The sequence below is a fragment of the Streptomyces sp. NPDC056480 genome (assembly GCF_042795405.1).
Lineage (GTDB): Bacteria > Actinomycetota > Actinomycetes > Streptomycetales > Streptomycetaceae > Streptomyces.
On sequence record NZ_JBHTSA010000003.1, the window covers coordinates 111,644 to 169,049 of the forward strand.

45 protein-coding genes and 1 pseudogene (2 of these 46 cut by a window edge) are annotated in these 57,406 nt (G+C 73.5%); 14 read left to right on the plus strand and 32 right to left on the minus strand.

Translation table 11 applies throughout. The features are described from left to right. From ACFQ79_RS02895 to ACFQ79_RS02930, 8 genes are all read right to left on the minus strand, one after another. On the minus strand, nt 1-25 hold the 5' end (the start) of the coding sequence (locus tag ACFQ79_RS02895; protein ID WP_030314775.1) for an RNA-binding S4 domain-containing protein. It extends 341 nt beyond the left edge of the window; 25 of the gene's 366 nt are visible here — the first part of the coding sequence; the start codon lies at nt 23-25; the stop codon falls past the left edge of the window. An 18-nt stretch (nt 26-43) separates the two neighbouring features. Then, the gene (locus ACFQ79_RS02900; protein WP_383579038.1) at nt 44-544 is read right to left on the minus strand and encodes a hypothetical protein; all 501 of its coding nucleotides are present in this window, start codon (nt 542-544) and stop codon (nt 44-46) included. A 56-nt stretch (nt 545-600) separates the two neighbouring features. Then, nucleotides 601-3,444, minus strand: a complete 2,844-nt coding sequence (locus ACFQ79_RS02905; RefSeq protein WP_383579105.1) for an ATP-binding protein — start codon at nt 3,442-3,444, stop codon at nt 601-603. 650 nt (nt 3,445-4,094) lie between these two features. After that, nucleotides 4,095-4,514, minus strand: a complete 420-nt coding sequence (locus ACFQ79_RS02910; RefSeq protein WP_383579039.1) for an ACT domain-containing protein — start codon at nt 4,512-4,514, stop codon at nt 4,095-4,097. A gap of 36 nt (nt 4,515-4,550) precedes the next feature. Then, on the minus strand, nt 4,551-5,735 hold the full coding sequence (locus ACFQ79_RS02915) for a thiolase domain-containing protein (protein ID WP_383579040.1): 1,185 nt from the start codon (nt 5,733-5,735) through the stop codon (nt 4,551-4,553). After that, a complete protein-coding gene (locus ACFQ79_RS02920; protein ID WP_383579041.1) occupies nt 5,725-6,795 on the minus strand; it encodes a thiolase domain-containing protein in 1,071 nt (356 codons plus the stop codon). Before ACFQ79_RS02920 ends, ACFQ79_RS02915 begins: the two co-directional genes overlap by 11 nt. After that, complete coding sequence (locus ACFQ79_RS02925; RefSeq protein WP_383579042.1) at nt 6,792-7,751, minus strand: Zn-ribbon domain-containing OB-fold protein; 960 nt, start codon at nt 7,749-7,751, stop codon at nt 6,792-6,794. Before ACFQ79_RS02925 ends, ACFQ79_RS02920 begins: the two co-directional genes overlap by 4 nt. A 102-nt stretch (nt 7,752-7,853) precedes the next feature. After that, nucleotides 7,854-8,663, minus strand: coding sequence for a crotonase/enoyl-CoA hydratase family protein (locus ACFQ79_RS02930; RefSeq protein WP_383579043.1), 810 nt, complete (start codon nt 8,661-8,663; stop codon nt 7,854-7,856). A 163-nt stretch (nt 8,664-8,826) separates the two neighbouring features. Here ACFQ79_RS02930 and ACFQ79_RS02935 point away from each other — a divergent pair, with 163 nt between their 5' ends. Continuing rightward, nucleotides 8,827-10,464 carry an acyl-CoA synthetase gene (locus tag ACFQ79_RS02935; protein ID WP_383579044.1) on the plus strand — a complete coding sequence of 546 codons (1,638 nt, stop codon included), beginning with the start codon at nt 8,827-8,829 and terminating at the stop codon, nt 10,462-10,464. Nucleotides 10,465-10,480: 16 nt separating this feature from the next. On the opposite strand, the gene ACFQ79_RS02940 is transcribed toward ACFQ79_RS02935, so the two are convergent. Both ACFQ79_RS02940 and ACFQ79_RS02945 read right to left on the minus strand, forming a co-directional pair. Then, on the minus strand, nt 10,481-10,894 hold the full coding sequence (locus ACFQ79_RS02940; RefSeq protein ID WP_383579045.1) for a VOC family protein: 414 nt from the start codon (nt 10,892-10,894) through the stop codon (nt 10,481-10,483). Nucleotides 10,895-11,028: 134 nt separating this feature from the next. Then, nucleotides 11,029-11,715, minus strand: a complete 687-nt coding sequence (locus tag ACFQ79_RS02945; protein WP_383579046.1) for an NADPH-dependent F420 reductase — start codon at nt 11,713-11,715, stop codon at nt 11,029-11,031. Between the two features lie 76 nt (nt 11,716-11,791). On the opposite strand from ACFQ79_RS02945, the gene ACFQ79_RS02950 reads away from it, so the two are divergent. Further along, on the plus strand, nt 11,792-12,142 hold the full coding sequence (locus tag ACFQ79_RS02950) for a winged helix-turn-helix transcriptional regulator (RefSeq protein WP_383579047.1): 351 nt from the start codon (nt 11,792-11,794) through the stop codon (nt 12,140-12,142). A gap of 43 nt (nt 12,143-12,185) precedes the next feature. Here the strand turns inward: ACFQ79_RS02950 and ACFQ79_RS02955 are convergent, their stop codons facing one another. Then, nucleotides 12,186-13,706, minus strand: coding sequence for an alpha/beta fold hydrolase (locus ACFQ79_RS02955; RefSeq protein WP_383579048.1), 1,521 nt, complete (start codon nt 13,704-13,706; stop codon nt 12,186-12,188). Nucleotides 13,707-13,808: 102 nt separating this feature from the next. Between ACFQ79_RS02955 and ACFQ79_RS02960 the strand changes: the two genes are divergently transcribed. Continuing rightward, nucleotides 13,809-14,624 carry a pentapeptide repeat-containing protein gene (locus tag ACFQ79_RS02960; protein WP_383579049.1) on the plus strand — a complete coding sequence of 272 codons (816 nt, stop codon included), beginning with the start codon at nt 13,809-13,811 and terminating at the stop codon, nt 14,622-14,624. A 195-nt stretch (nt 14,625-14,819) separates the two neighbouring features. Here the strand turns inward: ACFQ79_RS02960 and ACFQ79_RS02965 are convergent, their stop codons facing one another. Continuing rightward, a complete protein-coding gene (locus tag ACFQ79_RS02965) occupies nt 14,820-15,596 on the minus strand; it encodes a GNAT family N-acetyltransferase (RefSeq protein ID WP_383579050.1) in 777 nt (258 codons plus the stop codon). Nucleotides 15,597-15,836: 240 nt separating this feature from the next. Between ACFQ79_RS02965 and paaK the strand changes: the two genes are divergently transcribed. Beyond that, a complete protein-coding gene (gene paaK / locus ACFQ79_RS02970) occupies nt 15,837-17,126 on the plus strand; it encodes a phenylacetate--CoA ligase PaaK (RefSeq protein WP_383579051.1) in 1,290 nt (429 codons plus the stop codon). Here paaK and ACFQ79_RS02975 read toward each other — a convergent pair. Further along, nucleotides 17,123-18,655, minus strand: a complete 1,533-nt coding sequence (locus ACFQ79_RS02975; protein WP_383579052.1) for a fatty acyl-CoA synthetase — start codon at nt 18,653-18,655, stop codon at nt 17,123-17,125. The genes paaK and ACFQ79_RS02975 overlap by 4 nt on opposite strands. A gap of 115 nt (nt 18,656-18,770) precedes the next feature. Between ACFQ79_RS02975 and ACFQ79_RS02980 the strand changes: the two genes are divergently transcribed. Beyond that, a complete protein-coding gene (locus ACFQ79_RS02980; RefSeq protein ID WP_383579053.1) occupies nt 18,771-21,245 on the plus strand; it encodes a penicillin acylase family protein in 2,475 nt (824 codons plus the stop codon). A gap of 110 nt (nt 21,246-21,355) precedes the next feature. Here the strand turns inward: ACFQ79_RS02980 and ACFQ79_RS02985 are convergent, their stop codons facing one another. Both ACFQ79_RS02985 and ACFQ79_RS02990 read right to left on the minus strand, forming a co-directional pair. Continuing rightward, a complete protein-coding gene (locus ACFQ79_RS02985) occupies nt 21,356-22,453 on the minus strand; it encodes a calcium:proton antiporter (RefSeq protein ID WP_383579054.1) in 1,098 nt (365 codons plus the stop codon). 41 nt (nt 22,454-22,494) lie between these two features. Then, the gene (locus tag ACFQ79_RS02990; protein WP_383579106.1) at nt 22,495-22,899 is read right to left on the minus strand and encodes a MarR family winged helix-turn-helix transcriptional regulator; all 405 of its coding nucleotides are present in this window, start codon (nt 22,897-22,899) and stop codon (nt 22,495-22,497) included. A 153-nt stretch (nt 22,900-23,052) separates the two neighbouring features. Between ACFQ79_RS02990 and ACFQ79_RS02995 the strand changes: the two genes are divergently transcribed. Beyond that, entirely contained in the window at nt 23,053-24,030 is a 978-nt protein-coding gene (locus ACFQ79_RS02995) for a nitroreductase/quinone reductase family protein (protein WP_383579055.1), read from the plus strand. A gap of 48 nt (nt 24,031-24,078) precedes the next feature. On the opposite strand, the pseudogene ACFQ79_RS03000 reads toward ACFQ79_RS02995, so the two are convergent. After that, nucleotides 24,079-24,522: pseudogene (locus tag ACFQ79_RS03000) on the minus strand (hypothetical protein); the annotation flags it as partial. A gap of 63 nt (nt 24,523-24,585) precedes the next feature. Next, nucleotides 24,586-25,290: a GNAT family N-acetyltransferase gene (locus tag ACFQ79_RS03005; RefSeq protein WP_383579056.1), complete on the minus strand. Its 705-nt coding sequence runs from the start codon at nt 25,288-25,290 to the stop codon at nt 24,586-24,588. Nucleotides 25,291-25,518: 228 nt separating this feature from the next. Between ACFQ79_RS03005 and ACFQ79_RS03010 the strand changes: the two genes are divergently transcribed. Next, a complete protein-coding gene (locus ACFQ79_RS03010; RefSeq protein ID WP_383579057.1) occupies nt 25,519-27,012 on the plus strand; it encodes an MFS transporter in 1,494 nt (497 codons plus the stop codon). A gap of 37 nt (nt 27,013-27,049) precedes the next feature. Here the strand turns inward: ACFQ79_RS03010 and ACFQ79_RS03015 are convergent, their stop codons facing one another. Both ACFQ79_RS03015 and ACFQ79_RS03020 read right to left on the minus strand, forming a co-directional pair. Then, nucleotides 27,050-28,606, minus strand: a complete 1,557-nt coding sequence (locus ACFQ79_RS03015; protein WP_383579058.1) for an acyl-CoA synthetase — start codon at nt 28,604-28,606, stop codon at nt 27,050-27,052. After that, the gene (locus ACFQ79_RS03020; protein WP_383579059.1) at nt 28,603-29,727 is read right to left on the minus strand and encodes an NAD(P)H-dependent flavin oxidoreductase; all 1,125 of its coding nucleotides are present in this window, start codon (nt 29,725-29,727) and stop codon (nt 28,603-28,605) included. The genes ACFQ79_RS03015 and ACFQ79_RS03020 overlap by 4 nt, the downstream gene beginning before the upstream one ends. Nucleotides 29,728-29,899: 172 nt before the next feature. On the opposite strand from ACFQ79_RS03020, the gene ACFQ79_RS03025 reads away from it, so the two are divergent. Then, nucleotides 29,900-31,759 carry a serine hydrolase gene (locus tag ACFQ79_RS03025; protein ID WP_383579060.1) on the plus strand — a complete coding sequence of 620 codons (1,860 nt, stop codon included), beginning with the start codon at nt 29,900-29,902 and terminating at the stop codon, nt 31,757-31,759. Between the two features lie 250 nt (nt 31,760-32,009). Beyond that, nucleotides 32,010-33,995, plus strand: a complete 1,986-nt coding sequence (locus ACFQ79_RS03030) for an exo-alpha-sialidase (RefSeq protein ID WP_383579061.1) — start codon at nt 32,010-32,012, stop codon at nt 33,993-33,995. Between the two features lie 54 nt (nt 33,996-34,049). Here ACFQ79_RS03030 and ACFQ79_RS03035 read toward each other — a convergent pair whose 3' ends face one another. The 8 genes from ACFQ79_RS03035 to ACFQ79_RS03070 all read right to left on the minus strand — a co-directional run bounded on the left by ACFQ79_RS03035 (nt 34,050) and on the right by ACFQ79_RS03070 (nt 44,952). Then, nucleotides 34,050-34,826 carry an alpha/beta fold hydrolase gene (locus ACFQ79_RS03035; protein ID WP_383579062.1) on the minus strand — a complete coding sequence of 259 codons (777 nt, stop codon included), beginning with the start codon at nt 34,824-34,826 and terminating at the stop codon, nt 34,050-34,052. A 79-nt stretch (nt 34,827-34,905) separates the two neighbouring features. Then, nucleotides 34,906-35,814, minus strand: coding sequence for a LysR family transcriptional regulator (locus tag ACFQ79_RS03040; protein ID WP_383579063.1), 909 nt, complete (start codon nt 35,812-35,814; stop codon nt 34,906-34,908). A 37-nt stretch (nt 35,815-35,851) separates the two neighbouring features. After that, complete coding sequence (locus ACFQ79_RS03045; protein ID WP_383579064.1) at nt 35,852-37,051, minus strand: glycine C-acetyltransferase; 1,200 nt, start codon at nt 37,049-37,051, stop codon at nt 35,852-35,854. Between the two features lie 3 nt (nt 37,052-37,054). Beyond that, nucleotides 37,055-38,089, minus strand: a complete 1,035-nt coding sequence (tdh, locus tag ACFQ79_RS03050) for an L-threonine 3-dehydrogenase (protein ID WP_383579107.1) — start codon at nt 38,087-38,089, stop codon at nt 37,055-37,057. Nucleotides 38,090-38,325: 236 nt separating this feature from the next. Further along, the gene (locus ACFQ79_RS03055; protein WP_383579065.1) at nt 38,326-39,942 is read right to left on the minus strand and encodes a phytoene desaturase family protein; all 1,617 of its coding nucleotides are present in this window, start codon (nt 39,940-39,942) and stop codon (nt 38,326-38,328) included. Between the two features lie 205 nt (nt 39,943-40,147). Beyond that, a complete protein-coding gene (locus tag ACFQ79_RS03060; protein ID WP_383579066.1) occupies nt 40,148-42,505 on the minus strand; it encodes a tetratricopeptide repeat protein in 2,358 nt (785 codons plus the stop codon). 26 nt (nt 42,506-42,531) lie between these two features. After that, a complete protein-coding gene (locus tag ACFQ79_RS03065) occupies nt 42,532-43,395 on the minus strand; it encodes an oxygenase MpaB family protein (protein ID WP_383579067.1) in 864 nt (287 codons plus the stop codon). A gap of 186 nt (nt 43,396-43,581) precedes the next feature. Beyond that, nucleotides 43,582-44,952: an FAD-binding oxidoreductase gene (locus ACFQ79_RS03070; RefSeq protein WP_383579068.1), complete on the minus strand. Its 1,371-nt coding sequence runs from the start codon at nt 44,950-44,952 to the stop codon at nt 43,582-43,584. A 222-nt stretch (nt 44,953-45,174) separates the two neighbouring features. Between ACFQ79_RS03070 and ACFQ79_RS03075 the strand changes: the two genes are divergently transcribed. Beyond that, nucleotides 45,175-45,456, plus strand: a complete 282-nt coding sequence (locus tag ACFQ79_RS03075; protein WP_383579069.1) for a pyrimidine/purine nucleoside phosphorylase — start codon at nt 45,175-45,177, stop codon at nt 45,454-45,456. A gap of 36 nt (nt 45,457-45,492) precedes the next feature. Here the strand turns inward: ACFQ79_RS03075 and ACFQ79_RS03080 are convergent, their stop codons facing one another. Next, entirely contained in the window at nt 45,493-46,683 is a 1,191-nt protein-coding gene (locus ACFQ79_RS03080; RefSeq protein WP_383579070.1) for an acyl-CoA dehydrogenase family protein, read from the minus strand. Nucleotides 46,684-46,902: 219 nt separating this feature from the next. After that, a complete protein-coding gene (locus ACFQ79_RS03085) occupies nt 46,903-47,103 on the minus strand; it encodes a hypothetical protein (protein WP_030314702.1) in 201 nt (66 codons plus the stop codon). Nucleotides 47,104-47,357: 254 nt separating this feature from the next. Here ACFQ79_RS03085 and ACFQ79_RS03090 point away from each other — a divergent pair, with 254 nt between their 5' ends. Beyond that, entirely contained in the window at nt 47,358-47,621 is a 264-nt protein-coding gene (locus ACFQ79_RS03090) for a hypothetical protein (protein WP_383579071.1), read from the plus strand. Nucleotides 47,622-47,648: 27 nt separating this feature from the next. On the opposite strand, the gene ACFQ79_RS03095 is transcribed toward ACFQ79_RS03090, so the two are convergent. Further along, nucleotides 47,649-50,972 carry a BTAD domain-containing putative transcriptional regulator gene (locus tag ACFQ79_RS03095; RefSeq protein WP_383579072.1) on the minus strand — a complete coding sequence of 1,108 codons (3,324 nt, stop codon included), beginning with the start codon at nt 50,970-50,972 and terminating at the stop codon, nt 47,649-47,651. 209 nt (nt 50,973-51,181) lie between these two features. Between ACFQ79_RS03095 and ACFQ79_RS03100 the strand changes: the two genes are divergently transcribed. Then, nucleotides 51,182-53,254 (plus strand): SpoIIE family protein phosphatase, encoded by a 2,073-nt coding sequence (locus ACFQ79_RS03100; protein WP_383579073.1) that lies wholly within the window; start codon nt 51,182-51,184, stop codon nt 53,252-53,254. 87 nt (nt 53,255-53,341) lie between these two features. Next, nucleotides 53,342-54,367, plus strand: coding sequence for a PHP domain-containing protein (locus tag ACFQ79_RS03105; protein ID WP_383579074.1), 1,026 nt, complete (start codon nt 53,342-53,344; stop codon nt 54,365-54,367). A 143-nt stretch (nt 54,368-54,510) separates the two neighbouring features. Here the strand turns inward: ACFQ79_RS03105 and ACFQ79_RS03110 are convergent, their stop codons facing one another. Next, on the minus strand, nt 54,511-55,908 hold the full coding sequence (locus ACFQ79_RS03110) for an NADP-dependent succinic semialdehyde dehydrogenase (protein ID WP_383579075.1): 1,398 nt from the start codon (nt 55,906-55,908) through the stop codon (nt 54,511-54,513). Between the two features lie 43 nt (nt 55,909-55,951). Beyond that, nucleotides 55,952-56,707 (minus strand): ThuA domain-containing protein, encoded by a 756-nt coding sequence (locus ACFQ79_RS03115; protein ID WP_383579076.1) that lies wholly within the window; start codon nt 56,705-56,707, stop codon nt 55,952-55,954. 125 nt (nt 56,708-56,832) lie between these two features. Here ACFQ79_RS03115 and ACFQ79_RS03120 point away from each other — a divergent pair, with 125 nt between their 5' ends. Next, nucleotides 56,833-57,406, plus strand: partial view of a DUF3626 domain-containing protein gene (locus tag ACFQ79_RS03120; protein ID WP_383579077.1) — the 5' portion only. It continues 314 nt past the right edge of the window; the window shows 574 of its 888 coding nt (coding positions 1-574); its start codon is at nt 56,833-56,835; the stop codon falls past the right edge of the window.

The following is a 57,406-nucleotide window of genomic DNA, read 5'->3' on the forward strand; positions in this document are numbered from 1 at the left end:
TCCAGCTGTCGACGCGTGCGCTCATCGGCCCCCGCTCCCCCCGTCAGCCCTGCTGGAACAGCTCGGCGGACAGCGGCTTGAGCAGCGCGTACAGGTCGTCGGTGATCGGCCGGTCCCAACTGGCGATCGTGACGAGGACGTTGTCGCTGCGGTCGAACTGGACGCAGGAGATGCGGCTCTCGGAGAGCTTGAGGCGACGGACGATCAGCAGGTTGTCGCCCTGCATCACGGGGACGTCCTCGGTGTCGAGGACCTCGACCGGCTCGTCGTTCTCGAGAGCGGCGAGGAGCTGGGCCACCTCGAAGGGGATCTGGCCGTCGGCCAGCTCCCGCGCCGGGGATCCCTCGGGCAGGTTGCCGATGATCATCGCGGGGCCTCGGCCGCCGAACAGGTCGTACCGGAGGAAGACGCCCTGGCAGGAGCCGTCGGGGGCGGGCAGCAGGCCGGCGCCGAGGTTACCGGGCCAGTCCCCCGGGTCCATGGCCAGGACATCGAAGTCCGGGCCCGCGGGAGTGGCGGCGCTGCGGCGGCGGAGGAAGGACATACGGCCATGGTACGTGCCCCGGCGCGCGATGCGACGCGCCGGGCGGCTCCGGGGGGTCAGTCCTGTCCGGCGAGGTCCCGGGGCTCCCGTCCGGTGTTCCTGAGGGCCTGCGCGAGGCCCGTGCGGTCGGTTCCGAGCTTGCGGTAGACGGCCGAGAGGAGCCGGGCCACGGTGGTGGCGTCGACGCCGAGAATCGCGGCCGCGTCCTGGTCGCGGACGGTGAGGTCGGCGGCGGCGCGCTCACGGGCGGTGAGCGTGTCCGTGCCCGCCGGGTGGAGCGCCCGCGGGCGGAGTCCGGCCGCCGCGAGCTCGGCGCGGGCCACCTCCACGAGGGCGTCGGCGCCGCAGTCCTGGGCGGCCTCGAGACCCCGGTAGAGATGCTCGGCGGCCTCCACGGCGCGCTCGGTGCGCCGGAGGGCCGCGCCGAGGGCGACGAGGGAGCGGGCCAGCTCGTACGCGGCGGGTGACTGGTCGAGCCAGTCGACGGACTCCTCCAGGAGCTTCACGCGATCAGCGGGCTCCGACACCTCGGCGGTCACGCGGAGCGCCTGGCCGATCGCGGAGGGCGCCCCGTACTGGCGGGCGCGGGCGACGGCCTCGTGGGCGGTGGCGAGGGCCTTCGACGGGGAGGTCGCCGCCTCGGCGAGCGCGAGGTGGAGCTGCCAGGGGCAGCAGGAGGGGTTGCGCTTGCCCCGCGGGTCGAGGCGCCTGCCGACGGCGGCCAGCTCCTCGGCGGCCTCCTGGGTGCGGCCGGTGGCGAGCAGCAGTTCGGCGTGGACGGTCTCGCAGTCGGGGATGGTGACGGCGGCGGGGAACGGTTCGCCGAAGTCGTGCTCACGGGCGACCAGCACGGCCTCCTCCGTACGGCCGCGGGCGATGAGGACCTCGATCATGACGCCGGTGGCGTACCAGAGGGCAGGGGTGCGGGCGCCGACGCGCTCGGCGAGGCGGAGTCCGGCGCGGGCGAAGTCCTCGGCCTCCATCAGCCGGCCGCGCCGGAAGCGGATGTAGCCGATGAGGGTGTACGCGAAGGCCAGGTGCGCCCCGCGCCAGCCCTGCTTCTCGAATTCGGCGGTCCCGGCGGCGAAGAGTTCCTCGGCGCGGCCGGGCCGGTCGGCGTAGAGGTGGAGCAGGGCCACGAGGACCGGCACCTCGAAGCCCCGGCTCTCGTCGGCCCAGGTGAAGCCGCCTTCGAGGGCGCGTTCGGCCTCCTTGAGGGCGAGGGAGGCGGGTTCGGCGCGCAGGGTGGCGTCCCAGGCGCGGAGTCCGATGATGTACCGCTCGGTGACGTCGCGGCCGGTGAGCCGGTCCGCGAGCGCCGCGAGGCGCCGGGACCGGGCGGGCGATTCCGGTTCGTCGGCGCGCAGGGCGTCCCACATGAACTTCTCGGCCTGCATCCGGAGTCGGCTGCGGGCGTCGGTAGCGATCCGGGCCTCCTCGCCGAGCAGCTCGGAGGCCTCGACGAGCCGGTCGCTGTGGGCGAGGACCTGGGCGAGGCGGTAGACGATGCCGTGGCGGAGCGCCGGGTCGCTGACCGGCTCCTCCAGGGCGGCCCGCAGATGGTTCACGGTGGTGGCGGGCTCGGTGAGGAGCGAGGAGCAGCCGAGTTCGAAGAGGACGGCGGCCCGGTCGTCGGCCGCGGGCGGCTCGCGCAGGGCGCGGGCGAGGAAGCGGCGGGCCGCGTCGGGGGCTCCGGCGCGGAGGTTCTCGCCGGCGGCGGCGCGCAGCTGGCCGACGACCCAGGGGTCGCCCTCGGGGTGGGTCTCCAGGAGATGGCGGGCGGCCGCCGTCGGGCCGAGCCCGGCGTCGACGACGCACCAGGCGGCCTGGCCGTGCAGGGCGACGCGGGTGGCGTCCGGGATGGACCGGTAGACGGTGCTCGCGATGAGCGGGTGGACGAACTGGAGCGGATCGTCGGCCTGTTCGGCCTCGGCGAGGACGCGTGCCTCACGGAGCCGGGCGGCGCAGTCGGCGACGGCCTCGCCGCCGAGACCGGCGACGGCGCCCGCGAGCTGGGGTGAGATCTCGGTGCCTAGGACGGCGCAGGCCCAGGCGAGGCGGACGGTGGCGGGTCCGAGCCGTTCGAGCCGGGTGACGAGGCCGCTGCCCTTGAGGGCGGCGGAGAGGTCGGGGAGTTCGTGGGCTCCGTCGGCGGTGGGTTCGAGGCCCTGGTCGCGGACCTTGGCGGCGAGTTCGACCGCCTCGAAGGGGTTGCCCGCGGTGACGGACCAGAAGTCGCGGCAGAAGCTGTCGTCGGCGTGGGCGCCGACGCGGTCGCGGACGAGCCGGGCGACGGCGGACGAGGTGAGCGGGGCGAGGTCGAGGGGGCGCTGGCCGGACCTGCGTCCGGTGAACTCGACCCCCTCGGCGGGGAGTTCGTCGGGGCGGTAGGCGACGACGAGGAGCATGGGCAGTTCCTCGGCGCGCGGGGCGAACGCGGCGAGCCAGCCGAGGGATTCGGGGTCGGCCCAGTGGACGTCGTCCAGGACGACGACGAGGGGCGCGCGGCGTACGGCGAGATGGGTGAGGACCCAGTCGAGTCCGTCGCGCAGACCCTGCGGGTCGGGCGGCGAGCCTTCGGCGGAGGCGCGGAGCCCGAGGGCGGGGCCGACGATGTCGTACCAGGAGCCGAGGCGTTCGCGCAGTTCGGCGTCGGTGGCGTGGGCCAGCTGCGGCTGGAGGAGCTGGCGGGCGACGTGGAACGCGACCCGCTGTTCCTGGTCGCCGCCGCGCGCGGAGAGCACCGTGCAGCCGCGGGCACCGGCGCGGCGCCGGATCTCGGCGAGGAGGGTGGTCTTCCCGAGGCCGGCGGGAGCGGCGTAGGCGAGTATGCCGCCGCGGCGGACGACCTGGGAGCGCGCGGAGGTCGCGGCGCCCTCGTCGGCCGCGGAGGTGAACACGGAACCGGGGCCGGCCCGGTGCGCCGGCGGCGACGCGGGGCCGTGGTCGGGCACGGGACGGAGGCCGGTCCTGCCGTCGGCGACCAGGTCGTCCTCGGGCGGCGTGGACAGCGGGCCGGTCGCCGGATCGGCGTCCTGGACGGAGGTCCCGGTGGGGACGGCCACCAGGTGCGGTCCCCGCGTCTCGCGGGGTGAGGGCACGACGACCGGCCACAACGGCTCGTCCGCCAGACCTGTCAGGAGGTCGAGCGCCTCCTCGGCAGCGGCGAGCGCGGCCTCGCGCTCGAAGAGGCCGACTCCCTGACGGGCCGACCCGCCGTCCTGACGTGCCACGTTCCACCCCCACACAGGGGGCGCGCGCCCGGCGCACGGTCAGGAGTGCCGAGCGGGAAGCCCCACGAAAACCCCAGCGTACGCCCGAAGGAGTGAGCTGGGGCGGTCAAACGGCCAAGCAAAATCCCGTCGTGTCGCACATGGCATATTCGCCTCGGCGCAGCGTGGTGGGGGGCACCTTCGTCGGGGGCGTCGAGGCCGCTTCCGTCATGGTCAGGCCGGTGTCGGCGGACTGGACGACCCGCCGCCCCGGGCCGTGGAGGCGGAACCGGACGTCTGGTACTCGACGGCCTCGCCCCTGCGGCCCGCGCCCTGCCCTAGGGGCGGCCCCGAGCGTCGCCGATGCCGCGTTCCGCGAGCCCTTCGAGCACGGCCAGCGCCTCCTCCGCGCGCGCGCGCTCCACGAAGAGGTGGTCGTGGTGGAAGCCCGCCACCACGTTGCAGCTGAGTCCCGCCCCGGCCAGCGCGCCGGCGACGGCGGCCGTCAGCCCGACGGCGTCGAGTGCGGAGTGCACGCGCAGCGTGATCCGGCCCGCCACGTAGTCGTACGGGAGGGCGGCGGAGTCCGCCTCCTCCTGGCGTACGACGAGGGTGAGCCCCTCGTCCTCGGCGACGGTGACCACCGGGGCGACCCCGGCCGGGGCGGGGCCGTCCACCGTGGTGAAGACGTAGCGGCCGGGGTCGAGTTCCGGCCGCATCCCGGCGAGCAGCCGGGTCAGATCACGTTCCGCGTTCATGGGCGCCAGGGTAGGCGCCCGGCCCGGCGGCGCGGCTCATCCGGTGGGCGGGGTGTCTCCCACGAGCCACATGGAGAAGAACTGGGCGCCGCCTCCGTAGGCGTGCCCGAGGGCCCGGTGCGCGCCGTCGACCTGGTGCTCGCCCGCCTCGCCCCGCACCTGGAGGGCGGCCTCGGCGAAGCGGATCATCCCGGAGGCTCCGATGGGGTTGGTGGAGAGCACCCCGCCGGAGGGGTTCACGGGCAGGTCGCCGTCGAGTTCGGTCACTCCGGCCTCGGTGAGCTTCCAGCCCTCGCCCTCCTCCGCGAAGCCGAGGTTCTCCAGCCACATCGGCTCGTACCAGGAGAACGGCACGTACATCTCGACGGCGTCGATCTCCCGCCGGGGGTCGGTGATGCCGGCCTGCCGGTAGACGTCGGCGGCGCAGTCCCGACCGGCCTGCGGCGAGACGAAGTCCTTGCCCGCGAACAGCGTCGGTTCGCTGCGCATCGCGCCGCCGTGCACCCAGGCGGGCGGGCGGGGCGAACGGGTCGCGCCCGCGCGGTCGGTGAGGATCATCGCGCAGGCGCCGTCCGACGAGGGGCAGGTCTCGGAGTAGCGGATCGGGTCCCAGAGCATCGGGGAGGCCTGCACCTTCTCCAGGGTGAGGTCGTGCTCGTGGAGATGGGCGTACGGGTTCTTGAGCGCGTTGCGCCGGTCCTTGTACGCGACGAGGGAGCCGATCGTGTCGGGCGCGCCGGTCCGCCGCATGTACGCGCGCACGTGCGGGGCGAAGAAGCCGCCGGCTCCGGCGAGCAGGGGCTGCTGGAAGGGCACGGGCAGGGAGAGGCCCCACATGGCGTTGGACTCGGACTGCTTCTCGAAGGCCACGGTGAGGACGGTCCGGTGGACGCGGGCGGCGACCAGGTTGGCGGCGACGAGCGCGGTGGAGCCGCCGACGGATCCCGCCGTGTGCACCCGGAGCATGGGCTTGCCGACCGCGCCGAGCGCGTCGGCGAGGTACAGCTCCGGCATCATCACGCCCTCGAAGAAGTCGGGCGCCTTGCCGATGACGACGGCGTCGATGTCCGCCCAGGTGAGCTCCGCGTCCTCCAGGGCGCGGACGGCGGCCTCGCGGACGAGTCCGGCGATCGACACGTCCCCGCGTGCGGCGACGTGCTTGGTCTGCCCTATGCCGACGACGGCGACGGGCTCCTTCGATGCCATGGCCTTACCGGACATGCGGCTCTCCTTCCAGGACGGCGACCAGGTTCTGCTGGAGGCAGGGCCCTGAGGTGGCGTGGGCGAGGGCGCGGTCGGAGTCGCCCCGGTGGATGCGGGCGGCGGCCTCGCCGAGCCGGATGAGGCCGGCGGCCATGACGGGGTTGGCCGCGAGCGCTCCGCCGGACGGGTTGATCCTCACGCTCTCGTCGAGGTCGAGGGCCCGGCGCAGGACGACCTCCTGGGAGGTGAAGGGCGCGTGGAGTTCGGCGGTGTCGACGGGCGCCTCGAAGGCTCCGGCGCGTTCGGCGGCGAGGCGGGTGGAGGGCGAGTCGGTGAGGTCGCGGACGCCGAGGGAGTGGGCCTCGATGCGGTGGTCCATGCCCCGGATCCAGGCGGGGCGGGCGCAGAGTTCGCGAGCCCGGTCGCCGACGGCGAGGATCACGGCGGCGGCGCCGTCGCCGATGGGCGGGCAGTCTCCGGTGCGCAGGGGCTGGACGACGTACTCGCCCTGGGGGCGGACGCCGGGCAGCTGGGCGTGGGGGTTCGCGGTGGCGTCCTCGCGGCTGCGGCCGGCGATCGCGGCGAGGGCGGGTTCGTCGGTGGCTCCCGCGTCGACGAGCGCCTGCGCCTGGAGTGCGGCGAGGGCGACCGAGTCCGGCCAGAGCGGGGCCAGGTAGTACGGGTCGAGCTGGCGGGTGAGGACGTCGCGGACGGAGCCGGGCGAGGACTTCCCGTAGGAGTAGACGAGGGCGGTGTCGGCCTCGCCGGTGAGGAGCTTCACCCAGGCCTCGTACAGCGCCCAGGCGCCGTCCGTCTCGACGTGGGACTCGGAGATCGGCGGCCAGGCGCCGACGCCGTCGAGGGCCATCGTGAAGGAGAAGGCACGGCCGGCCAGGTAGTCGGAGGAGCCGGAGCAGGTGAAGCCGATGTCGGAGGTCTTGAGGCCGGTCTGCCGCAGGACCTCGTGCAGGACGGGCATGACCATCTCGACCTCGGAGAGGTCGTCGGTGCGACGGCGGTGGTCGCTCTGGGCGAAGGCGACGATCGCCACCTCTCGGTCCGGCCGGTGCGGCGTCACAGCAGCTCCTTGTAGGTGTCGTAGTCGGCGTCGGGCTCGCCGGTGGGCCGGTAGTGGTCGGGGTAGCGGCCGTCCTCGCTCCACACGGGTTCGACGCGCAGGCCCATACGGACCTGGTCGTACGGGATGCCGCCGATGCGGCCGTGGAGGGCGAGCCCGGCGCCGTCGAGGGCGATGTGGGCGTAGACGTACGGCACCTCGATGTCGAGGTTCTTCGCCTTGATGTTGACGATGCAGTACGTGGTGACGGTGCCGCTCGGCCCGACCTCGACGCGGTCGGTGGTGGCGACTCCGCAGGTGGGGCAGGCGCCGCGGGGCGGCACGTACACCTTGGCGCAGGAGGGGCAGCGCTCGCCGACGGTCCTGCGCTCGCCGAGGGCGTGCAGGTAGCGGGTCTGGGCGCGGCCGGGGCTGTAGGTGTAGTCGAGGCGGGCGGCGGCGACGATGCCGGTGACGGGGTCGGCGAACCGGCCGTCGTGGGCGCCCGGTTCGGTCTGTGGATCGCTGTCGTACGGCTCGAAGCACGCGATGTCCGTGATGGCACCGGACCGTTCGGCGGCCCAGCGGATCCGGACCCGCATGCCGGTGCGGACGGCTTCGGGGCCGGGGGCGTCGAGGGCGTGCAGGAGGGCGGTGTCCGCGCCGTCGAGGCGGACGAGGACCCAGGCGAAGGGGGTCGCGAGGGGCTGCGCGGGGCGGGGCGCGGGGTTCCAGGCCCAGGTGGTGACCGTGCCGGTGGCGCCCACCTCGACGAGGTCGCGGAGCTCGGCGGCGGTGGCGGGGTCGTACTCGACGGGCGGGACGAGGACCTCACCGGTCTCGGTGCGGACGCCGAGGACGGTCCGCTCGCGGAGGCCGGTGAGGAAGGCGGACTGGACGGGGCCGAGGGAGCGGGTGAAGGGGAATTCGACGACGAGGGGTGCGCGGAGGATTTCAGGGGGCGGGGTGACGGTCATGGGGCGGGCTCCTTGGTGGCCGGTGGTCCGGCGTGTGAGGACCGGGGTCCGGGGCGGCGCCCCGGTTCGGGAAGGGGCGGGGTGGGGTGGGGTGGGGGAGGCTCACTCCCGTCGGTACTCCGGCGGCCGCTTCTCCGCGAACGCCCTCGCCCCCTCCTTCGCGTCCGCCGTGTCGAAGATCGGCCACCCCCGCTTCAGTTCGGCGGCCAGCCCCTCCGTCTCCGTCATCTCGGCGGTCTCGTACACGGACGCCTTCACCGCCTCGACGGCCAGCGGCCCGCACGCGTTGATCCGCTCGGCGATGTCGAGGGCCGCGTCGAGGGCGGTGCCGTCGGGGACGACCCGGCCGACGAGTCCGATCCGGGCGGCCTCCTCCGCCGGGTACGGGCGGCCCGTGAGGAGCATTTCGAGGGCGTGGGTCCGGGCGATCTGCCGGGGCAGGCGGACCGTGGAGCCGCCGATCGGGAAGAGCCCGCGCCGTACCTCGAAGAGTCCGAAGGTCGCCGAGGCGGCCGCGACGCGGATGTCGGTGCCCTGGAGGATCTCGGTGCCGCCCGCTACGCAGTAGCCCTCCACCGCGGCGATGACGGGTTTGCGGGGGCGGTGGTGGCGCAGCATCGCCTTCCAGTGCAGGTCCGGGTCGGCCTTGAGCCGGTCCCGGTACCGCTCGCCCTCCATCCCCTTGCCGGCCAGGGCCTTGAGGTCCATGCCGGCGCAGAAGGAGCCGCCCGCGCCGGTGAGGACGACGGAGCGGATGCCGTCGTCGGCGTCGGCCTCCAGCCAGCCGTCGTAGAGGCCGACGAGCATCGGCAGTGAGAGGGCGTTCTTTGCCTCGGGCCGGTTCAAGGTGAGGACGAGCGTGGCGCCTTCGCGCCGTACGCCGAGGTGTTCGGTGCCACCAGTGCCACCCATGGGGTCTCCCGTCTCCAGTTCTGGAACAGGTTGCAGTAGCCGGGGGTCCAGTTCAATAGTTTTCTGACACTCAGTCAGATTCTTCTGCGCACCCCCTTCCCCCTGTCGCCGGTCGGCGCTCTAATGACCGCCGAGTCAGTGCGAACCGGGGTCAGGAGGAACGGTGGAGTACAACCTTGCCGACCTGTTCGAATCGGTCGTCGACGCGGTCCCCGACCGCGAGGCGCTGGTGTACGTCGACCATCCGGGGACGGGCGAGGAGCGTCGGCTCACCTACGCCGAGCTCGACGAAGCCGCCAACCGGATCGCGCACCACCTCGTCGACGCGGGCATCCGGCCCGGCGAACACCTCGGCCTCCACCTGTACAACGGCATCGAGTACCTGCAGACCGTCCTCGCCTGCCTCAAGGCACGGATCGTGCCGGTCAACGTGAACTACCGGTACGTGGAGGAGGAGCTCGTCTACCTCTACCGGGACGCCGACCTGGCCGCACTCGTCTTCGACGCCGAGTTCACCGACCGGGTCGCGGCGGCACTGCCGCAGACGGAGAAGCTGCGGCACCTCGTGCGGGTGGGGACCCCGCCCGGGGGAGCCGCAAACCTGGACTGCGTCCCGTACACCGAGGCCGAGGCCGCCGGTTCACCCGCGCGGGGCTTCGGGCCGCGCTCGGCCGACGACCTCTTCATCATCTACACCGGTGGCACGACCGGGATGCCCAAGGGCGTCCTGTGGCGCCAGGAGGACCTGTTCTTCGCCGGGCTGTTCGGCGGGGACCCCTCGGGCGAGGCGGTGAAGCGCCCCGAGGAGCTGGCCGAGCGGGTCGCCGCCGGCGGCTCCGGCATCACCTTCTTCCCCGCGCCGCCGCTGATGCACGGCACGTCCACGCTGACCGCGTTCATCGCCTTCAACTACGGCCAGCGGGTCGTCCTGCACCGCAAGTACGTCCCGGAGGAGGTCCTCCGCACCCTGGAGAAGGAGAAGGTCTCCAGCATCTCCCTGGTCGGGGACGCGATGCTGCGACCCCTCGTGGACGCGCTGCGCGGGCCGCTGAAGGACACGGACCTCTCCGCCCTGTTCAGCCTGTCCTCGTCCGGGGCGATCATGTCCGAGACCGTACGGGCCCAGCTCCAGGAGCTGATGCCGAACGTCCTGCTCCTCAACAACTTCGGCTCGACCGAGTCCGGTTCCAACGGCCGCGCCACCGACGACTCCGGGCCGGCCCGGGGCTTCCGGCTGCACGTCAACGAACGCACCCAGGTCGTCGACCCGGCGACCCGCGTCCCCGTCGCCCCCGGCGAGATCGGCCGACTGGCCCAGCGCGGCCACGTGCCGCTCGGCTACTACAACGACCCGGAGAAGACCGCCGAGACGTTCTTCGAACGGGACGGCGTCCGGTGGGTACTCCTCGGCGACATGGCGACCGTGGACGAGACCGGGGTGGTGACCGTCCTCGGGCGCGGCTCCCAGTGCATCAACACGGGCGGCGAGAAGGTCTATCCGGAGGAGGTGGAGCAGGCCCTGAAGTCCCACCCCGACGTGTACGACGCGCTGGTCGCCGGAGTGCCCGACGCCCGTTGGGGCAACCACGTCGCCGCGGTCGTGCAGCTCCGCGCGGACGCGCCGCCGCTGGACCTGGAGACCCTGCAGACCCACTGCCGTCCCCGCCTGGCGGGGTACAAGGTTCCGCGCCAGCTGGTCCTCACCGACCGCATCCAGCGCTCCCCCAGCGGCAAGGCGGACTACCGCTGGGCCCGCACGGTGGCGGTGGAGGCGGACACGGGCCCGGACACGAACCCGTAGGCGGAGCGCGAGCCGGTCAGCTCCGCTCGGTGATGTTGACCATCCACGTGACGCCGAACCTGTCCGTGCACATGCCGAACACATCGCCCCACATCTGCTTCTCCAGGGGGACGGCGACGGTGCTGCCGTCGGACAGCCCGTCCCAGTAGCCGCGCAGCTCGTCGGCGTCGTCGCCGCTCAGGCTCACCGCGAAGCCGCCCCCCGGGGTCTGCTCCGTGCCCGGCGGATTGTCGGCGGCCATCAGCGTGAAGCCGCTGGGCGTCTCCAGCATGCCGTGCATGATCTTGTCGGCGTATCCGGGGGGCGCCTCGGCGCCGAACCCGCCGTACGTGTTGAGGTCGAGGGTGCCCCCGAGGACCTGCTTGTAGAACTCCAGGGCCTGCTTCGCGTCGCCGGAGAAGCTGAGGTAGGGGTTGAGTCGCGTGGTCACTCCTGGCTCCTGTCATGTCGCGCCGTGGCGATGTCGGGCACCGTCCGAGGGCGCCGCACCACCGATCCTGCACCGGTGCCCGCCCGTACGGCCGAGGCGCGCCGCGCCTCGGCCGATCGGCCCATGGACACCCCCTAGGCGGTGCCGGACGGGCCCAGGGCGCCCGACGGCGCTTCCGCCGGCCCCGCCGCGAACGCCAGCGGCGGCGCCATCGCCCGGACGTCCGCGTGCTCCCCCACCCACAGGCCGATGAAGAGCGCGGCCGTCGCCTCCAGGAGTCCCGCCCTGTCGAGGCCTCCCCCGGTCAGCGGTGCGCAGCCCGCGTCCCGCACCAGCCGCCGTACGAGCGCGAGCGCGGTGTCGTCGTCACCGCACACCGGAACGGCGAGACGCTCCCCGTCGAAGACGGGAGGGTCCATCCTCCACACGTCCTCGTGGCACAGGTTGAAGGCCTTGACGACCCGTGCGCCGGGCGCGGCGTCCGCGAGGCGGCGCGCGGCCGAGGGGCCACCGTCCGTCAGCAGCCGGAAGCCGGCTCCCACCGGGTTGGAGCAGTCGAGCAGCACCTTCCCGGCCAGGGGCACCCGCAGCTCGCCGACGACCGTCTCCCCCGCCCCGTACGGCAGCGCGGCGAGGACCACGTCGCCGAAGCCCGCCGCCGCGCGCAGGCCGCCGTACCCGGTGCCGCCGCCCAGGCGGCCCGCCAGGTGCCGTGCCTTCGTCTCGTCGCGGCCCCCGACGAGGACCCGGTGTCCCGCCCGTACCCATTGGGTGGCCAGGGCGTCCGCCATGGCGCCCGTGCCCAGTACTCCGATCCGCATCGTCCGTCCCCTCTCCGCGCCGGTTCTCGGCGCCTCGGGAACGACATTAGGAGGGCGGTCGGGCACCATCTGGTACGTGACTTCCGACGCCTATCTGGCCGACTGCCGCGCCCGCCTCGCCTTCGACCTGCTCTCGAACACCTGGAACGCCGTGGTGCTCTGGTCCCTGCGCCGGGGCCCGAGCCGCCACGGCGAACTCCGGGAGCACATCGGCGGCATCAGTTCCAAGGTCCTCACCGAGACGCTGCGGCGGCTGGAGTTCAACGGCCTGGTGGAGCGACGCGTCGAGGACGGCGCCCCGGCCCGGATCAGCTACGAACTCACTGGCCTGGGACGGACCTTGCTCGGTCCGATCGACACGTTCGGCGCGTGGGCCTTCGAGCACGGCGACGAGGTGATGGCCGCCCAGGAGCGCCACGGCGGGTGACGGTGGCCGCGGGAACGCGGCGCGTCGACGGGGAGCCCGCTCCCTAGAGGCCGAACTCCCGCAGTGCGCACAGGAATGTGTCCGGCGCGTCCGTGTGGACGAGGTGTCCCGCGCCGATCGTGACGAACCGGGCGCCGGGGATGCGGTCGGCCAGCCAGGCCAGCTGGTCCTGGCGGACGTGGCTGGTCGGGCCGCCCGCCACGACGAGCGTGGGGGCCGTGATCGCGGGGAGTTCCTCGCGCCAGGCCGGGTCGGGCTCGTTCAGCTGGGCATCGGTGGACGGGACGATCTCCCAGTCGAAGCCGAGCGGTCCCTCGGGGCGTTCGGCCCGGGGGCGCGGCGGGTCGAGCGGGAAGAACACGGGGACGTCCTCCAGGACGAGCCGCCCGATCAGGTCGGGTTCCCGGGCGGCCAGGAGATACGCGGCTCCGCCGCCCATCGAGTGGGCGACGACGGTGGCGCCGGTCAGGCCGAGTGCCTTGAGGAAGCCGCCGAGTTCGTCGCGGAAGACGTCGAAGCCGTAGGTGCCGGGCCGGTCGCTGAGGCCGTGGCCGCGCAGGTCGACCGCGTACACCCGGTGGTCGGCGGCGAGCTCGGCCGCGATCCGCGCCCAGGTGGTGCTGTTCTCGCCGCGTCCGTGGACCAGGACGACGGCCGGGGCGTCCTCGGGGCCCCGGACCCGGTGGGCGAGGCGGACGCCGTCCACCGTGACCGTGCCGACCTCCGGGTCGAGGAAGGCGGCGACGGGGCGGACGAACGCATCGGCGTCGTCCACCCACGGGAAGTGTCCGGCGCCCGGCAGGACGACGAGCTCGGCGTTCGGGAAGAGGGCGGCGGCCTCGGCGGCCTTGGCCGGGGTGGGGCCGGGATCGCACTCCCCCGCGAGCAGGAGGACCGGCGCCGTGAGCGCGGTGAGCGCGCGGCGGGTCGCCTCCGGGGTGTACGCGCCCTCGCCGTGGTACGCGGGGGCCGCCTCCCGGTTCGACTGCTCCGCCTCACGGGCCGCGTGGTCCTGGGCGGCCGCGTCCCAGCGGCCGTACGCGAAGGGGGCGACGATCTCACGGACGCGGGACTCCGGGGTGTCCGGCCCGATCGCGTCGAGTGCGGCCCTGGCCTGGGCGTACCAGGGCCGGTCGGCGAAGATCTCGACGGCCTCGTCCCACTCCTCGTCGGTGGTGCCGACGCCGAGCGCGCGGCCCAGGCTGGTGACGAGCACGAGGGAGCGGATCCGCTCGGGGTGTGCGGCGGCGTACAGGGTGGCCAGGTTTCCGCCCGCCGAATGGCCGAGCAGGTCGATCTTCTCCAGGCCGAGGTGGACGCGGAGCGCCTCGACGTCGCCGACCTGCCGGTCGCAGCGGTACGTGCCGGGGTCGGCGGGCTCGGCGCTCGCCCCGGTCCCCCGGGCGTCGAGCAGGACGAGGGCGCGGTGGGCGGCGAGTCCACCCAGGTCACCGAGGTAGGCGGCGTCGCGCATCGGCCCGCCCGCGAGGCACACCAGGGGGTCGCCCTCCCCCACGGTCCGGTAGGCGAGTTCGGTTCCGTCGTACGAGGTGAACTGTGGCATGGCACCGATCCTCACGGACCACGAACGATCTTCGCAACGGGTTTGCCGGGAGCGCGATACGGTGGGTGGACCGCCCCCGACCAGCGAAGGAACCGTCCCAACGTGCCCGATACCGGGGAATCCGCCCTGCGCGGCGACTGTGCCAACTGCTTCGGCCTGTGCTGTGTGGCGCTGCCCTTCGCGAAGTCGGCCGACTTCGCCGTGAACAAGGCGCCGGGCGAGCCCTGCCGGAACCTCCAGGGGGACTTCCGCTGCGGCATCCACACGCGGCTGCGGCCGAGCGGCTTCCAGGGCTGCACGGTGTACGACTGTTTCGGCGCCGGCCAGCAGGTCTCCCAGGTGACCTTCGGCGGTGTGTCCTGGCGCGAGGCGCCGGAGACCGCGAGCCGGATGTACGACGTGTTCTACGTGATGCGCCAGCTCCACGAGCTGCTGCGCTATCTCACGGAGGCGCTGGCCCGCCCGGCGGCACGTCCCCTCCACGCCGAGCTGCGGACGGCACTCGCCCGGGTCGAGGACCTCACCGGGGGCTCGGCGGACGACCTGGAGCAGCTGCGGGTGCCGAAGGTGCGGGCCGAGGTGAACAGGCTGCTCCTGCGGACGAGCGAGCTCGTCCGCGCCACGGCCTGCGGGAAGCCGAAGAGCCGGCGCGGGGCGGACCTGATCGGCAAGCGGCTGCGCGGGGCGAAGCTGCGCGGCACCGACCTGCGCGGGGCGCTGCTGATCGCCGCCGATCTGACGGACGCCGATCTGTCGCTCACGGATCTGATCGGCGCGGACCTGCGGGGCGCCGATCTGTCGGGTGCGGACCTGACCGGCGCCCTCTTCCTGACGCAGCCCCAGCTGAACGCGGCGCGCGGGAACGCCGGGACCCGCCTTCCGGAGGGTTTCGAGCGCCCCGCGCACTGGGCGTCCTGAGCTACGACGCGGGGGGGGCGCGTTGCGCCAGACCGTCACGTCGAGCGGCAGGCGGGTGGGCGCGCCCTCCGGGGAGATGCCCCGGACGATGACGAGGCCCCTGCGGCCGGGGCCGCGCCCGCGACGAGCGGCAGCACCGTCTCCACGGAGTGTGCGTCGTGGGAGACGACGGGAAGGCCCCGGGAGGGGGTCGGTCTAGCCGCCGTAGGTGTGAGGGGTCGTGGTGGAAAGCGTGAGGAATCCCAGGCGCTGGAGGATCGGGCGGCTCGTGTCGGCCGCGTCGACCTGGACGTAGCGGTGGCCGCGTTCGGCCGCGATGCGCGCGCGGTGGGCGACGAGTGCGCGGTAGAGGCCGCGGCCTCGCCAGGCCTCGACGGTGCCGCCGCCCCAGAGGCCGGCGAAGTCGGTGCCGGGGCAGAGTTCGAGGCGGGCGGCGCTGACCGGTTCGCCGTCGGCGAGGGCGAGGACGGCGGTGACGGTGTCGGGGTCGGCCGCGAGCCGGTCCAGGAGCTGGCGTTCGAGGTGGCTGCTGTCGGTGCCGAAGGCGCGTTCGTGGACCTCGGCCACCTGGCGCACCCCCGACTCGTCGGTGACGGCCCGGAGTTCGACGCCGGCGGGGAGCGGTACGCCGTGGGGCAGCGCGGCGGCCTCGGCGGCCATCAGGGTCTCGGGGTCCTCGGCGGTGAAGCCCGCGGCGAGGAGCCGTGCGCCGAGGTCAGCGGGGGCGTCGTGGGCGTACAGCTTCCACTCGAACGACAGGCCTTCGGCGCGGTAGTGCTCGATCTGGCCGGCGATGGCCCGGTCGGCGTTCCCGGCGTCGAGACCGGACCAGAGGACGCCGTTCCAGGCGTGCGCGGGTCCGGTCTGGCGGACGACGTCGCCGACGCGCTCGACCCGGCAGCCGGGCCCGTCGGGGCTGGCGTCGCGGCGGAGCTGACGGTCGTACAGGTCACGGAGGTGCTGGGGTTCCATGCGGGCCACTCCAGCACCCGGCCCGACGCCCGGCAACGGGATTACCGGAGGGGTCCCCTTCCCCACAGGGAGCGCCCACCCGGCCCGATCCGCCCGAAACACCTCGAGATGGGATTGAGGCACAACCCGGGAACCTTGCTCCGACCCCTTGCCAACCCCCCGGTGCCTCCGGTTTTACTGACGGGAACGGATCGACCGAATGATCGGTCGTCCGTTTTACGACCGTGGAGGAGTGGCGCGATGACGGAACTGCTGGACAGCGGCGAACGGCTCGGACGCGAGGAGCTTGCGGCCCTCCAGCTGGAGCGGCTGCGCGCGAGCCTGCGCCACGCGTACGAGAACGTGGACTTCTACCGGCGCTCCTTCGACGCGGCCGGGGTGACCCCGGACGACTGCCGTACGCTCTCGGACCTGGCCCGCTTCCCCTTCACCGCCAAGACGGACCTCCGCGACCACTACCCCTTCGGCATGTTCGCCGTCGACCAGTCCCGGATCCGGCGCGTCCACGCCTCCAGCGGCACCACCGGCCGGCCGACCGTCGTCGGCTACACGGACGGCGACCTCGACATGTGGGCGGACGTCGTCGCCCGCTCCCTGCGCGCCGCCGGCGCCCGCCCCGGGCACAAGGTGCATGTGGCCTACGGATACGGCCTGTTCACGGGCGGACTCGGCGCGCACTACGGTGCCGAGCGGCTCGGGTGCACGGTGATCCCCGCCTCGGGCGGCATGACGGCCCGGCAGGTGCAGCTCATCCAGGACTTCCGGCCCGAGATCATCATGGTCACCCCCTCGTACATGCTGACGCTGCTCGACGAGTTCGAGCGGCAGGGTGTGGACCCGCGCTCGACCTCGCTGAAGGTGGGCGTGTTCGGCGCCGAGCCGTGGACGGAGGCGATGCGGAAGGAGATCGAGGAGGCCTTCGCGATCGACGCCGTCGACATATACGGCCTGTCGGAGGTGATCGGCCCCGGCGTGGCCCAGGAGTGCGTGGAGACGAAGGACGGCCTGCACATCTGGGAGGACCACTTCTACCCGGAGATCGTGGACCCGTTCACGGGCGAGGTGCTGCCGGACGGCGAGGAGGGGGAGCTCGTCTTCACCTCGCTCACCAAGGAGGCCATGCCGATCGTCCGCTACCGGACGCGCGATCTGACCCGTCTGCTGCCGGGGACCGCGCGGGTGTTCCGGCGGATGGAGAAGGTCACGGGGCGCAGCGACGACATGATCATCCTGCGCGGGGTGAACCTCTTCCCCACCCAGATCGAGGAGATCGTCCTCCGCACCCCGGCCGTGGCCCCGCACTTCCAGCTCCGGCTGACCCGCGAGGGCCGGCTCGACGCCCTGACCGTACGGGCCGAGGCCCGCGCGGGCGCGACGGGCGAGCAGCGCGCGGAGGCGGCCCGGGCGATCGCGGCGGCGGTCAAGGACGGGATCGGGGTCTCGGTGGACGTGGAGGTGGTCGACCCGGAGACCCTGGAGCGCTCGGTGGGCAAGATCAAGCGGATCGTGGACCTGCGGAAGACGTCCTAGCCGGCCGTTCCGGTCCCTCCTTCACCGTCCGTGTACCGCTCGCGCAGCTCCCGCTTGAGGATCTTGCCGCTCGCGTTGCGGGGCAGTTCCGGGAGGAAGCGGATGCCCTTCGGGGCCTTGAAGTGCGACAGGTTCTCCCGCGCGTGGGTGAGGAGTTCCGTCTCGGTGACCTCGCCGCGCGGGACGACCACCGCCGTGACCGCTTCGATCCAGCGTTCGTCGGGGAGGCCGATCACGGCCACCTCGGCGACCCCCGGGTGGGTGTACAGGGCGTCCTCCACCTGGCGTGAGGCGACCAGCACGCCGCCGGAGTTGATGACGTCCTTCACCCGGTCGACGATCGTGAGATAGCCCTCGGCGTCGCGGACGGCGAGGTCGCCCGAGCGGAACCAGCCGCCCCGGAAGGCCGCCTCGGTCTCCTCGGGCTTGCGCCAGTACCCGTCGCACAGCTGCGGCGAGCGATAGACGATCTCGCCCGGGGTGCCGTCGGGCACGTCCTTGCCGTCCTCGTCGACGACCCGCGCCTCGACATGGCGCACGGGCCGGCCGCAGGAGTCCATCCGGCCCTCGTGCTCGTCGGGGCCGAGGACGGTGGCGAGGGGACCGATCTCGGACTGACCGAAGCAGTTGTAGAAGCGGAGTCCGGGGAGCCGTCCGCGCAGTCCTTCGAGGACCGGTACGGGCATGATCGAGGCCCCGTAGTAGGCCTTGCGCAGGGCCGACAGGTCGCGGCTCGCGAACTCGGGGTGGTTGGCGAGGCCGATCCACACGGTCGGAGGGGCGAAGAGGCTGTCGGCGCGGCCCGCCTCGATCAGGTCGAAGAGGACGGCCGGATCGGGTCCGTCGACGATCGTGTTCTCGGCGCCGACGGCGAGATAGGGCAGCAGGAAGACGTGCGTCTGGGCCGAGTGGTAGAGCGGCAGCGCGTGCACCGGCCGGTCGTCCTCGTGCAGGTCGAGCGCCTCGATCGCGCTCGCGTACTCGTGGACGAGCGCCCGGTGGGTCATCGTCGCCCCCTTGGGCAGCGCGGTGGTGCCCGAGGTGTAGAGCAGCTGGACGACATCCCGGGCGTCGCGGTCGCTGTCGTACGTCTCCGGCTCGGCGAGCGCGTCGAGGAGCGAACCGGGCGCGTCCCGCAGCGCCTTGACCGCGAAGCCGTCCGGTACGCGCTCCGCGAGGGCGGGGTCGGCGAGGACCAGGGAGGCCTCGGACTGTTCGAGGAGGTACGTGAGGTCCTCACCGGTCAGATGGTGGTTGACCGGCACATGGATCAGGCCCGCACGGGAGCAGGCGAGGAACGCGATGAGGTAGACGTCCGAGTTGTGGCCGTAGGTCGCCACCCGGGCGGTCTCGGGCAGGGCGAGGCCGTGGTGCGGTTCCCGCAGGACGGCCGCCGCGGTGGAGACGGCCGCGTCCAGCTCGGCGTACGTCCAGGTCCGGTCGGCGTAGCGGAGGGCGATCCGGTCGGGGACGCGCTGGGCGCTCATGCGCAGGACACCGTCGACGGCGCGGCTGAGGAGTCGATCCATGCGGTGATCCTCCGCGCGTACCGGGCGGAAGGTCAAGTACCGTGCGGGCGCGCCGGACGGGCCCGGACCTCGGATACCGAACGGGATGTTGACACCGGGGCCCGTGACTGCGTGCATGGTCCAACCCGTAGTGCTCATCCGCCCGTTGGGAGGCATCTTGCACCTCCGTACCCGTCTGAGGCACCTGGCGCTCACCGCGTCCGCCCTCGCCGTCGTCACCGCCGCGCTGCCCGGCGCGGCGGCCGCCGACCCCGGGGGCCGGGACCACCATCCGTCCGACCGGGGCCTGTCGGCGGTCATCCGGTACACCGAGTACGGCATCCCGCACATCGTGGCCGAGGACTACGCGAGCCTCGGCTTCGGGACGGGCTGGGCCCAGGCCGCCGACCAGATATGCACGCTCGCGGACGGCTTCCTGACGGTGAACGGGGAGCGCTCCCGGCACTTCGGCCCGGACGCCGCCCCGGACGGCTCGCTGTCGTCCGCCGCCACGAACCTCTCCAGCGACCTGTACTTCCGGGGGGTGCGGGACGCCGGGACCGTCGAGGCGCTGGTCGGCACTCCGGCGCCGGCCGGTCCGAGCCGCGACCTCAAGGACCTCATGCGCGGCTGGGCGGCCGGATACAACGCCTGGCTGCGGAAGAACCGCGTCACCGATCCGGCCTGCGCGAAGGCCGACTGGGTCCGCCCGGTGACCGCACTCGACGTGGCCCGGCGCGGATTCGCCGTCTCGGTGCTCGGCGGCCAGGGCCGTGCCGTCGACGGCATCACCGCCGCCCGGCCGCCGGCCGCTCCCGCCGGCCCGCAACCCGGCGCGGACGGGCAGGTGTCCGCCGCGCGGGCCGACGCGTCCGAGCAGCTCCCCGACCCCGCGCGGGCCGCCGAGGCCGCGCGGGAACTCTTCGCCGTCGAGAACGCCACGATGGGCTCCAACGCCGTCGCCTTCTCCGGAGCCGCCACGGCGAACGGGCGCGGCCTCCTCCTGGGCAACCCGCACTACCCCTGGCAGGGCGGCCGCCGCTTCTGGCAGTCGCAGCAGACCATCCCCGGGAAGCTGAACGTCTCGGGCGCCTCGCTCCTCGGCACGACCGTCGTGAACATCGGCTTCAACGACAAGGTGGCCTGGAGCCACACCGTCGCCACCGGTGTCCCGCTCAACCTGCACCAGCTGACGCTCGCCCCGGGCGACCCGACCGCGTACCTGGTGGACGGCCGGCCCGAGCGGATGACCGCACGTCAGGTGACCGTCCCGGTCAAGGGCGGCACCCCGGTCACCCGTACCCAGTGGTGGACCCGGTACGGCCCCGTCGTCGGCGGGCTCGGCGCACAGCTGCCGCTGCCGTGGACGGCGGGCACGGCGTACGCGCTCAACGACCCCAACGCGAGCAATCTGCGCGGCTCCGACACCGCGCTCGGCTTCGCCAGGGCGCGCTCCACCCGGGACATCGCCGAGGCACTGCGCCGCACCCAGGGGCTGCCCTGGGTCAACACGATCGCGGCGGACTCGGCGGGCCACTCCTACTTCAGCCAGTCGCAGGTGCTCCCCCGGATCACCGACGAGCTCGCCGCCCGCTGCTCCACCCCGCTCGGCCGGGCCACCTACCCCGCGTCGGGGGTGGCGGTGCTCGACGGCTCGCGGTCGGACTGCGCGCTCGGCTCCGACCCGGACGCGGTGCAGCCGGGCGTCTTCGGGCCGGCGAGGATGCCGGTGCTGCGGGACACCCCGTACGTGGAGAACTCCAACGACAGCGCCTGGCTGACCAACGCCGACCGGCCGCTGACCGGCTACGAACGGATCTTCGGCACGACCGCCACGCAGCGCTCGCTGCGCACCCGCGGCGGTGTCGAGGACGTGGCGGCGATGGCGGCGCGCGGCGGTCTGACGGTGGCCGACCTGCAGAGGCAGCAGTTCGCCAACCGGGCTCCGGCCGGTGATCTGGCGGCTGCCGACGCCGCACGGGCCTGCGGGACGGCGCTGCCGGACGATCCGGAGGCCTGCCGGGTGATCGGTGCCTGGGACCGGACGGTGAACGCGGACAGCCGGGGCGCGCTGCTCTTCGACCGTTTCTGGCGGAGGTTCACGGCGGCGGTGCCGTCGGCCCAGCAGTGGACGGTGCCGTTCTCGGCGGCGGACCCGGTCCGCACCCCGAACACCCTGAACGCGGCGGCGCCGGGCTTCACGAAGGCCCTGGCGGACGCGGTGGCGGAGCTGCGGGCGGCGGGGATCCCGCTGGACGCACCGCTCGGCGCGCACCAGTTCGTCGTACGGAACGGGGAAAGGATCCCGGTGAGCGGCGGCACCGAGTCGCTGGGCGTCTGGAACAAGACGGAGCCCGTGTGGAACCCGGCGGGCGGCGGCTACACGGAGGTCGCGCACGGGACCAGCCACGTGCAGGCGGTGGGCTGGGACGGCGGCCGGTGTCCGGTGGCCCGCACCCTGCTCTCGTACTCCCAGTCCTCGAACCCGATGTCGCCGCACTACAGCGACCAGACCCGGCTGTACGCGGGCGAGCGCTGGGTGACCTCCCGGTTCTGCGAGAGGGACATCCTGCGCTCGCCCGCCCTGCGGGTGGTGGTCGTCAGGGGCTGAACGGTTCCGCCCGGCCCGGCGCGGGGCCCTCAGGGGCTGAACGGTTCCGCCCGGCCCGGCGCGGGGCCCTCAGGGGCTGAACGGTTCCGCCCGGCCCGGCGCGGGGCCCGTCAGGGGCTGAACGACAGGAACACGAAGGCGGCGAAGATCGCGAGGTGGACGCCGCCCTGGAGGAGCGTGGCCCGTCCGGGCACCACGGTCAGGGCGCTCACCACACCGGTGAGGACGAGCAGGACCATGTGGAGCGGGCCCAGGCCGAGCACGAGGGGCCCGGACAGCCAGATCGAGGCGAGCGCGATCGCCGGAATCGTCAGGCCGATGCTGGCGATCGCGGAGCCGTACGCGAGGTTGAGGCTGGTCTGGACGCGGTCCCTGCGGGCCGCGCGGACGGCGGCGAGGGTCTCGGGCAGCAGCACCATCAGGGCGATGACGACGCCGACGACCGCCTTGGGCAGGCCCGCCGACTGGACGCCGTCCTCGATGGTCGGGGAGATCAGCTTGGCGTTGCCGACGACGGCGACGAGGGCGACCACGAGGAGTCCGAGGCTGGTCCAGGCGTCGCGCCGGGTCGGCGGGTCCGCGTGCTCGTCCTCCGACTCCTGGCCGGGGCGGGGTACGGGAAGGAAATAGTCCCGGTGCCGGACGGTCTGGACACCGACGAACACGCCGTACAGGCAGATGGAGGCGACGGCGGCGAAGGCGAGCTGGACGCCGGAGAACTCGGGGCCCGGATGGCTGGTGGTGAAGGTCGGCAGGACCAGCGTCATCGTGGCCAGGGTGCAGACGGTGGCGAGCGCGCCGCCGGAGCCCTCGGCGTTGAAGACGGCGACCCGGTTGCGGAGGGCGCCGACGAGGAGGGAGAGACCGACGATGCCGTTGCAGGTGATCATGACGGCGGCGAAGACGGTGTCACGCGCGTAGGTCGAGGTCTTCTCACCGCCTCCCACCATCAGCGAGACGATGAGTCCGACCTCGATGACGGTGACGGCCACAGCGAGGACGAGCGACCCGTACGGCTCACCCACCCGGTGGGCGATGACCTCGGCGTGGTGGACCGCGGCGAGGACGGCCGCGATCAGGCAGAGCGCGATGAATCCGACGGCGAAGCCCGGCAGGTCGCGCCCCCAGGCCGCGACAAGCGCAAGCGCCGCCACCACCGGCCCCCAGGTGGTCCACTGCCGTGTCAATGACGCCGTGCTCGAACTCATGATCCGCATCCTGCCACAAAGGGGGCTTTCGCCCGGTTCGGTCAATCCAGGGGGTCGCTGAGGCCGCGTTCGTACGCGGTGAGGGTCTCGAGGAACATCCGTCGCTGCGCCGCGTCGAGCGGGGCGAGGGCGGAGCGCCAGGCGTCCGCGCTGCGGCCGAGCCAGCCGTCGATGGCGGCGGCGTGCGCCGGCGCGATGGAGACGATCTTGCGCCTGCGGTCGGCGGGGTCCTCGACCCGTTCCAGCACGCCCTTCTTCGCCAGGTCCCCCACCATGAGGCTCACGGTCGTCGGGGCGATCTCCAGGCGGGCGGCGAGCTCGTTGACGCTGAGCGACCCGTCGAACAGGAGATAGGCGAGCAGGGAGAGATGGCGGGGCGCGAGCGTGAGCGTCTGCAGTTCGTCGGGAATCCTGATGCGCTTCGCGCGCGAGACCATCCGAGGCATGAGCAGCAGCAACGTGCGCACGGCCTCGTCGAGTTCCGGCCCGGCGGCGGCCTCGTCCCCCTCGTGTGCGGTTGACACGGTGCACCCTCCCTTTTAGCTTTGCTTTCAAAGCAAATAGATCCGTCGGGATCGATGCTACCGGAAGGCACAGCCATGCCCGATTTCAACCGACAGGTCATCGAGGAGTTCCGCGCCAACGGCGGCCGGGTGGGCGGGATGTTCGAGGGCGCGGCCCTCGTCCTGCTCACCACGACGGGCGCCCGCAGCGGGCGGGCCCACACCAACCCCGCCGTGTACGTGCGCGACGGGGCACGGCTGCTCGTCTTCGCGTCGAACGCCGGCGGACCGAAGCACCCCGCCTGGTTCCACAACCTCAGCGCCGACCCGTACGTGATCGTCGAGCTGGGCACCCCGGAGGGGACCGTCGAGCGCTTCGGCGCGACGGCGGTCGTGACGGAGGGCGAGGAGCGGGACCGGCTGTACGCGGAACAGGCGGAGCGCGACCCGGGGTTCGCCGCCTATCAGGCGGCCACGGACCGGATCATCCCGGTCGTCGCCCTGCACCGGGTGGACCTCGGGGACCCGGCGCGGCACCGGGCGATCGCCGACCACCTGGTCAAGGTCCACGCCGAACTCCGCGCCGAGCTGACGGCGTTACGCGAGGGGCTGGGGTCCGCGGCGGCGGAGGCGGCCGGTCCTGCGGGATCGGCGGACGCGGCGGACGCGGCGGACGCGACGGGAACGGCCGACGCGGTGGGCACGGTGGGCACGGCGGACGCGTCGGGCACGGCGGTACGGGGCACCCCGACGCTCGGCGGCCGGCTCGCCCGCCACTGCCTGACCTTCTGCGGCGCCCTGCACGCCCACCACCACAACGAGGACAGCGCCTTCGACCTCCTGGAGCGCGAGTTCCCGGAGCTGTCCGACTCGCTGGACCGGATGCGCGAGGAGCACAAGGTGGTCGCCCGCACGGTGGAGGAGCTGGAGGCGCTCCTCACCTCGGGGGCCGCACCCGCGACCCTCCGCGCCGAGGTGGACCGGCTGGCCACCCGGCTGGAGGAGCACTTCACGTACGAGGAGGCGCAGCTGGTCCCGGCGCTCACACGCTCCCGGGCCGTGCCGGGAGCGTAGCCACGCCGGCGGACCCCGGGCCGAGCGACTTCGGCACGGGCCTTCGGCTCACGCGGCCTCGGCGGCGGACTTCAGGTCGCGCAGCCACGCTTCGAGGCCCTCGCGGAGAGGCGCGCTCGCGGGGGGACGTCCGCTTCGACCTGGGGCCCGTATGCGTCTCCTCGGTGGGGACGTCCGCTTCGACCTGGGGCCCGGCATGCGTCTCCTCGGTGGCGACCCGCACGCCCCAGCGGACCTCGGTGAAGGTCCACACCTGGACGCCGTCGACGCGCAGCCCGTCGCCGATCGCGGGGCCGGTCCAGCGGATGCACGCGTGGAGCTCGATCTGCCGCACCGTCGAGGTGATCTCCAGATGGTGCGCAGCGGGGCGTCGATCACGATCTCGGTGCGGTGACGGACGAGGGCGTCGGGGACGACGCCCTCCCCGCGGCAGGTGAGGGAGGTGCCGGGGCGGGGCACGCCGGCACGGGAGCCGGCCGCACCGGCGGGTGCGACGAACTGCTGTCGCCCCGGGCCTGAAGCCCGGGCGCGGGGCTCCGAGGCCGGAGGTGTCCCCTAGGGGGTGCGGAAGCCGCGGAAGGTCACGGGCTTGCGCGTCACGAAGCCGAGCTTCTCGTAGAGGGCGCGTGCCCCGGCGTTCGCCTCGGCCACATGGAGGAAGGCCCCTTCTCCCCGCGCCTCGATGCGGGCCGCGAGCGCGCCGACCAGGCGGGCGGCGTGGCCCTGCCCGCGGGCCTCGGGCGCGGTGCAGACCGCGCTGATCTCGGTCCACCCCGGAGGCCTGAGCCGCTCGCCGGCCATGGCGACCAGCGTGCCCTTCTCGCGGATGCCGAGGTAGGTGCCGAGTTCGGGGGTCCGGGACCAGAACGGCCCGGGCCGGGTGCGTTCGACCAGGTCCAGCATCTCGGGCACGCTGTCCGCGCCCAGTTCGACCACGCCCTCGTCCGGCTCGTCCCCCGGACGCCCGGTCGTGCCGTCGCCCGGCCGGATCATCTGGCGGCCCTCCAGGACGAAGACGGGCTCCCAGTCCGACGGCGGGAGGACCGGGCAGCTGAACATGTCGGCGAACGCGCCCCGGCCGAGGAGTTCGGTGAGGTCGGCCCACCTCGCCGGATCCGGTTCGGTGGACACGGCGGCGAAGGTCGAGACCTCCGGCAGATAGGTGACGGCCTTGCCGACGCGGCGGGCGAGATGGGCGTGACGGCCCCTGAGGGACTCGCCCACGGGGTCGTCCAGTACCAAGGGGTCGCGGCCCGCCATCGTGTCGTCCCTCTCATGTTCCGTGCCGAACGGGGAAGGCGGTCACCGTGGGAGACCTCCTCGCGCACGCAGTCTAATTGGGCGGCCGGGCGGACCGCGGGCCCGGTCGGTGTACGGCCAGGTGGCGGGTTCGCGAGCCGCTGGCCGTGTCCGGGTGCGGACGGCGGTACCGCGTGAGACAGCCTGGAACGGTCGCCCCCCTGACTCCCAGTGGCAAGGAGCCGTGTCATGAGTGCCCATGACGACGTGGTGATCGGCACCGTCACGACGAAGGTCCCGGCGCGGCTCGACCGGCTGCCGTGGTCGCGGTGGCACTGGATGATCGTGGTCGGGCTCGGCACCGTGTGGATCCTCGACGGCCTCGAGGTGACCATCGTGGGCAGCATGGCCGGCCGGCTCTCGGAGGAGGGCAGCGGACTGCCCATCACCGACGCACAGGTCACCGGCACGGCCGCGGCGCTGTACGTGGCGGGCGCCTGCTCGGGCGCCCTGTTCTTCGGGTGGCTCACCGACCGCTACGGCCGCAAGAAGCTGTTCCTGATCACCCTCGCGGTCTATCTGGCGGCGACGGCGATGACCGCGCTGTCGTTCTCCGTGTGGTGGTTCTTCCTCTTCCGCTTCCTCACCGGATTCGGCATCGGCGGCGAGTACGCGGCCATCAACTCCGCCATCGACGAACTCATCCCGAGCAAGTACCGGGGCCGGGTCGACCTCGTCATCAACGGCAGCTACTGGCTGGGCGCCGTGGGCGGCGCCCTGCTGTCCGTGGTGGCGCTCGACACCGACCTCTTCGCGATCGACGTGGGCTGGCGGCTGGCCTTCGGGCTCGGTGTCGTGCTCGGACTCGTGATCCTGCTCGTCCGGCGGCACGTACCCGAAAGCCCCCGGTGGATGCTCATCCACGGCCGGTCGGAGGGCGCGGAGGAACTCGTGACCGAGGTCGAGCACCGGGTGGAGGAGGAGAAGCACACCCGGCTTCCGGAGCCGGACCGGTCGATCACCATCGAGCAGCGCCGCTCCATCGGCTTCGTCGAGATCGCCCGTACGCTCTTCCGCGCGTACCCGAAGCGGGCGGTCCTCGGCTTCTCCCTGTTCATCGGGCAGGCGTTCCTCTACAACGCCATCACCTTCGGCTTCGGCTCGATCCTGGTGAAGTTCTTCGACGTCCCGACCGGCAACACCGGTTACTACTTCGCCGTGATCGCCTTCGGCAACTTCCTCGGTCCGCTGTTCCTCGGCCGGCTCTTCGACACCGTCGGCCGACGCACCATGATCGCGGGAACGTACATCCTGTCGGGGCTGCTGCTCTTCGGCACGGCCTGGCTCTTCGACCGCGGCAGCCTCGACGCGACGACCATGACCGCCTGCTGGTGCGTGGTCCTCTTCTTCGCCTCGGCGGGCGCCAGTTCCGCCTATCTGACCGTCAGCGAGATCTTCCCCATGGAGACACGGGCGATGGCGATCGCCTTCTTCTACGCGATCGGAACGGCCGCCGGCGGGATCTCCGGTCCGCTGCTCTTCGCCGAACTGACGGAGAGCGGGGTCGTCCGCGACGCCGTCATCGCCTTCTGCGTCGGCGCCGCCCTCATGGTCCTCGCGGGTCTGGTCGCCCTGTTCTTCGCCGTCGCGGCGGAGGGCCGGTCGCTGGAGGACATCGCGACACCGCTCTCCGCGAAGGCGACACCCGAGGACGGCCCTCCGCCCGCGGGCGCCACCCCCTGAGCGGGCGCCGCCCGCGGGCCGGGAGCCGTCGGGGTAGTCAGAGCGGGCGCTCGTGGCCCTCCCAGTACGGGTCTCGCAGGCGGCGCTTGTAGAGCTTGCCGTTGGGGTCGCGGGGCATCGTCCGGACGAAGTCGACCGACTTCGGGCGTTTGAAGCCGGCGAGGCGGTCGGCGCAGTGGGCCAGGATCTCCTCCGCGAGGGCGGCCCCGGGCTCGTGCCCCTCGCCCGCCTCGACGACCGCCTTGACCTCCTCGCCCCAGTCGGCGTGCGGGATGCCGAAGGCGGCGGCGTCGGCGACGGCCGGGTGGGCCAGGAGGGCTGCCTCGATCTCGGCCGGGTAGATGTTGACCCCGCCGGAGATGATCATGTCGATCTTGCGGTCGCGCAGGAAGAGGTAGCCGTCCTCGTCGAGGACGCCGAGGTCTCCGACGGTGAAGAAGTCGCCGATGCGGTTCTTCGCGGTCTTCGCCTCGTCCTTGTGGTACTGGAAGCCGCCGGTGTTCATCTTCAGGTAGACGGTGCCGAGTTCACCCGGCGGCAGCCGGACCCCGTCGTCGTCGAAGACGGCGAGTTCGCTGATGGGCCAGGCCCGGCCGACCGTCCCGGGCTTCTTCAGCCACTCCTCGGCGGTCGCGAAGGCACCGCCGCCCTCGCTCGCGGCGTAGTACTCCTCGACGCACCGGCCCCACCAGTCGATCATCGCCCGCTTGACGTGCTCGGGGCACGGCGCGGCGCCGTGGATGGCGTGGCGCATCGAGGAGACGTCGTACCGGTTCCGTACCTCCTCGGGCAGGGAGAGCAGGCGGTGGAACTGGGTGGGGACCATGTGGGTGTGGGTGCAGTCGTACCGGTCGATCAGACGGAGCATCTCCTCGGGCGTCCACCGGTCCATCAGGACCAGCGGGTGTCCGATGTGCAGGGCGGCGGCGGCGAACTGCAGCACCGCCGTGTGGTAGAGCGGCGAGCAGACGAGGTGGACGTTCCCGTCGGCCGGCCGGATGCCGAAGATGCCGAGGAAGCCGCCGAGATGGGTCTCCTCGGGGAGCTTCCCGGGGAGCGGGCGGCGGATGCCCCGGGGGCGTCCGGTGGTGCCGGAGGTGTAGTTCATGACCCAGCCGAGGGTGCGGTCGGCGGGCGGGCTCGCGTCCTGCCCTTCGAGCAGTTCGCCGTACGCGCGGAAGCCGGGGATCGTACCGACGGCGTACCGGTGGGCGGCGGGGAGTCCGGCCTCGTCGGCGGCGAGGGTCACGGTCTCGGCGAACCGCTCGTGGGCGACGAGGACCTTGGCCCCGGAGTCGGCGACGATCCAGGCGATCTCGGGGCCGACGAAGTGGTGGTTGACCGGGACGAGGTAGAACCCGGCCTGGCTCGCGGCGAGATGGGCGGTGAAGAACTCCGGCCCGTTGGGCAGGACGACGGCGAACGCGTCGCCGCGCTCGAGGCCGGCCGCCCGCAGCCCGTGGACCAGCCGGTTGGCCTCGGCGTGCAGCCGGCCGGCGGTCCACTCCTCGCCGTCGGGTGCGATCAGGACCGTACGGCCGGGGTCGGCGGTGGCCTGGGCCCAGAATCCGGTGGCTGCGACTGACTGGCTCATGCCTCGCTCCGTCCGGCGATGCGGTTGATGCGGTCGACGGCCTTCTCGAAGCCGCGGGTGAGCTCGTCCACCACCTGCTGGACGCTGCGCTCGGAGTTCATCCGGCCGACGATCTGCCCGACGGGGGTGCCGAGCAGCGGTTCGACCTCGTACCGCTGGATACGGGAGACGGCCTCGGCGACCAGCAGACCCTGGAGCGGCATCGGGAGCGTGCCGGGGCCCGCCGGGTCGTCCCAGGCGTCGGTCCACTCGGTGCGGAGCTGACGGGCGGGCTTGCCGGTCAGGGCGCGGGAGCGGACGGTGTCGCCGGAACCGGCGGCGAGGAGCTTGGCGGTGAGGGCACGGGAGTGCATCTCGGCCTCGGTGGTGGTGAGCCAGATCGAGCCGAGCCAGACGCCCTGGGCGCCGAGGGCGAGTCCGGCGGCGATCTGCTCGCCGCTGCCGATGCCGCCGGCGGCGAGCACGGGCAGCGGGGACACGGCGTCGACGACCTCGGGGGTGAGCACCATGGAGGCGATCTCGCCGGTGTGGCCTCCGGCCTCGTAGCCCTGGGCGACGACGACGTCGATGCCCGCGTCGGCGTGGTGGCGGGCGTGCCGGGCGCTGCCGGCGAGGGCGGCGACGAGGACGCCGTGGTCGTGGGCGCGGGCGACGACGTCCGGGGGCGGGGAGCCGAGGGCGTTGGCGAGGAGTCTGATCGGGTAGTCGAAGGCCACGTCGAGCTGGCTGCGGGCGACCTGCTCCATCCAGCCGGTGATGCGCCAGCCGGAGGCCTCGCCCTCGGCGAGTTCGGGCACGCCGTGCTTGGCGAGCGTGGCGCGGACGAACGCCCGGTGCTCCTCCGGGATCATGGCCTCGACCTCGGCCTCGGTCAGTGTCCGATTCCCCGGGGCTTCGACCTTCTTGGCGGGCATCACGACGTCGAGGCCGTAGGGCAGGCCGTCGGTGTGGTCCTGCAGCCAGTCGAGGTCGCGGGCGAGGTCGTCGGGGGCGGTGTAGCGGACCGCGCCGAGGACGCCGAACCCGCCTGCTCTGGTCAGTGCGGCGGCCACCGCGGGGAAGGGCGTGAAGCCGAAGATGGCGTGCTCGATCCCCAGGGTGCGACTCAGCTCCGTCTTCATGGGCGGCAGGATGCCGCAGCGGCGCGACGGAGGGAAGAGGTTTTCTGATGCATCGTCAGATTCTTTGGGTCGCCGGACGCTTCCGTGACGCGCCTCGGCTCCGGTAGGAAAGTTTCAGATTTTTCCGGCGTGGCCGAAGTTTTCTTTCAAAGGGCTGTGGGAGAGGGTGGGCATGACGGAGGAGTCCAGGAGGGGCCGGGGCCCGAGCCGCCGGGCGTTCGGCGGCGGAGTCCTCGCCCTGGGAGGTGCGCTGATGATCGGTTCGATTCCGGGGGCCGCGGCGGCGCCGGAACCGCGGCCGGGCCCGGGAGACCGAGGAGCGGGGACCCCGGGAGCGGCCGGGGGCGGCGCCTCCCCCGGCGCGCGCAGGACCACCCTGCGACGCGGGTCCGCCGCACGGGCGGGGCTCCTGCCGGAGCACCTGGGCCGGCTGGTCACGGACGCCGAGGCCTTCCTCGCCCCCTCCCCCACGCACCCCTGGTACGCGGGCGCCGTCCTGCTCGCCGGGCGGGGCGGGACGGTGGCCCTGCACCGGCCGATCGGCATGGCCGTGCGGTACGCGTCGTACGACGAGAAGACCGACACCGGCGTGGAGTTGCCGCCGCACGAGCAGGTCCCGATGGCCGAGGACACCGTCTTCGATCTGGCATCGGTCTCCAAGCTCTTCACCTCGATCCTCGCCGTGCAGCAGATCGAGCGCGGGGCATTGGAGCTCGAGGCGAGGGTCACCGCATACCTTCCGGAGTTCGGCGGCGGCGGGAAGCAGGAGATGACCGTCCGTCAGCTGCTCACCCACACGTCGGGGTTCCGGGCATGGATCCCGCTGTACAAGGCGCCGACGCGGGAGGGCAAGCTGCGGCTGATCTGGGACGAGGTCCCGGCGAACCCGCCGGGGTCGGCGTACCTCTACTCGGATCTGAATCTGATCACGCTCCAGCTGATCCTGGAGGAGATCACCGGTCTCGGCCTGGATGTACTGCTCCACGACGAGATCACCGCTCCGCTCGGGATGCACCGCACTCGTTTCAATCCCCCGCTCTCCTGGCGGCCGGGGATCGCCGCCACCGAGGACGCCCGCCCTCCGTGGTCCGGTCTCGACCGGGGCATGGTGCGGGGCGAGGTTCACGACGAGAACGCCCACAGCCTGGGCGGAGTCGCCGGCCACGCCGGGATCTTCTCCCGCGCCTGGGACCTCGCGATCCTCGCCCGCACCCTGCTCAACGGCGGGGCCTACGGCAAGGCCCGCATCCTCTCCCCCGCCTCGGTGGAGCTGATGTTCACCGACTTCAACACCGCGTTCCCCGGCGACGAGCACGGGCTCGGCTTCGAGCTCTACCAGCACTGGTACATGGGCGCGATGGCCACGCCACGGACGGCCGGGCACACCGGCTTCACCGGCACCAGCCTGGTCCTCGACCCGACCACCGACAGCTTCCTGATCCTGCTCGGCAACTCCGTGCACCCGGTGCGCTCCTGGCGCTCGGGGTCGGCTCCCCGCGTCGCCGCGGCGGACCACCTGGCCCGCGCCGTCCCCGTACGCCCCGACCGGGGCCGTACGTCCCCCGAGCCCTCGGCTTCGCTCGGGCAGGGACGACCCCCGTGGTTCTCCGGGATGGCGAGCGCCACGACCGCCACCCTGACGCTCCCTCATGTGCCGCGCGCCGCACGCCTGGAGTGCGCCCTGTGGTGGGACACCGAGCCGGGCGCCGACACGGCCGTCCTGGAGGCCTCGGCCGACGGCGGCACGACCTGGCGGCCGGTTCCCTTCACCACCGACGGGCGCACGGAGCATCCGGCGGGCGCGGTGGGCGGCTGGTCCGGCCGCGTCTGGCACACCGTGTCCGCCCCGCTGTCCGGGACGGACACCGTCCTGCGCTGGCGCTGCACGACGGACCAGCGGTACGTGGGCCGGGGCGTGTACGTGGACGGACTGCGGCTCTACGACGGAGCGGGACGCCCGGTGTTCGACGAGGCGCGGCCGGCGGACGGGGCGCGGATCGAGGCGAACGGCTGGAGCAGATCGGCCGATTGAGCCCGCTCGTCCACCGGGTCGGACCGCTGGTTCGACTGTGCACAAGTGATCATGTGAGGTAGCGTCCCGGCGGGAAGTTCTCACCGGGGGGATGAGACGAACGCGCGGGCGAGCGTCTGTCGTGTCGCCCGTTCGCGGTGCCCTTCCGTCCGCGGGGGCCGCCGCAACCGGCCCGTCGAGCGAGCGGCACGACCGCTTCGAGACCCAGCCGCTCCCTGCCGTTCGCCCTTCCTCACCGAGGTGTTCCTTCATGCTGTCCCTGTCCGAGCGCCGTCCACCGGGCGCGCGCCGCTTCGCGCTGTCCGCATGGATCTGCGCGCTCTCCCTCGCGGTCCTGGCCGCGGTGGTCCTTGCCGTCACTCCGCAGTCGCCCGCCGTCGCGTCGACGAGCGCGGTCACGACCACGCCGACGGTCTCCGCCCAGGAGAGCAACACGCCGTTCCCGGCGGGCGGTACCTACTACTGCACCCGCATCCCGGCCCTCGTCACCACCAAGACGGGCGTCCTCCTCGCCTTCGCCGAGGGCCGAGACCGGGACACCACCACCGGCTGCAGCGACGTCGGCGACAACGACCTGATCATGAAGCGGTCCGTCGACGGCGGAAAGACCTGGGACGCCCAGCCCACGGTCGTCATCGGCGCCGACGACGAGCTCGCCCACGGCAACCCCACGCCCGTCGTGGACGGGGTGACCGGCCGCATCACCCTCCTCTACTCCAGCAGCGACTGGAACAGGAACCGGGCCACGCCGGAACGCAAGGGCTTCGACCGTACGGTGCACGCCGTCCACAGCATGGACGGCGGCCTCCACTGGTCGGCGAGCGTCGCCCAGCCCCAGCTCGACCGGCCCGAGTGGTTCTGGGTCTCGACCGGTCCCGGCCACGGCATCCAGCTCAGCCGCGGCGAGCACTTCGGCCGACTGGTCGTGCCCGGTGACCACCGGGGCGGCGGCAAGGCCGGCGGTCAGCTGTACACCAGCGACGACGGCGGCCTGACCTGGCAGATGCGCGCGGTCTCCGACGCGAGCGACACCGGTTCCTACCCCGCCGAGCTCGCCGTCGCCGAGACCCTCGACGGCCAGGTGTACGTCAACGCCCGCAACTCCGACCTCACCCGCTGCAGCACCAACGAGCACCGGCTCACGGCCACGAGCACCGACGGCGGAGCGACCTTCGCGGCGCCCTTCGTCCCCGTGCCCAACCTCGACACCTCCCCGACCTACGGTTCGCTGCTGCGGCCGACCCACGACCCGGACGGCGGGCCCGGACGGCTGCTGTACTCGGGTCCCTCCCGGCTCGGCCCGAACGTGCTGGAGGACCGGCGCGAGCTGGCCATCCGCTCCTCGTACGACGAGGGGAAGACCTGGAAGACCGTCGGCTCCCTGGTCACGCCGAACCGCAGCGGCTACTCCGACATGTCGCTCCTGGCCAACGGGTCCATCGGCCTCCTGTACGAGAGGGCCGTCAACGTCCCCCACGGGAACGTCGCCTTCATGGCCTTCACCGAGAAGGCCCTGAACGACTCCGAGACCGAGCTGCGCCGTCCGCGGACCGCCGACACGCGCGTCAAGGGTCCCGGCGAGGCCGGCAACCACGCCGTCATCCACGGCGGCGCGCAGCTCGGATCGCGTCTCGGCGGCGTCGCCATGGAGTTCGACGGCCAGGACGACTACCTGCGTCTCGTCTGCTCCCCGACCCTGCGGGTCGAGGACGGGGACTTCACCGTCACGGCCTGGTTCAAGCACTCGGCCACGACCGGCACCCTGCCGGTCATCTGGGCGTACGGCGCGCAGGGGCCGCACTTCTCGGTCCGGTCCGAACCCGGCGGCGGGGTCATGCGCGGCACCGTCGGCACGAGCATCGGCACCACCGAGGTGACGCTGCCGTCCTCGTACAACGACGGCGCTTGGCACCACGTCGTCTTCACCCGCAAGGGCCTCACCCTCGGCCTCGCCGTCGACGGAGGTTCCGCGGCCACGGCGACCATGCCGACGGGACAGTCGGCGGAGGAGCGGAACGCCACGCCGGTCGGTCCCTTCAACATCCACATCGGCGCCCGGCCCGACTTCCCCAGCCAGCCGTCCGGCGTGACGCAGCTCTTCCGCGGCACCCTGGACGATGTACGGCTCTTCGGCACGGCGCTGACCGACGCCGAAGCGGCCGAGGTGAAGGCGGGCTCCCTCGCGGTGCGCAACAGCGAGGAGAAGCTCCGCCTCGGTTTCTCCACCATCTGGTAGGCGGGCGAACCCCGGCCGGCGGACGTACCGCCCGCCGGCCGGGGCGGCCGCGGCTCAGGCCGCCTCCGCGTACAGCTCCTCGATCAGCCGGGCGACCCGCCCGGGTTCCCGCAGCGTCGGGTAGTGGTCCGAGGCGGCCAGCCGGACGAGGCGGCAGCCCGGGATGCGTGCGGCCATCTCCTCGTTGCAGCGCACGACCTCCGGCCGGTCCCGCTCGCCCAGCGCGAGCAGGGTCGGCGCGGAGATCTCCCCGAGCCGGTCGAAGGCGGGCGGGCCGGTGAGCTGGTGGCCGATGTTGCTGAACCAGGCCGGCAGCACGGCCCGGCAGAGCGCGGCCGCGACCGGGTCCGACTCGGGGGTTCCGCCCGCGGCCTTCGCCCACGCCCGCAGACCGAGCCGGACGATGCCCTCCATGTCGCCGGCCGTGGCCAGCGGCTCCAGGCGCTCGAAGAACTCTCCCGCGGCCAGCCCCTCGTACCCGGTGACACCGGGGACGAGCAGCGCGAGGCCCGCCACCCGCTCGGGCGCTTCGAGGGCGAGGTCGACCGCGGTGGCCCCGCCCATGCTGGAGCCGACGAGGACCGCCCGCTCGATCGCGAAGTGGTCGAGGACCTCGGCCAGATCGCGGACCGGGAGGTACTCGGCGGTGGGCGCGGGCGAGCGTCCGTAGCCCCGCACGTCGTAGCGGATCACCCGGCGTCGCGCGGTGAGCGCCGGCAGGACCGGGTCCCACACCGCGGAGTCTCCGACACCGGGATGGAGGAGGACCAGCGGCAGGCCGTCGCCTCCCGCGTCGTCCGCCCAGACCTCACCGTGACTGACACGCACCATGGTCTCCACGGTTCCCCAGTCTGGTGCGGCCCGCGGGGCTCCGCCGGCACCCGGACGGCATATGGCGACATCGCGTCCGTCAGGCGCCGGATTCCGATGCCACGCCCAGGGCGGTCAGGACGGGGCTGATCAGGGGGTGGTCCTCCGCGCCCCGCCGGACGGCGGCGAAGACCCTGCGGGTCGGGGCGACGCCCTCGATCGGGCGGACCTCCACGCCCGATAGTTCCATGCCGCGCAGGGCCGAACGCGGCACGAGCGCCACGCCCGCGGACGCGGCCGCGAGGGCGACCACGGCGCGGAAGTCGTCGGACGAGTGCTCCGGGTTCAGGGTGAACCCGGCGTATTCGCAGGCCAGGACGGTGACGTCATGGCAGGGGTTGCCGGCCGACTGGCCGATCCAGGCGTCCTTCGCGAGGTCGCCGAGCGCGACCCGCTCACCGGCAGCCAGCGGGTGGCCGGGCGGCAGGACCGCGTCGAAGGGCTCCGCGTAGAGCGGGACACGGGTGAGGCGGGCATCGTCCTCGCCCGGCGCGCCCCGGTACTCGACCGCGACGGCCACGTCGACCTGCCGGTCGAGGACCATCATCAGACTCTCGTCGCCCTCGGCGTCCCGGACCCGGACCCGGATGCCGGGGGCGGAGTCGGCGAGCGCCCTGATGGCCGGGGCCACCACCAGCCCGATGCCGGTGGCGAAGGCGGCGACCGTGACCGTGCCGGCCTCGCCGGAGCCGTAGGCGGCGAGCTCCGACTCGGCGCGCTCCAACTGGGCCAGGACGGCGTTGGCGTGGCTGAGCAGGATCTCGCCGGCCGGCGTAAGGCGGGCGCCGCGGGCACTGCGGTCCACCAGGCGGTGGCCGGTCTCCTGCTCCAGGGCGGCGAGCTGCTGGGAGACGGCGGAGGGGGTGAGATAGAGCGCGGCGGCCGCCGCCGTGACCGTGCGGTGGTCGGCCACCGCACGGAGGATGTGCAACCGCCGCGCTTCGATCATTCCCCCAGTCTCGCAGGCCGCGGGGCCTGCGCCCGCCTCAGCCCCGGAGGGCGGCGCGGGCGTCGACGAACGCGTCGACGGCCCGGTTGACGTCCTCCGTGGAGTGGGCGGCGGAGAGCTGGACGCGGATGCGGGCCTGGCCCTGCGGCACGACCGGGTACGAGAAGCCGATCACGTACACGCCGCGCTCCAGGAGCAGCTCGGCCATGCGGCCGGCCTCGGACGCGTCGCCGATCATGACGGGGGCGATGGCGTGGTCGCCGGGGAGGATGTCGAAGCCCTCCGCCGTCATCCGGGTCCGGAACAGCTCGGTGTTGGCACGCAGCCGGTCGCGCAGGTCGCCGGCGGACTCCAGCAGGTCGAGGACCTTCAGGGAGGCGGCGGCGATCACCGGGGCGAGGGTGTTCGAGAAGAGGTACGGGCGGGAGCGCTGGCGCAGCAGGGCGACGATCTCGGCACGGGCGGCGACGTAGCCGCCGGAGGCGCCGCCGAGGGCCTTGCCGAGGGTGCCGGTGATGATGTCGACGCGGTCCATCACGCCGTGCAGCTCGGGGGTGCCGCGGCCGCCGGGGCCGACGAAGCCGACGGCGTGCGAGTCGTCGACCATGACCATGGCGTCGTAGCGCTCGGCCAGGTCGCAGATCTCGCCGAGCGGGGCGACGTAGCCGTCCATGGAGAAGACGCCGTCGGTGACGATGAGCTTGCGCCGGGCGCCGCCCTCCGTGGCCTCCTTGAGCTGCTGCTCCAGGTCGGCCATGTCGCGGTTGGCGTAGCGGAAGCGGCGGGCCTTGGAGAGGCGGATGCCGTCGATGATCGACGCGTGGTTGAGGGCGTCGGAGATGACGGCGTCCTCGGCGCCGAGGATGGTCTCGAAGACACCGCCGTTGGCGTCGAAGCAGGAGGAGTAGAGGATCGTGTCCTCCTGGCCGAGGAAGGACGACAGGCGCGCCTCCAGCTCCTTGTGCACCTCCTGCGTGCCGCAGATGAAGCGGACGGACGCCATGCCGTAGCCCCAGCGGTCGAGGGCGTCGTGGGCGGCGGCGACCACCTCGGGGTGGTCGGCGAGGCCCAGGTAGTTGTTGGCGCAGAAGTTCAGCACCTCGCCCGGGCGGCCGCCCGAGACGACGGCGACGGTGGCCGACTGGGGGGTGCCGATGACGCGCTCGGGCTTGTGGAGTCCGGCCTTCTGGATCTCGTCGAGAGTGGCACGGATGTCGTCGCGTACGGAATCGAACATGGGTCAGGCTCCCGCAGTCCAGTCGAGGATGATCTTGCCGCTCTTGCCGGAGGCCGCGTCGTCGAAGGCGGCCTCGAAGTCGGTGTACGCGTAGCGTCCGGTGACGACGGGCGAGAGGTCGAGTCCGCCCTCCAGGAGCACCGACATCGCGTACCAGGTCTCGAACATCTCGCGGCCGTAGATGCCCTTGATCGTGATCATGGAGGTGACGATCTTCGCCCAGTCGACGGCGAAGTCCTCGCTGGGCAGGCCCAGCATGGCGATCTTGCCGCCGTGGGTCATGTTGGCGACCATGTCGCGCATCGCGCGCGGGTTGCCGGACATCTCCAGGCCGACGTCGAAGCCCTCCTTGAGCCCGAGGGTGCGCTGGCCGTCGGCGATGGTCTGCTCGGCGACGTTGAGGGCGAGCGTGACGCCCGTCTTGCGCGCCAGGGCGAGGCGCTCCTCGCTGACGTCGGTGATCATGACGCTGCGGGCGCCGGCGTGCTTGGCGACGGCGGCGGCCATGATGCCGATCGGGCCCGCGCCGGTGACGAGGACGTCCTCGCCGACGAGCGGGAAGGACAGCGCCGTGTGCACGGCGTTGCCGAAGGGGTCGAAGATCGCGGCGATGTCGAGGTCGACGGGGACGCGGTGCACCCACACGTTGGAGGCGGGCAGCGCCACGAACTCGGCGAACGCGCCGTCCCGGCCGACGCCGAGGCCGATGGTGGCGCGGCAGAGGTGGCGGCGGCCGGCCAGACAGTTGCGGCACTTGCCGCACACGAGGTGGCCCTCTCCGCTGACCAGGTCGCCGACGGTGATGTCGGCGACGTCACGGCCGACGGAGACGACCTCGCCGACGAACTCGTGGCCGAGGGTCAGCGGCGTGGCGATCGTCTTCTGCGCCCAGCCGTCCCAGGAGCGGATGTGCAGGTCGGTCCCGCAGATACCGGTCCGCAGCACCTTGATGAGCACGTCGCCGGGACCGGTCTCCGGCTCGGGCACGTCCGTGAGCCAGAGTCCCGGCTCCGCCTTCAGCTTGACCAACGCCTTCAATGCCACGGCTCCCGACGTGCGTGTCCTGTGATGTGCGGGGTACGGGCACGGCAGCGCGCCCAAGATCCCTGGAACAGAATCTTCCGTACGGAGCGCTCGCGGTCCATCGAGGATTTCTTAAGCGCGCTCGCAGATCAGCTTCACACCACAGGCGGGGGCGGGGCGACGTCAACGCGTCCGAACGGAGAGGACACCCTCGGGTCCCCTCCGTCCGGGCCGATGTACGTGCACCCGGGTCAGCGGCCGAGGGCCGCCATCGCCGCGTTGTGGCCGGGGATGCCGCTGACTCCGCCGCCGCGGATCGCGCCCGCGCCGCACAGCAGCACGTTGGCGTGGCGCGTCTCGACGCCCCAGCGGCCGGGGCTCGCGCCTGTGCCCGCGTCCGTGCCCGCGCCCCCGTCCGCATCCGCGTCCTCCGTGGCGTACGGGAAGGACAGGTCGCGGTGGAAGATGTGGCCTCCCGGGAGGCGCAGCTCGCGTTCGAGGTCGAGCGGGGTCTTCGCCTCGATGCAGGGGCGGCCGTCCGCGTCGAGGGCGAGGCAGTCGGCGATCGGCTCGTCGAGGTGGGCGTCGAGCTGCTCGAGGGTCGCCGCGAGGAGCGCGGCGCGGGTGCCGTCGTTGTCGGCGGCGAACAGCCGGGCGGGGGTGTGCAGCCCGAACAGGGTGAGGGTGTGGTGGCCCGTGGCGGCGAGTTCGGGGCCGAGGATCGTCGGGTCGGTCAGGGAGTGGCAGTAGATCTCGGAGGGCGGCGCGGAGGGCGGCCGGCCGGCGGTGGCCTCGGCGTGGGCGGTGGCGAGCTGGCCGTAGCCCTCGGCGATGTGGAAGGTGCCGGCGAAGGCCTCGTGCGGGTCGACGGAACGGTCGCGGAGCTTCGGCAGCCTGGTCAGCAGCATGTTGACCTTGAGCTGGGCGCCTTCGGGCGCGGGCGGGGGCGGGTCGCCGAGGAGGGCGGCGAGGTCGCGGGGCGAGGCGTTGACGAGGACGTGGCCGGCCTCGACCGTGCCCTCGCCGTCCGCGGTGCGGAAGGTGATCGCGGCGCGCTGCCCGTCGGTCTCGATCCGGGTGGCCTCGTGACCGGTGCGGATGTCGGCCCCGGCGGCGCGGGCCGCGTCGGCGAGGGCGTCGGTGAGGGCTCCCATGCCGCCGACGGGCACGTCCCAGTCACCGGTGCCGTTGCCGATGACGTGGTAGAGGAAGCAGCGGTTCTGGAGGAGCGTCGGGTCGTGGGCGTCGGAGAACGTGCCGATGAGGGCGTCGGTGAGGACGACGCCGCGGACGAGGTCGTCGGCGAACTCCCGCTCGACGGTGACGCCCAGCGGTTCCTCGAAGAGCATCCGCCAGGTGTCGGCGTCGTCCACGCGGGCACGGAGCGCGGCACGGGTGGGGAGGGGCTCGGTGAGGGTGGGGAAGATCCGGCGGGCGGCGCGGCCGGTCCGCTCGTAGAAGGCCTGCCAGGCCTCGTACTCGCGGTCGGAACCGGTGAGTTCGGCGAAGGAGGCGCGGGTGCGGTCGGTGCCGCCGCCGACGAGCAGGCCGCCGTCGCCCTTCGGGGTGTATGAGGAGATGGACCGTTTCCGTACGGCGAACCTCAGCCCGAGCTCGCGCACGATCTTCTCCGGAAGGAGCGAGACGAGGTACGAGTACCGGGACAGGCGCGCGTCGACCCCGGCGAACGGCCGGGTGGACACGGCCGCCCCACCGGTGGAGCCGAGCCGCTCCAGGACGAGCACGGAGCGCCCGGCACGGGCGAGGTAGGCGGCGGCGACGAGGCCGTTGTGTCCTCCGCCGACGACGACGGCGTCGTACGAGCGGGAGACGGGCCGGACGTCCGGGAGCAGGTCGGGGGCAGTCATGGCTCATGCTCACACGGAGGCGACGGCCGGGGAAGGGGACGACCCGGGGCGGCGCGGCGCCCGCCCGGGCCGAGGGCGACCCCCGGGGCCCGGGCCGAGGGCGACCCCCGGCGGCCCGGGTCGGCGGCGGCCCCCTGGGGCCCGGGTCGGCGGCCGCCCCCGGCGGGCGGTGCGGTCGGCTCAGGTCTGCGGTGGTGCGGTGGGCTCAGGTCTGCGGCGGTGCGGTGGCCGCTCTCAGGTGGAGGGCGGCGGCCTCGGCGTGGCGGCCCAGCCGCTCCAGGCAGTGGGCCTCGTCGTCCAGGGCCGCGAGGGTGTCGGGGTGGGCCGGGCCGAGGAGGCGGGTGCGGGCGGCGGCGACCGCGCTGTGCGAGGCGAGTGCCTCCTCCCAGCGGCCGAGGCGACCGAGGGCGACGGCGGTCTCCCGACGGCTCAGAAGGGTGTCCGGGTGGTCCGGGCCGAGGACCCGCTCGCGGTCCGCGTGGACGCTCTCGGACTCGGTGAGCGCCTCGGGCCAGCGGCCGAGGCGGCCGAGGTTGACGGCCAGGGCGTGGCGGGCGCGGAGGGTCTCGGGGCCGTCGGCGCCCTGAGCGCGGGTGCGCGCGGCGACGAGGTCGTGGCAGACGCCCAGCGCGTCCGCGGCCTGACCGAGCCGGCCGAGGAGGACGCCGGTCTCGTAGCGGGCGGCGAGGGTGTCCGGGTGGTCGGGCCCCAGGGCGGCGGCGCGCGCGTCGGCGACCGCGCGGTACTGGGCGAGGGCCTCGTCGCCCCGCCCCAACCGCCCGAGCGTGTAGGCCACTTCGCGCCGGGTCACCAGGGTGTCGGGATGGTCCTCGCCGAGCAGCCGGGCGCGTGCCTCGGCGACCTCCTGCGCCGTGCGGTACGACTCCTCGTGGCGGCCCAGGCGGCCGAGCGTGAAGGCGAGGTTGTGGCGACAGCGCAGGGTGTCCGGGTGGTCGGGGCCCACCGTCCGCTCGCGTGCGGCGAGCACGGTGACGTACACCTGGTACGCCTCGGGGTGCCGTCCCAGGCGGCCGAGCGCGTACGCCCGCTCCTGCCGGGCCGCGAGGGTGTCGGGGTGGTCCTCGCCGAGGACGCGCGCGCGGGTGGCGGCGACCGTGCCGAAGACGCGCAGGGCGTCGGCGGGGCGGTCGAGCCGGGCGAGGGCGAAGCCGACCTCGTAGTGGCTGGCCAGGGTGTCCGGGTGGTCCTCGCCGAGGGCCGCCGATCGGTGCTCGGCGACGGACCGGTGCACGGACTCGGCCTCGTCCCAGCGGCCGAGCCGTCCGAGGCCCATGCCCGCCCGGTACCGGCCGGCGAGCACCGCGATCAGCTCGGCGGAGGCAGCGGGGCGCACCGGCGCGGCCTCGTGCGCCGCGGGCTCGCCGACGGTGCCCGGGGCGGCGGTCGTCCACTCCGTGGTGAGCACGGCCGCGGCGGGGTCGTGGGCGACCGGGCGCGGCGCGCCCGCGGCGTCGGCGGGCCGGTGCCCGCCGGTGATCGCCCGGACCCACGCGGGCATGGGGACGGTCAGACCGGGATCGGCACCGGCACCGGCACCGGCACCGGCACCGGGAAGGGAACCGTGCCCGGACTCGGAGGCGGAACCGGGCCCGCCCGCGGAGCCCGGCCCCGGCCCCGGTCCCGGTCCCGGGACGACGGTCGCCCCGGCCTGCGAAGCGCCGGCGGCGGCGCCCGCCCCCGGCAGGGACAGCGCGACCCGCCCCGTCACGATCCGGCGGCGCAGGTCCCCCGCGTCGGCCGGCCGCTCCGCCGGCACCTTGGCGAGCAGGTCGACGACGATCCGGTCGAAGTAGTCCGGGAGTTCGGCCCGGTGGGCGCGCGGCGGATCGGGCACCGTGTCCCGGTGCCCGATGAGGATCGCCCAGGAGTCGCCCAGGTCGAAGGGCGGGACGCCGGTGGCGAGCTCGTACAGCACGCATCCCAGCGAGTAGAGGTCGCTGCGGTGGTCGATCTCGCCGCCGCCGATCTGCTCGGGCGACATGTAGTGGGGCGTGCCCATGGCGATGCCCGTGCCGGTGAGCTTGGACGTGAAGCCGACGTCCGCGCCGAGGCGCGCTATGCCGAAGTCGCAGATCTTCACCGTCCCGTCCCGCAGCCGCATGATGTTCGCGGGCTTCAGGTCGCGGTGCACGATCCCGTGCCGGTGGGTGTACGCGAGGGCGTCGGCGACCTGGTCGGCGATCTCGACGACGTCGTGGACGGGCAGCGGATGCTGGGCGTTGGCGGTGAGGAGCTGGCTGAGATTGCGTCCCTCGAGGAGTTCCATGACGAGGAAGAGCACGCCGTCGTACTCGCCGAAGTCGTGCACGACGGTGATGCCCCGGTGCTGGAGCGAGGCGGCCACCCGCGCCTCGCGCCGGAACCGCTCGCGGACCACGGTGAGGACCTGCGGGTCCTGCTGCGGGCCGATCGGCTTGAGGCACTTCACGGCGACCCCGCGGCCGAGCGCCTCGTCGGTGGCGCGCCACACCTCGCCCATGCCCCCGCGACCGATGACCTCGTGCAGGCGGTACCGGCCCTGGATCAGTCTGGAGTCCCCCATCGTGTACTGCCGCCCCCGTCGATCTCCTACGCCTTTCCCGGCTCCTCCAGTATGGACGCCGGTTCGGACAGTGGGTACGGGGCGGGGTACGTGTAAGGGTCGGGTCGCGCTCCGGGGCCGAGCCGGTCCATGGCGCGGAGGATGTGGCCGGGCGGCAGCCGCCAGCGCAGGCGGGCTGGGACGCGGCGCAGCAGGTCGGCCGTGGTGACGAGGCGGCGGGTGACGGTCTCCCGCGGCGGCGCGGGGCGGCCGTAGAGCTTGTGGGCGTAGGGGGGCAGAGTGTCGTACGCGAGCGCCGCGACGCGCCGCCAGATCACCTCGCGCGCCGGTACCAGAACGGGTTTCACCGGCGGCCTGCGCAGGAAGTCCTCGACGGTACGGGCGTCCGCCCCGGCCTCCAGCCGGGGCCGTACGGTCTCGAAGTAGGCGGCGAGTGCGGCGGTGGATCCGGGGACGGTGGCCGGATCGAGCCCGACGAGCCGCGCCGAGGTGCGGTGTTCGTCGACGTAGCGGTCGGCCTGGGCGTCGGTGAGCGGGATGCCCGAGCGGCGTGCGACCGAGAGGTACGAGTCGGTCTCGGCGCAGTGCACCCAGAGGAGCAGCTCCGGGTCGTCCACGCCGAGCCGCCGATGGATCCGGCGCACCCGGGCCCCGGCGGCTTCGGCGGCCTCGGTGGTCCCGTAACTCAGGGTCCCGACGAAGTCCGCGGTCCGCATGAGCCGCCCCCAGGGATCCTTCCGGAAGCTGCTGTTGATCATGACGCCGCGTACGGCGACGGGATGCAGCGCCTGCAGCCACAACGCCCGCACGCCCGCGATCCACATGACCGGGTCGCTGTGCACCTGCCAGGTCACGGAACGGGGTCCGAAGAGCCCCGGGTCGGCACTCAAGAAGCGTCCTCGCTCATACCGTTCAGGCTACGTCGGAAGCCGCTCCGTGGAGCCGGCCGTGCACGAAGGGGGAGCGGGCGTTCCGGCAGGACCCGTGGGCCAGGACCGGTGGGTCAGGACCGGTGGGTCAGGACCGGTGGGTAGGACCCGTGGGCCAGGACCGGTGGGCCAGGCCCTGTGGAGGTCTCAGGGTTCGATGTTCTGGTTCAGGTGGAACAGGTTCCCCGGGTCGTAGGTCCGCTTGGCCTCGACCAGGCGGTCGTAGTTCGCCCCGTAGTTGGCCCTGATCCGGCCCCGGTCGTCGTCGGCCATGAAGTTGATGTAGCCGCCCTCCTCGGAGTGCGGGGCGGTGGCCTCGTAGTAGTCGCGGACCCAGGCGATGTTGGCCTCGTTGGCGGAGGCGTCGGGCCACATGCCGGCGATGACGGTGGCGAAGGAGGCGTCCCGGTAGGCGAAGGCCGTGGCGTCGGGGGCGACGCGGTGGCAGGCGCCGTTGATCGGGTAGATGTGGACGGTCGAGTTCACGGCGGGCAGCCCCGGGGCGTGCCGGAGGTGCGCCTCGATCGCGGCGTCGGTCAGCTCGGTGACGAAGTTGGCCTTCCAGTAGTGCTGGAGGCCGGGTGGTACGAGCGCGTCGAAGGCGCTGTTGAGCGCCGGGTACGGCATGGGACCGACGTGCTCGGCGACGACCGGCGCGAACTCACGGAGGGGCCGCAGGGCCTTCTCGCCCTCGTCGAGCGGTCCGGACCAGCAGGCCACGACCAGGGCGAAGGTGTCGCCGTGCCGGTCCTCCGGGATGAACGGGAGCGGCGGGGCGATCTGGAAGGCGGGGAACCCGCCCAGTTGCTCCGGTGCGTCGGCGATGTGGTCGGCGAAGGCGCGCACGACGGTGGCCGCGTCCTCCAGTTCGAAGAGCATCGGTCCGCCGTAGATGTCCTTGACGGGCGCGAGCCGGTACTCGAACGAGGTCACGGCGCCGAAGTTGCCGCCGCCTCCGCGCAGGGCCCAGAACAGGTCGGCGTTCTGCTCCTCGTCGGCGACGAGGAGCCGGCCGTCCGCGGTCACCACGTCGGCCGAGACGAGGTTGTCGCAGCTGAGGCCAAGCCCTCGGGCCAGATAGCCGATGCCGCCGCCGAGGGTGAGTCCGCCGACGCCGGTGGTGGAGATGATCCCGCCGGTGGTGGCGAGGCCGAAGGGGTACGTCGCCGCGTTGAAGTCGCCCCAGGTCGCCCCGCCCTCGGCGCGGGCCGTCCGCCGCACGGGGTCGACGCGGACGCCTCGCATCCCGGAGAGATCGGCCACGACGCCGCCCTCGCACGTCCCGAAGCCGGGGACGCTGTGCGCGCCGCCCCGGACCGCCAGATCGAGCCCGTTCTCGCGGGCGAAGTCGACCGCGGCCATGACGTCGCCCGCGTTGACGCAGCGCACGATCACGGCGGGTCTCTTGTCGATCATGGCGTTGTGCACCGTGCGTGCCTCGTCGTAGGCGTCGTCGTCGGCTGTGACGACCGTCCCGCGTACCCGTTCGCGCAGCTGGTCGTTCGAGAGCTTGCCCATGGCCACCGCTCCTCGTTCGAATCATCTCCACGCTACGCCGATGACGCGGGGGCTCAACCGGAGCCCGGACGCACGGACACCGGCCCGTTCCGTCCAGTACGTGAGACCGGGCCGGCCGGGGATTCGTCCACCCTCGCCGCGCCCTTAAAGTGCCCCTACGTGTGGCCGGTACACGATGCCCCGGCCACTCCTCCCACTCACCTGATTCGCATGAGGATGCCCATGTTTACGGTCAACGAGTACTTCGACGGCACGGTCAAGTCGATCGCGTTCACGCAGGAGCAGGGTCCCGCGACGATCGGCGTCATGGCCCCCGGGGAGTACGAGTTCGGCACCGCCGCTCCGGAGATCATGCACGTGGTCAGCGGCGCCCTGACGGTGCGGCTGCCCGGTGCCGAGGCGTGGGAGACGTTCGCCGCCGGGGACCTGTTCGAGGTCCCCGGCGACAGCAGGTTCCAGCTGCGGGTCGCGGTGGAGACCGCCTACCTCTGCGAGTACCGCTGACCCTGCCCGGCCCGGAGGCGCCGCCGCCGGGTGTCGCTAACGGCGGACGCGGGGCATGCCCAGGCCGATCCAGGAGATGATCTCGCGCTGGATCTCGTTGTTGCCGCCGCCGAAGGTGAAGATGACGGCCGAGCGGTAGCCGCGTTCGAGTTCGCCGTGGAGGACCGCGCCGGCCGAGCCCTCCTTGAGGGCGCCCGCCGCGCCGACGACCTCCATGAGGGCCGCGTAGGCGTCGCGGCGGGCCTCGGAGCCGTAGACCTTCACGGCGGAGGCGTCCTGGGGGGTGAGGGTGCCGTTCTGGACGGCGTTCACCATCTGCCAGTTGAGGAGTTTCATCGCGTCGAGCCGGGCGTGGGTGCGGGCCAGGGCGCGGCGGACCCAGGGCAGGTCGATGACGCGCCGGCCGTCGGTGAGCGGAGTGCCGGCGGCCCAGTGCTGGACGTCGTGGAGCGCGCGGATCGCCATCGTGCCGTGGGCGGCGAGGGTGACGCGCTCGTGGTTCAGCTGGTTGGTGATGAGGCGCCAGCCCTTGTTCTCGTCGCCGACCCGGCGCGAGGCGGGGACCTTGATGTCGTCGTAGTAGCTGGCGGTGGTGTCGTGCGAGGCGAGGGTGTTGATGATCGTGCAGGAGTAGCCGGGGTCGCCGGTCGGGACGAGCAGCATCGTGATGCCCTTGTGGGGCGGCGCGTCCGGGTCGGTGCGGACCGCGAGCCAGACCCAGTCGGCGGTGTCGCCGTTCGTGGTCCAGATCTTCTGCCCGTTGACCGTGTACGTGCCGTTGGTCTCGTCCCCCTCACGGACCGCGCGGGTCTTCAGTGCGGCGAGGTCGGTGCCCGCGTCGGGCTCGCTGTAGCCGATGGCGAAGTCGATCTCGCCGGAGAGGATCCGCGGCAGGAAGTACGCCTTCTGCTCGTCGGTGCCGAAGCTCATGATCGTCGGTCCGACGGTGTTCAGCGCCATGAGCGGCAGGGGTACGCCCGCCTGTGCGGCCTCGTCGAAGAAGATGAACTGTTCCATCGGGGTCAGCCCCCGCCCGCCGTACTCGGTCGGCCAGCCGACGCCGAGCCAGCCGTCGGCGCCGAGCCGGCGCACGGTCTCCCGGTAGAAGCGCTTCTGCGCCGCCGGGTCCGCGTAGCGGGTGTGGACGTCCGCGGGGACCAGCTCGGCGAAGTACGCACGCAGCTCGGCGCGCAGGCTGTTCTGGGCGGGCGTGTATTCGAGGTGCATGGGGCGGGCCTCCCGTGGCGGCTGTCCTGCGGCGGCGGTCCTGCGGGGTCCCCGGAGTCACCCGGGCGGTGCGACGCGCGACGGCGGCCACGGTAGAACGTGTTCCACAAATGCGGAAGCCTCGGAGCGGCTCCGGACGGCCCTCGGCCCCGGTTCGCAGCTGCCGAACCGGGGCCGAGAGGGTTGTCGAGGGGTACTGCGGGTCATGGCCGGGGCGGCCTACGGCAGCAGCTCGTCCATGGAGGCGCGACCCTTCTCCGCCATACGGCGTTCCGCCCAGGCGAGGGTCTTCGGAGTCACGTCACGGCCGGAGGCGAGGACCAGGTCCTCGGCCGTGAACTCGCCCTCCGACCCGGAATGCAACAGCCGGTCGGGCGTCGGGAAGTCCCCCAGGGACGTCTTGTCGGGCTCAGCGTTCATGCCGCCTCCTACGTGTTCGTCCGGCACTCGCCATTCTCGTGTCCGGTCACCGCGTCCGCATCCGGGAGCGGCGCGGCCCGGCGCCTCCCGGGCCGCCGCACTCCACCGCCGGGCCGACCCTCGGGGACCTCGCGGAGGCCCGGGAACGTCTGGCGTCCGGCCGAGCGGGTGGGCGGGGCCTGGGGCACGGCCACCCCGACGAGCTGGCCGCCGGTGCCGGGGCGCACTCGAACAACCGCTCTAGCATGCGGTGGGTGAACCCCCGCCACCGTGCCCGGATCCTGCCCGTCGTCTGCGTCCTCGCCCTCGTCGTGTTCGGGTGGTACGCCACCCGGTCCGTCCGTCCTCCAGACTGCGAGGTCGCCTTCTCCGCGTTCACCGGCGGTGACGGACAGCCCCTCCCCGAGAACGGCGAGCCGGTGACCTGGGACGAGCTGAGCGAACGCGCCTACCAGGACCTGGTCGCCGCGGGACGCTGCGAGCCGCCCTCGGCCCGCTGGCGCCACTGGATCGGCTGACCGGGTCCGTGCGTCGTCGGGACGCGGTCAGGAGGCCGGAGTCGTGCCCGGGTTCCGGACGAGCTCCGCGGCCGTACGGGCCGCGAGCCCCGTCCCCTCCCCGTAGTGGCGGGTGTACGCCTCCGAGGACAGCGCCGCGCGGAGGGTCTCCTCGGCTCGCGCCCTGATCAGGGCCTCCGTCTCGGGTGTGAAGGGCCGGAAGCCGCCGTCCGTGCCGGAGGTGGCGTGGGCGTCGTACGCGCCGAGGAGCCGCGCCCCGGTCGCGGCGTCACCCGGCCCGCCCCGCCCGCCGAGCGCCCACGCGGCCGTGGCGAACTGGGTGACGAGCAGGTACGGGGCGACCAGATGGGCGAGGGTCTCCACCTCCGTGACGGCGCGCGCCAGCCGCTCCGCGGCCCGGTCGTAGGCGCCGTCGAGGCAGTCGAGCCAGGCCCACGCTCCTCCGGCGAGCCCCCAGAAGAGGCCAGGGGTCACATCTCCGAACTCGCCCTCCAGGCGGGAGAGCTGAGCCCGTGCGAGACCGGTGCGCCCGGTGTGGCCGTAGTGCTGGGTGAGCAGCAGCCGTGCGGACCCCGCGACCTCGGCGCCCCATTCCCCCGCCGCGTCGGCGGCTTCGGCCAGGAGCTTCTCGGCCGCCGGGTCCCCCTCCGGGGGGATGCGGAGTCGTACGGCCGCGAGGCGCGCGGTGTACAGGGGCACCTGGGAGCGGGCGCCGACGTGGGCGGCGGCGTCCGTGGCCCGCTCGAAGTCGGCGGCGGCCTCGGCGAGCCGGCCCGCGCGCTCGTAGGCCTCGCCCCGGGCGGCGTGTGATTCGGCGATGCCCCAGGAGTCCCCGGCCGTCTCGAAGAGGGCGAGCGCCTCGGCCGCGTCCTGGGGGCCGTGGACGACGAGCTTGGCCCGTACGAGGAGGGCGAAGGCCAGGTCCCAGCCGGGGGCGTGGGCCCGGCAGGCGTCGACGAGCGCCGTCAGGGTCTCGTCGAGGCCGGAGAACTCTCCGGTCATGAGACGGGCGAAGTACCACATCATCGCCGGCTGGCGGCAGGTCTGCGGAAGGCCGGGGCGGTACGCGGAGACCAGCGCGGCGAGCCTGGCGCGGGTCTCGGGGTGTTCGAACGGGGTGGCGCCCCGGCCGCCCTGGGTCGCGAGCACATAGAGCCGCCCGCCGCGCCGGGCCTCGGCGAGTCGCTCGCCGTGCCACGGCGGCGGGACGTCCGTGCACAGGCCGTCGAGCGGCTCGGCCGGGCGGACGGGCTCCTGGAACGGGTCGGGACCGAGCCGGCCCGCCTCCGCGGCCCAGACGCGGGCGTCGACCTGGTGGTGGCGCAGCTGCCAGAACCAGCTGAGGGAGTGGACGAGGCAGAGGACCTCCTGCTCCTCGCCGAGCGCGACGGCCGTCCGCAGGGCCCCCCGGAGGTTGTCGTGCTCGCGCTCCAGGAGGGCGGTGGCGGCGACCTGACCCGAGCCGCGGAGTGCGGGGTCGGTGGCACGGGCGAGTTCCCGGTAGTACGTGAGATGGCGCCGCTCGGTCGCGACCCGCTCCCCGGACTCCTCAAGGCGCTCCCCCGCGTACTCCGCCACCGTCTCCAGAAGCCTGAACCGCATCCCCTCACCGTCCCGGCCGGGGCGGGCCACCACCAGCGACTTGTCGACCAGAGCGCCCAGCAGGTCCAGCACCTCCGGGGCTCCGCCGCCGGCGCACACCGCCTCCGCCGCCGTCAGGTCCGCACCCCCCGTGAACACCGCGAGCCGCCGCAGCACCGCCCGCTCCGGCTCCTCGAGGAGGTCCCACGACCAGTCGACCACCGCCCGCAACGTCTGCTGCCGCGGCAGCACCGTCCGCGCTCCCGACGTCAGCAACCGGAACCGGTCGTCCAGCCGCTCCGCGATCTGACGCACCGACAGCAGCCGCAACCGCGCCGCCGCCAGCTCGATCGCCAACGGCAGACCGTCAAGACGCCGGCACACCTCCTCCGCCGCCGCCCGGTCCTCCGCCACCACGAACCCCGCACGCGCCGCCGCACCCCGCTCCCCGAGCAGACGCAACGCCATCCCCATCGGCAGCGGCCCCAGCGGCCGCACCACCTCGCCCGGCACCCCCAACGGCTCCCGGCTCGTCGCGAGCACGGTGACGCCCGGGCAGCGGGTGAGCAGCACGTGCGCGAGCTCGGCCGCCGCGGCGACCACGTGCTCGCAGTTGTCGAGGACGAGCAGCATCCGCCGCCCGGCGCAGTGTTCGACGAGCTCGGCGAAAGGGTCCTCCGGGTCCGTCGCGGCGACCGCAGCGCGGTGCCAGACGTGCGTCTCGCGCGCGCCGACCGCGCTGAGGACGGCCGCGACGACCGTGGACTCCTCGCGCACGGAGGCGAGTTCGGCGAGGCGGACCGGGCCGTCCTGGTACGTATCGGCCGCTTCCAGGGCGAGCCGCGTCTTGCCGACGCCACCCGGCCCGGTGAGGGTGACGAGCCGCCGGGCGCCCCACTCGGCGGCGAGCGCGCCCAGGGCGTCGTCCCGGCCGATGAACGAGGTCAGCCGGGCGGGCAGACCGACCGCCTGCCCCCTGCCCTCGTGCGCGGCCCGCGAAGGAGGGGCCTCGGGCGCCGTGTCCGTCAGGAGTTCGGCGTGGAGGGCGCGCAGTTCGGGTCCGGGGTCCGTGCCCAGCCGGTCCGCGAGACCCGCGCGGACCTCCTCGTACACGGACAGGGCCTCGGCCGGCCGCCCGGCCGCCCGCAGGGCGCGGATCCGCAGGGCCTGGAGGGGTTCGTCGAGCGGTTCTCCGGCCGCCAGGGCGGCGAGGGGTGCGAGGACCTCCGTGGCCCGTCCCAGGGCCAGGTCGGCGGCGAGCCGGTCGCGGCGCGCCTGTGCATGCCGTTGTTCGAGCCGTACGACGAGGGGGTCGGTGTCCCGGCCGGGCAGATCCGCGAGGGCGGGACCCCGCCAGAGCCCGAGGGCCTCGTCGAGGAGGGCGGCGGCCCGGGCCGGGTCCCCGGCGCCGAGCGCCGCGGAGCCTTCGGCGGCGAGCCGTTCGAAGCGGTGGAGGTCGACGGCGTCCGGGGCGGCGGCCAGCCGATAGCCGCCGCCGGGCGCGGAGACGACGGCCTCCCGGCCCACGGCCCGGCGCAACCGCCCGACGAGGGCCTGGAGCGCCGCCGTACGGTCCTGGTCCGGGTCATCGGCGCGGTCGGCGTCGCCCCACACCTGGTCGATCAGCGCGCGGGTGCCCACCGACCGGCCGCCGGCCGCCGCGAGGGCGGCGAGCAGGGCGCGAAGCCTGCTGCCGCTCAGGACGGCCTCCGTCCCGTCGTCGGTACGGAGGGCCTGACACGGACCGAGAACACGGTAGGGCGGCTGCACCGGCCCATTCTGCCCCGGAGCGCGCCGCGGCCCGCCGGCATTTTCGCGCGGCGCCGCGCGGGGCGGGCCCTCGAAGGCGCCGCGCGGCGCTTCCGTCGCCGCGCGGCCGGCCTCCCACCGCCCCCGGCCGTTCCCCCGCCGGGGCGAACTCGCGCCACGCCGTGTCATCGCCATGGCGTCGAAGGGGTGCGGGTTCGACAATGGGGAGGATGACCGATGAAGACCGGCGTACGCGCAATGGCGAGATCGGGCCCGCCGAGTGGCTCGCCATGAACCGGAACGGCAGCTTCGACTGGGATCTCGACACGGGCACCATCGATGTCGACAGGTCCGGGCTGCTGGTCTTCGGGGTGGCCCCGGACGCCTTCGACGGCCGACCGGTGACGCTGATCGCCCGCCTCGACCCCGAGGAGCGGACCAAGCTGGAGGCGGTCGTACGGGAGGCGGTCAGGAGCGGCGAGGTGTCGTACACCGCGCACTTCCCCATCCCGCAGGCCGACGGACCACCCCACTGGACGCACGTGCAGGCGCGGATCCTGCGCTCGCCGGACGGGCGGGCACGGCGGATCGTCGGGGTCGTGCGGGACACGACCGCCGAGGTCACGCGCTTCGCGTTCGTCCAGGAGCTGGAGAAGCGCCGCGAGGTCCAGACGAACATCGTCGAGCGGACGACGGCCGCTCTCTCGCGCGCGGTGACCGTGGACGACGTGACGGCCGCCCTGACCGGCCCCGGCGGACTCGCCAGGCTCGGCGCGGACGGCCTGGCACTCGGCCTCGTCGAGAACGGCTCGCTCAACATCATCGCGCTCAGCGGCGAAACCCTCGACGCGCTCGACGACTTCCGGGTCCGGCGGCTCGACCGGGGCATGCCGCTCGCCGAGGCGGTGCTCAGCGGGCGGCCCCGGTTCGTCTCCTCCTTCCCGTCGCTCGGTCGGGACTTCCCCGAGCTGGCCCCCTACCTGGCGCGGCTGGACTTCCGGGCGGCCTGCTATCTGCCACTGGTGGCGCAGGCGCGGTCGCTCGGCGGCATGGCCCTGTTCTACCGGGGCCGTACCTCGTTCAACGCCGACGAGCGCAACCTGGCCCTCGGGCTCGCGGCGATCGTCGCCCAGTCCCTCCAGCGGGCGATCCTCTTCGACGAGGAGCGGGAGCTCGCGACCGGGCTCCAGGCGACGATGCTGCCGCGCCGGATCCCCCGGATCACCGGCGGCGAGATCGCCGTGCGGTACCACGCGGCCTGGAGCGGGCGGCAGGTCGGCGGCGACTGGTACGACGTCATCCCGCTGCCCCGCGGGCGGGTCGGGATCGTCGTGGGCGACGTCCAGGGGCACGACACCCATGCCGCCGCCATCATGGGGCAGCTGCGCATCGCCCTGCGCGCGTACGCGGGTGAGGGCCACGCCCCGTCGACGGTACTGGCCCGCGCCTCCCGGTTTCTCGCCGAACTCGACACCAACCGCTTCGCCACCTGCACGTACGCCCAGGTGGACCTGGGCAGCGGCACGTTGCGGGCCGTACGGGCCGGGCATCTCGGGCCGCTGATCCGGCACACCGACGGCCGGGTCGGGCAGCCCAAGCTGCGCGGCGGGCTGCCGCTGGGGCTCGCGACGGTCTTCGGCGACGAGGAGTTCCCCGAGACGCGGCTCGACCTCGTCCCCGGGGAGACGCTGGTGCTGTGCACGGACGGGCTCGTCGAACAGCCCGGGTCGGACATCGAGACCGGTCTCACCGCGCTCTCGGAGGCCATCAGCAGCGGCCCGCCGCAGGCGGAGGCGCTCGCCGACCACCTCTCCGAGCGGCTCTGGGAGCGCTGGGGCTCCGGCGACGACGTGGCGCTCCTGGTGCTGCGGCGCAGCCCGGACCCGGGCACGCCCCGCGCGCCGCGCATCCACCAGTACATCCACCAGGCCGACCCGCAGGGCCTGTCGGACGCGCGCGCGGCCGTGGGGCAGGCGCTGCGCGACTGGGGCATGTCGGAACTGGCGGACGACGCCGAGCTGTTGACGGGTGAGCTGCTCGTCAACGTGCTGCTGCACACCGAGGGCGGTGCGGTGCTGACCCTGGAGGTGCTGCCCGAACCGGTGCGGCGGGTCCGGCTGTCGGTGCAGGACCGGTCGAGCGCCTGGCCCCGCCGGCGTACCCCGGGCGAGGCGGCGACCTCGGGGCGCGGACTCATGCTGCTCGACGCGCTGGCGTCGCGGTGGGGTGTCGAGCCGCGCGGCGAGGGCAAGGCCGTGTGGTGCGAGATCGGTCCGGTGGAGGTCCCGGCGCCGACGCCGTGAACGGCGTCTGCGGCGGGCCGGGGACGCCCCTGGGAAGCGGACCCGAGGACGGGCCCCGAGGGCCCCGAGGAAGTGAGGAGCGACGTCATGGATCCTGTGGCCGCCCTGAACCGGATCGCGTTCCTCCTTGAGCGCGCCCAGGCCCCGGGGTATCGCGCGCGGGCCTTCCGTACGGCCGCCGCCGCGGTCTCCGCCCTGCCGGCGGGCGAGGCGGCCGAGCGGGCGGCGGCGGGCACCCTGGAGTCCGTGAAGGGCCTCGGGCCGAAGACGGCGGCTGTGGTGCGCGAGGCGCTGGACGGCCGGGTCCCGGAGTATCTGGCGGGGCTCGAGGCGGAGCTGGAGGAGTCCCTGCGGACCGCCGGTCCGACGGGCGGCGGCGAGGCGCTGCGGGCGGCCCTGCGCGGCGACTGCCATCTCCACTCGGACTGGTCGGACGGCGGTGCCACGATCGAGGACATGGGCCGTGCGGCGGCGGGTCTCGGCCACGAGTGGGCCGTGCTCACCGACCATTCGCCCCGGCTGACGGTGGCGCGGGGCCTGTCGGCCGAGCGGCTCCTGGAGCAACTGGACGTGGTGGCGCGGCTGAACGAGGAATGGGCGCCGTTCCGTCTGCTCACCGGGATCGAGTGCGACATCCTGGAGGACGGATCGCTGGACCAGGAGCCCGAGCTGCTCGACCGTCTCGACCTGGTGGTCGGTTCGGTCCACTCGAAGCTCCGGATGGACGGGAGGGCGATGACCCGCCGGCTCGAACGGGCCGTGCGCAATCCGCTGATGGACGTGCTCGGGCACTGCACGGGCCGCCTGGTGGCGGGCGGACGACTGCGGCCGGAGTCGGAGTTCGACGCGGAGCGGGTGTTCGCCGCGTGCGCCGAGTCCGGGACGGCCGTCGAGATCAACAGCCGCCCGGAGCGGCTCGACCCGCCGCGGCGGCTGCTGCGGCTCGCCGTGGCGGCGGGCACGTACTTCGCGGTGGACACGGACGCGCACGCGCCGGGCCAGCTGGAGTGGCAGATCCTCGGGTGCGCGCGGGCGGAGGAGTGCGGAGTGCCGGAGGAGCGGGTGATCAACACGTGGTCGGCGGAACGGTTGTCGGAGTGGACTCGGGCCTGAGGGAGCGACGCGTGGCCCTGCGCGGCGCTGCGCCTGGGCACCCGCTCAAGCGCGCCTGAGCACCCGCGCGAACGCCCCCGGGCACCCGCGCGAACCGGCGTTCCGGCCGGCGCGGGGGCTCGGGTGAGCCGGCGGACGGGTGGTCAGGCGCGCTGCCAGACCGTCGTCGCGTTGCAGAACTCGCGGATGCCGTGCCCGGAGAGCTCACGGCCGTACCCGGAGCGCTTGATCCCGCCGAAGGGCAGGGCGGGGTGCGAGGCCGTCATGCCGTTGACGAACACGCCCCCGGCCTCCAGGTCGCGCACGAAGAAGGCGACGTCCTCGGCCGAGCGGGTCCAGACGTTGGAACTGAGGCCGAACGGGGAGTCGTTGGCGACGGCCACGGCCTCCTCGATGTCACGGACCGGGTACACCGTGGCGACCGGCCCGAAGGCCTCCTCCTGGTGGATCCGCATCTCCGGGGTGATGCCGGCGAGGACGGTGGGCCGGTAGTACCAGCCGTTCGCGAACGCCGGCTCCTCCGGCCGGTGGCCGCCGCACAGGGCGGTGGCGCCCCGTCGTACCGCGTCGTCGACGAGCGCCTCGAGGTCGGTGCGGCCCTGTTCGGTGGCGAGGGGGCCGACGTCGGTGGACTCGTCGAGGGGGTCGCCGACCGTGAGGGCGTTCATGGCGGCGGTGAAGCGCTCGGAGAAGTCGTCGTACACGTCCTGGTGGACGATGAACCGCTTGGCGGCGATGCAGGACTGACCGTTGTTCTGCACGCGCGCGGTGACGGCCGTCTTCACGGCCCCGACGATGTCGGCCGAGGGCATGACGATGAACGGGTCGCTGCCGCCGAGTTCCAGGACGGTCTTCTTGACCTCGTCGCCCGCCACGGAGGCGACGGCCCGGCCCGCGGGTTCGCTGCCGGTGAGGGTGGCGGCGACGACCCTGGGGTCGCGCAGCACGCGCTCGACGTCGCGGGAGCCGATGAGCAGGGTCTGGAAACAGCCCTCGGGGAATCCCGCGCGGCGGAAGAGGTCGCCGAGGTAGAGCGCGGTCTGCGGCACGTTGGAGGCGTGCTTGAGCAGGCCGGTGTTGCCCGCCATGAGCGCGGGCGCGGCGAAGCGGACGACCTGCCAGAGCGGGAAGTTCCACGGCATGACGGCGAGGATCGGGCCGAGGGGGCGGTAGTGGACGCGCGCGACGTCGGCGCCGGAGTCCTGGACGTCGCTCTCCGCCGGGTGCTCGTCGGCGAGCAGTTCCTCGGCGTTGCGGGCGTACCAGCGCATCGCCTTGGCGCACTTGGCGGCCTCCGCGCGGGCGGCGGCGACGGGCTTGCCCATCTCGACGGTCATGGTGTGCGCGATGTCCTCGGTGTCCTCGTCGAGGAGGCCGGCGGCGGCGCGCAGCAGACGGGCGCGCTCGGCGAAGGAGGTGGTGCGGTACTGGCGGAACGCCTCGTGAGCGGCGGCGATCCGCCGCTCGACCTCCTCGGGCCCGTGGGCCTCGTAGACGCGCAGCGTCTCGCCGGTCGCGGGGTTCACGGTGGCGATGCCCATGACGGGTCTCCTCCTGACATCGGCCCCCGTCTGCACGTTTCCGCTAAGCGGGGCTCGGCGCAACAGGGGCGGTGCGGTGGGGTGACACGAAAGGGGCGGCGACCTGGGGAAACGTGGCCGCAGGCGGTTTCTGGGCGGTGAGCCAGGTCAGGGCGCCGGAGAGGTGGGCGCGGAAGGCGGGGTCGCGGTACGTCTCCGCGTCGTGGCCGAGCGCGGTGAAGAAGACCCGCCCGCCGTCGATCTCCCGGCACCAGACCAGCGGGTGGTCGTCACCGTGGGTGCCGCCCCGGTAGGAGGTCTCGTCGGCCCGGGCGAGGACCCGTACCCCGGCCTCCGCGCCGCCCCGGGGGTCGGAGGTGAAGTTGTACCACTCGTCGGTCCAGGCCCAGCGGGCCGGCAGGGATGCCGTCGCGGGGTGGTCGTGGTCGTCGACCAGGACGATGCCGGGCTGGATCTCGGGGTGGCCGTCGAAGCGGGTGCCGAGCAGCTCGCCGTAGAAGGGCCAGTCCGGCTCGGCGTTGGCCGCCGCGTGGACGGCGAGGAGGGCGCCGCCGCTCCTGAGGTACGCCTCCAGGGCGGCGCGCCCTTCCGGCGTCAGGACGTTCCCGGTCGTGGACAGCAGGACGACGACGGCGCACCCGGCCAGGCGCCCGGGCGTGAACACGTCCGGCTCCTCGGTGACCTCGGCCTTCCTCCCGAGGTCCTGAGCCAGCTCCGTGAGCGCGGCGGCCCCGTCGGGGATCGAGTCGTGGCGGTAGCCCGTGGTGCGGGTGTAGATCAGGACGTCCGGGGTGGGCACGCGGGACTCCATCCAGGAGACGGGGACGGCGGACAGGACCGGGGGTAAGCGCTTTCCGTACGAGGTCGACCGTAGCCATCGAAAACCCCGGGCCGCAACCCTCGGCCCTCCGTCACACTGCCCCGATGACACGGATCCACGCCGAAGGGCACACCCGGACCCAGCCCGCCCCGCACCCGCACCCGCACCCGCACCCGCACCCGCACCCGCACGCATACGCACACCGCGCCCTGGCCCATGTGGCGGCCCGTTCCACCGGCGAGGCGATCGACCCCGCCCTGCGGGTCACCCTCAACTTCCACCCGCACTTCCTCGACCGGCTGGCCGACGAGGGGGTCTACCGCTCCCAGTTCGTCACCGGAACCGGCAACGGCGGCCTCACCGCCCGCCCCGGCGGCGACCGTCGGCGCTGGGAGAGCCGCATCTTCGGCGGTACGTACGACGAGGCCCCGGCGGACGCGCGCCCGGTCTCCGGCGCCCTCGACTTCCGCCGCCGCCCGTTCGGTGCCGCGCCCCGCTTCGGTTCCGCCCATCTGCGGCTGACGGCCGCCGCCGTGGACCGGGCGACCTTCTGCTATCCGGACAGCTTCCTGGAGCCCACCGACTTCGGCGTCGCGGCCCGGATGAGCCTGATCGCGCTCGCCGAGGGCGACGACAAGGACCTGCTCGACGACTACATCGAGGCGCAGATCCACGGTC

Bases quoted from the DNA above. Each gene is read 5' to 3' on its own strand.
- ACFQ79_RS02900 (WP_383579038.1), bottom strand. From the start codon at position 544: ATGTCCTTCCTCCGCCGCCGCAGCGCCGCCACTCCCGCGGGCCCGGAC.
- ACFQ79_RS02910 (WP_383579039.1), bottom strand. From the start codon at position 4,514: ATGAACGCGGAACGTGATCTGACCCGGCTGCTCGCCGGGATGCGGCCG.
- ACFQ79_RS02915 (WP_383579040.1), bottom strand. From the start codon at position 5,735: ATGTCCGGTAAGGCCATGGCATCGAAGGAGCCCGTCGCCGTCGTCGGC.
- ACFQ79_RS02925 (WP_383579042.1), bottom strand. From the start codon at position 7,751: ATGACCGTCACCCCGCCCCCTGAAATCCTCCGCGCACCCCTCGTCGTC.
- ACFQ79_RS02930 (WP_383579043.1), bottom strand. From the start codon at position 8,663: ATGGGTGGCACTGGTGGCACCGAACACCTCGGCGTACGGCGCGAAGGC.
- ACFQ79_RS02945 (WP_383579046.1), bottom strand. From the start codon at position 11,715: ATGCGGATCGGAGTACTGGGCACGGGCGCCATGGCGGACGCCCTGGCC.
- ACFQ79_RS02955 (WP_383579048.1), bottom strand. From the start codon at position 13,706: ATGCCACAGTTCACCTCGTACGACGGAACCGAACTCGCCTACCGGACC.
- ACFQ79_RS02965 (WP_383579050.1), bottom strand. From the start codon at position 15,596: ATGGAACCCCAGCACCTCCGTGACCTGTACGACCGTCAGCTCCGCCGC.
- paaK (WP_383579051.1), top strand. From the start codon at position 15,837: ATGACGGAACTGCTGGACAGCGGCGAACGGCTCGGACGCGAGGAGCTT.
- ACFQ79_RS02975 (WP_383579052.1), bottom strand. From the start codon at position 18,655: ATGGATCGACTCCTCAGCCGCGCCGTCGACGGTGTCCTGCGCATGAGC.
- ACFQ79_RS02980 (WP_383579053.1), top strand. From the start codon at position 18,771: ATGGTCCAACCCGTAGTGCTCATCCGCCCGTTGGGAGGCATCTTGCAC.
- ACFQ79_RS02985 (WP_383579054.1), bottom strand. From the start codon at position 22,453: ATGAGTTCGAGCACGGCGTCATTGACACGGCAGTGGACCACCTGGGGG.
- ACFQ79_RS02990 (WP_383579106.1), bottom strand. From the start codon at position 22,899: ATGCCTCGGATGGTCTCGCGCGCGAAGCGCATCAGGATTCCCGACGAA.
- ACFQ79_RS02995 (WP_383579055.1), top strand. From the start codon at position 23,053: ATGCCCGATTTCAACCGACAGGTCATCGAGGAGTTCCGCGCCAACGGC.
- ACFQ79_RS03005 (WP_383579056.1), bottom strand. From the start codon at position 25,290: ATGGCGGGCCGCGACCCCTTGGTACTGGACGACCCCGTGGGCGAGTCC.
- ACFQ79_RS03010 (WP_383579057.1), top strand. From the start codon at position 25,519: ATGAGTGCCCATGACGACGTGGTGATCGGCACCGTCACGACGAAGGTC.
- ACFQ79_RS03015 (WP_383579058.1), bottom strand. From the start codon at position 28,606: ATGAGCCAGTCAGTCGCAGCCACCGGATTCTGGGCCCAGGCCACCGCC.
- ACFQ79_RS03020 (WP_383579059.1), bottom strand. From the start codon at position 29,727: ATGAAGACGGAGCTGAGTCGCACCCTGGGGATCGAGCACGCCATCTTC.
- ACFQ79_RS03025 (WP_383579060.1), top strand. From the start codon at position 29,900: ATGACGGAGGAGTCCAGGAGGGGCCGGGGCCCGAGCCGCCGGGCGTTC.
- ACFQ79_RS03030 (WP_383579061.1), top strand. From the start codon at position 32,010: ATGCTGTCCCTGTCCGAGCGCCGTCCACCGGGCGCGCGCCGCTTCGCG.
- ACFQ79_RS03035 (WP_383579062.1), bottom strand. From the start codon at position 34,826: ATGGTGCGTGTCAGTCACGGTGAGGTCTGGGCGGACGACGCGGGAGGC.
- ACFQ79_RS03040 (WP_383579063.1), bottom strand. From the start codon at position 35,814: ATGATCGAAGCGCGGCGGTTGCACATCCTCCGTGCGGTGGCCGACCAC.
- ACFQ79_RS03045 (WP_383579064.1), bottom strand. From the start codon at position 37,051: ATGTTCGATTCCGTACGCGACGACATCCGTGCCACTCTCGACGAGATC.
- ACFQ79_RS03055 (WP_383579065.1), bottom strand. From the start codon at position 39,942: ATGACTGCCCCCGACCTGCTCCCGGACGTCCGGCCCGTCTCCCGCTCG.
- ACFQ79_RS03060 (WP_383579066.1), bottom strand. From the start codon at position 42,505: ATGGGGGACTCCAGACTGATCCAGGGCCGGTACCGCCTGCACGAGGTC.
- ACFQ79_RS03070 (WP_383579068.1), bottom strand. From the start codon at position 44,952: ATGGGCAAGCTCTCGAACGACCAGCTGCGCGAACGGGTACGCGGGACG.
- ACFQ79_RS03075 (WP_383579069.1), top strand. From the start codon at position 45,175: ATGTTTACGGTCAACGAGTACTTCGACGGCACGGTCAAGTCGATCGCG.
- ACFQ79_RS03080 (WP_383579070.1), bottom strand. From the start codon at position 46,683: ATGCACCTCGAATACACGCCCGCCCAGAACAGCCTGCGCGCCGAGCTG.
- ACFQ79_RS03085 (WP_030314702.1), bottom strand. From the start codon at position 47,103: ATGAACGCTGAGCCCGACAAGACGTCCCTGGGGGACTTCCCGACGCCC.
- ACFQ79_RS03100 (WP_383579073.1), top strand. From the start codon at position 51,182: ATGACCGATGAAGACCGGCGTACGCGCAATGGCGAGATCGGGCCCGCC.
- ACFQ79_RS03105 (WP_383579074.1), top strand. From the start codon at position 53,342: ATGGATCCTGTGGCCGCCCTGAACCGGATCGCGTTCCTCCTTGAGCGC.
- ACFQ79_RS03110 (WP_383579075.1), bottom strand. From the start codon at position 55,908: ATGGGCATCGCCACCGTGAACCCCGCGACCGGCGAGACGCTGCGCGTC.